The sequence below is a fragment of the Saccharicrinis fermentans DSM 9555 = JCM 21142 genome, from assembly GCF_000517085.1.
In the GTDB taxonomy this organism is placed as follows: Bacteria; Bacteroidota; Bacteroidia; order Bacteroidales; family Marinilabiliaceae; genus Saccharicrinis; species Saccharicrinis fermentans.
This window is the reverse complement of sequence record NZ_KI912107.1, coordinates 5,356,975-5,414,645: the sequence shown is the minus strand read 5'-3', so window position 1 is coordinate 5,414,645 and position 57,671 is coordinate 5,356,975. Positions and strand designations below refer to the sequence as shown.

Annotated in this window: 33 protein-coding genes (2 of these 33 only partly in view); 25 read left to right on the top strand and 8 right to left on the bottom strand. The window is 39.6% G+C overall.

Translation table 11 applies throughout. The features are described 5' to 3' along the window. On the top strand, nt 1-116 hold the end of the coding sequence (gene pruA, locus CYTFE_RS0122200) for an L-glutamate gamma-semialdehyde dehydrogenase (RefSeq protein ID WP_027473622.1). Its footprint begins 1,510 nt before the window's first position; the window shows 116 of its 1,626 coding nt (coding positions 1,511-1,626); its start codon lies off the left edge, out of view; its stop codon occupies nt 114-116. A 202-nt stretch (nt 117-318) separates the two neighbouring features. After that, nucleotides 319-642: a hypothetical protein gene (locus CYTFE_RS0122195; RefSeq protein ID WP_027473621.1), complete on the top strand. Its 324-nt coding sequence runs from the start codon at nt 319-321 to the stop codon at nt 640-642. 14 nt (nt 643-656) lie between these two features. Here the strand turns inward: CYTFE_RS0122195 and CYTFE_RS0122190 are convergent, their stop codons facing one another. The 6 genes from CYTFE_RS0122190 to CYTFE_RS0122165 form a co-directional block, all read right to left on the bottom strand. Next, the gene (locus CYTFE_RS0122190) at nt 657-1,841 is read right to left on the bottom strand and encodes a glycosyltransferase family protein (RefSeq protein ID WP_161636262.1); all 1,185 of its coding nucleotides are present in this window, start codon (nt 1,839-1,841) and stop codon (nt 657-659) included. Between the two features lie 133 nt (nt 1,842-1,974). Beyond that, entirely contained in the window at nt 1,975-2,604 is a 630-nt protein-coding gene (locus CYTFE_RS0122185) for an OmpH family outer membrane protein (protein WP_027473619.1), read from the bottom strand. A 200-nt stretch (nt 2,605-2,804) separates the two neighbouring features. After that, on the bottom strand, nt 2,805-3,872 hold the full coding sequence (locus tag CYTFE_RS0122180) for a PorP/SprF family type IX secretion system membrane protein (RefSeq protein ID WP_027473618.1): 1,068 nt from the start codon (nt 3,870-3,872) through the stop codon (nt 2,805-2,807). A gap of 53 nt (nt 3,873-3,925) precedes the next feature. Then, nucleotides 3,926-23,947, bottom strand: coding sequence for a PKD domain-containing protein (locus CYTFE_RS0122175; protein WP_027473617.1), 20,022 nt, complete (start codon nt 23,945-23,947; stop codon nt 3,926-3,928). A gap of 213 nt (nt 23,948-24,160) precedes the next feature. After that, nucleotides 24,161-25,267: a DNA-processing protein DprA gene (dprA, locus tag CYTFE_RS0122170; protein ID WP_027473616.1), complete on the bottom strand. Its 1,107-nt coding sequence runs from the start codon at nt 25,265-25,267 to the stop codon at nt 24,161-24,163. Between the two features lie 158 nt (nt 25,268-25,425). After that, on the bottom strand, nt 25,426-25,881 hold the full coding sequence (locus CYTFE_RS0122165; protein WP_027473615.1) for a hypothetical protein: 456 nt from the start codon (nt 25,879-25,881) through the stop codon (nt 25,426-25,428). A 295-nt stretch (nt 25,882-26,176) separates the two neighbouring features. Here CYTFE_RS0122165 and aroB point away from each other — a divergent pair, with 295 nt between their 5' ends. From aroB to glgP, 16 genes are all read left to right on the top strand, one after another. Next, entirely contained in the window at nt 26,177-27,244 is a 1,068-nt protein-coding gene (aroB, locus tag CYTFE_RS0122160) for a 3-dehydroquinate synthase (protein ID WP_027473614.1), read from the top strand. Nucleotides 27,245-27,413: 169 nt separating this feature from the next. Continuing rightward, on the top strand, nt 27,414-28,643 hold the full coding sequence (gene aroA / locus CYTFE_RS0122155) for a 3-phosphoshikimate 1-carboxyvinyltransferase (protein ID WP_027473613.1): 1,230 nt from the start codon (nt 27,414-27,416) through the stop codon (nt 28,641-28,643). A 410-nt stretch (nt 28,644-29,053) separates the two neighbouring features. Next, complete coding sequence (sufB, locus tag CYTFE_RS0122150) at nt 29,054-30,502, top strand: Fe-S cluster assembly protein SufB (protein ID WP_027473612.1); 1,449 nt, start codon at nt 29,054-29,056, stop codon at nt 30,500-30,502. Nucleotides 30,503-30,616: 114 nt separating this feature from the next. Further along, entirely contained in the window at nt 30,617-31,369 is a 753-nt protein-coding gene (gene sufC, locus CYTFE_RS0122145) for a Fe-S cluster assembly ATPase SufC (protein WP_027473611.1), read from the top strand. 213 nt (nt 31,370-31,582) lie between these two features. Next, nucleotides 31,583-32,977, top strand: coding sequence for a Fe-S cluster assembly protein SufD (gene sufD / locus CYTFE_RS0122140; RefSeq protein WP_052343368.1), 1,395 nt, complete (start codon nt 31,583-31,585; stop codon nt 32,975-32,977). Between the two features lie 18 nt (nt 32,978-32,995). Then, nucleotides 32,996-34,219 carry an aminotransferase class V-fold PLP-dependent enzyme gene (locus tag CYTFE_RS0122135; RefSeq protein ID WP_304611193.1) on the top strand — a complete coding sequence of 408 codons (1,224 nt, stop codon included), beginning with the start codon at nt 32,996-32,998 and terminating at the stop codon, nt 34,217-34,219. 61 nt (nt 34,220-34,280) lie between these two features. After that, nucleotides 34,281-34,703, top strand: a complete 423-nt coding sequence (locus tag CYTFE_RS0122130; RefSeq protein ID WP_027473608.1) for a SufE family protein — start codon at nt 34,281-34,283, stop codon at nt 34,701-34,703. A 103-nt stretch (nt 34,704-34,806) separates the two neighbouring features. Beyond that, nucleotides 34,807-35,124 carry an SUF system Fe-S cluster assembly protein gene (locus CYTFE_RS0122125; RefSeq protein ID WP_027473607.1) on the top strand — a complete coding sequence of 106 codons (318 nt, stop codon included), beginning with the start codon at nt 34,807-34,809 and terminating at the stop codon, nt 35,122-35,124. 25 nt (nt 35,125-35,149) lie between these two features. Further along, complete coding sequence (queG, locus tag CYTFE_RS0122120; protein ID WP_027473606.1) at nt 35,150-36,088, top strand: tRNA epoxyqueuosine(34) reductase QueG; 939 nt, start codon at nt 35,150-35,152, stop codon at nt 36,086-36,088. Between the two features lie 75 nt (nt 36,089-36,163). Beyond that, complete coding sequence (locus CYTFE_RS0122115) at nt 36,164-37,024, top strand: alpha/beta fold hydrolase (protein ID WP_027473605.1); 861 nt, start codon at nt 36,164-36,166, stop codon at nt 37,022-37,024. Next, complete coding sequence (locus CYTFE_RS0122110; protein WP_027473604.1) at nt 37,005-37,991, top strand: GSCFA domain-containing protein; 987 nt, start codon at nt 37,005-37,007, stop codon at nt 37,989-37,991. The genes CYTFE_RS0122115 and CYTFE_RS0122110 overlap by 20 nt, the downstream gene beginning before the upstream one ends. A gap of 187 nt (nt 37,992-38,178) precedes the next feature. Further along, nucleotides 38,179-40,107 carry an amylo-alpha-1,6-glucosidase gene (locus CYTFE_RS0122105; protein WP_027473603.1) on the top strand — a complete coding sequence of 643 codons (1,929 nt, stop codon included), beginning with the start codon at nt 38,179-38,181 and terminating at the stop codon, nt 40,105-40,107. 1 nt (nt 40,108) lies between these two features. Beyond that, the gene (locus tag CYTFE_RS0122100) at nt 40,109-41,407 is read left to right on the top strand and encodes a glycosyltransferase family 4 protein (protein WP_027473602.1); all 1,299 of its coding nucleotides are present in this window, start codon (nt 40,109-40,111) and stop codon (nt 41,405-41,407) included. Nucleotides 41,408-41,426: 19 nt separating this feature from the next. Then, nucleotides 41,427-42,737, top strand: a complete 1,311-nt coding sequence (locus CYTFE_RS27695) for a glycoside hydrolase family 57 protein (RefSeq protein WP_044213128.1) — start codon at nt 41,427-41,429, stop codon at nt 42,735-42,737. A gap of 307 nt (nt 42,738-43,044) precedes the next feature. Then, complete coding sequence (locus tag CYTFE_RS0122090) at nt 43,045-43,359, top strand: isoamylase early set domain-containing protein (RefSeq protein WP_200871358.1); 315 nt, start codon at nt 43,045-43,047, stop codon at nt 43,357-43,359. A gap of 154 nt (nt 43,360-43,513) precedes the next feature. Then, nucleotides 43,514-47,743: an alpha-glucan family phosphorylase gene (gene glgP, locus CYTFE_RS0122085; RefSeq protein WP_044262998.1), complete on the top strand. Its 4,230-nt coding sequence runs from the start codon at nt 43,514-43,516 to the stop codon at nt 47,741-47,743. 125 nt (nt 47,744-47,868) lie between these two features. Here glgP and CYTFE_RS0122080 read toward each other — a convergent pair whose 3' ends face one another. Continuing rightward, a complete protein-coding gene (locus CYTFE_RS0122080; RefSeq protein WP_027473599.1) occupies nt 47,869-49,884 on the bottom strand; it encodes an alpha-amylase family glycosyl hydrolase in 2,016 nt (671 codons plus the stop codon). A gap of 288 nt (nt 49,885-50,172) precedes the next feature. Here CYTFE_RS0122080 and CYTFE_RS0122075 point away from each other — a divergent pair, with 288 nt between their 5' ends. The 6 genes from CYTFE_RS0122075 (at nt 50,173) to groL (ending at nt 55,924) form a co-directional block, all read left to right on the top strand. After that, nucleotides 50,173-51,429 carry a sigma-54 interaction domain-containing protein gene (locus CYTFE_RS0122075; protein WP_027473598.1) on the top strand — a complete coding sequence of 419 codons (1,257 nt, stop codon included), beginning with the start codon at nt 50,173-50,175 and terminating at the stop codon, nt 51,427-51,429. A 97-nt stretch (nt 51,430-51,526) separates the two neighbouring features. Further along, nucleotides 51,527-52,030 (top strand): LptE family protein, encoded by a 504-nt coding sequence (locus CYTFE_RS0122070; RefSeq protein WP_235208220.1) that lies wholly within the window; start codon nt 51,527-51,529, stop codon nt 52,028-52,030. Between the two features lie 303 nt (nt 52,031-52,333). Continuing rightward, entirely contained in the window at nt 52,334-53,248 is a 915-nt protein-coding gene (locus tag CYTFE_RS0122065; RefSeq protein WP_027473596.1) for a tetratricopeptide repeat protein, read from the top strand. Between the two features lie 20 nt (nt 53,249-53,268). Continuing rightward, nucleotides 53,269-53,625, top strand: coding sequence for a preprotein translocase subunit SecG (gene secG / locus CYTFE_RS0122060; protein WP_027473595.1), 357 nt, complete (start codon nt 53,269-53,271; stop codon nt 53,623-53,625). Nucleotides 53,626-53,973: 348 nt separating this feature from the next. Then, on the top strand, nt 53,974-54,252 hold the full coding sequence (locus CYTFE_RS0122055) for a co-chaperone GroES (protein ID WP_027473594.1): 279 nt from the start codon (nt 53,974-53,976) through the stop codon (nt 54,250-54,252). A 28-nt stretch (nt 54,253-54,280) separates the two neighbouring features. Further along, on the top strand, nt 54,281-55,924 hold the full coding sequence (gene groL / locus CYTFE_RS0122050) for a chaperonin GroEL (protein ID WP_027473593.1): 1,644 nt from the start codon (nt 54,281-54,283) through the stop codon (nt 55,922-55,924). 109 nt (nt 55,925-56,033) lie between these two features. Here the strand turns inward: groL and nudC are convergent, their stop codons facing one another. Further along, a complete protein-coding gene (gene nudC, locus CYTFE_RS0122045) occupies nt 56,034-56,864 on the bottom strand; it encodes an NAD(+) diphosphatase (RefSeq protein WP_027473592.1) in 831 nt (276 codons plus the stop codon). A gap of 475 nt (nt 56,865-57,339) precedes the next feature. Between nudC and CYTFE_RS27690 the strand changes: the two genes are divergently transcribed. Next, nucleotides 57,340-57,671, top strand: partial view of a DUF6051 family protein gene (locus tag CYTFE_RS27690; protein ID WP_052343367.1) — the beginning only. The gene runs 832 nt beyond the window's last position; only the first 332 of its 1,164 coding nucleotides appear in the window; it begins with the start codon at nt 57,340-57,342; the stop codon falls past the right edge of the window.

The following is a 57,671-nucleotide window of genomic DNA, read 5'->3' as shown; positions in this document are numbered from 1 at the left end:
CGGGTACGAACGATAAGGCTGGTTCTGCTATTAATTTGATGCGTTGGGTAAGCCCACGTACCATTAAAGAAACCTTTGTACCAGCGCAAGATTATAAATATCCATTTTTAGGATAATCCATTATAGGTTTTTAGAATAAATAAGCTGACTTTGACTTTTTCTGAGTCAGCTTTTTTTACACCTCGTCATAAAAGAAAAACTAATAATCAACCCTCCAATCCACCCCAAAACATCCCAAATATAAAATACCCTGACAATGTCAAATTAATTGGGCTTTCAACCTTAATTTACTAATATTGTCACCTTAAAAAATTAAACATGGATATTCACAAAACACTTAGCATCATTTATTACATTGGAATGGGGCTCATTTTAGCCGGCATTTTTTTTCAATTAAACGACCTACCATATGCATGTTTTTTTATGGGATCAGGCGCTATCGCCCTATTAGCCATACGGCTATTTAACTTTTTAAAGGGAAAACCTGAAAACAAAAGACTTCATGGTATTATGGTAGTCAGTGCCCTATTCTTTGTTGGAGCAGGAGCGCTAATGCTTATGCAAAGAAACTATTGGATCATTGGCGTATTTATCGCAGCCATGTTGGATCTATATGTTAGCTTAAGAAAATTCAAACACTGATCATACTTCCATGCCTAGTCTTGTATACTACGATATTTCTCTAACAACTCCTTATCATCAAAAATATCACTTACGTCAAGGCCCTCCAATTCCAACAGTTCAATGGCGGCGTCAAATACAGGCACTCTACTTAAGAAATGTTCATGTATATAGTTTAAATACTTGACTAGCTTAAATGCGTTAAAAACATGAAAGAAACGCTTCCTGAAAACCTCTAAGGAAGAGCAATTATCTGCAATCGGTTTAAGCTCATCGTAAAAACCAGCGTTCAGCAAAAAACTACGTACCCTACCAGGCAATTCCATAATCAACTGTTGATATTCTTCTTTATCTACCCGATAGTACTTATCGAAATTATCGAGTAAGGATTTCAGATCCACAAAGCCCTGAAGATTATAGCTCATATAGGCATTATCGTCACTCTCCACTATTTTTTTTACGGAAGGTCCAGTCCCGAAAGGCACCCGTGACGAAATACGTGGAGATGGATAGACCTTTGTATTTTTAAGGTCTCCATATCCGCCTTGTTGCAGGAGTTTTTGAATGAAGTAAAATTCCTCGCCCCCCTGTCTGCGGTTCATTCCTCCAACACTCACATACAAAGCAGCCTTAAAAGCAAAACAAGAACCAATGGTATGAAAAGCATAAGGAAAACCTATATAACGTAAGCCCTGCACAAAGTAACGCAGATGTAACTCATACTGCACAATAGCATCATAGACCTCAACATCAAACTCATCACCACAGATAGGATGCTCATAATTAATAGAACAGGCCTTATTTTGCGTTTGCTCAAAAAACGTCCATATGGCAGATAGGTAATTTCTCTCAACGGTAGAATCTGCATCCAATGAAACAACAATACCCTCACGATTATCGGTGTCTGAAAAATGATGAACGGCCAAATCCATACCAATTTTCCTAGCCAAACCGGCACCAAAGTGTTTTGCCGGAAGGTCAAAAGCCCTTATCACGTATAGGTCTATCATCTCATTCGTTACCTTATACTCACCCAACAGATGTATAGTATGTTCCTGCTGTGCTACAACGGCATCACTGGCAGCAACACTTGCATTCACTACCACCACAACAGCAACCCTATGGTCAACAGGATGGCAAGCACACAGGGAGTCTAAGGTATTACAGATCTTATCTTCTAAATAGCACGGAATAACGATAACCATTCCGGCCTTAACCATAGTCTTTATATTAAACGACGTAAAAGGAGGATGTTTTTGTAAATACTTCTGAAACGATGGCACCATTGCTGTAGAGATTCAAAAAAGGCAGATTCTGTAGGAATCTGCCTTACTAATATAGATTGTATTTTTATTACTTAGCACTCGTATTCTTACTCTTGCTAATTTCATATCTTTTATTAAGTGCATCGGCCACTTCCTGTGTAATATTAATTCCAGGAGCACTAAGCAATACATTATCGCCAAGCGTATTGCTTAAAATCAATTTATACCTGCCATCCGCATTAAGTTCTGTCAAATAATTGGTCAAGGTATCACGTAACTGACGATTTAAACCCTCTTGTTCCAACATAAGTTCTTGCGATAGTTTGGCATTTAAATTTTGCAGTTCCTGATCACGGGCAGCTAAATTTCTTTGTTCCTGCTCAGCTCTCTGGCGCGACAAAAAACCATTATTTTGAACTTTACGTTGAAACTCTGCCACCTGAGTTTGTAGTTTCTTAGCCTGCTCATTAAAATCAGTACGTGATTTTTCCTCTTTTTTCAACAATTCCTCTTGCAAGTCGATGGCCAAACCATACTGACGTAAAAGAGAATCTGTATCGATATATGCTACAGGGAATGTTCCATTCTCATTTAATCCATCGGAAGCATCTTTACTGGTCTTATCTTCCGAACTTGTTTTTGTTTGGCATCCCACAAACATAAACGATGCCAACCCCAATAATAATGCAAAATTAACAACCTGTAAGTTTTTTTTCATTTTTTTAATTTTAGTGTTACAACTACAATTTAACATCACGTACTTCTTCACGGTTTAAATTATAGTAAGTGCTTTCTCTCTAGAGTTATTTTTAACCGGACAACAAATATATATTAATAACAAATATTTAAAAATTAATTTCACATTTTTTGTGAAATGCCGGTCATCATTTGATAAAACACCCATTATTTTCACTAAAATCAGAACATCCTACGTGAACGAGATCGGAATTTACTACGAGAAGGTCCGCCTCCATAGTAACCCGGCTGAGAACAAGGAATGGCACTTCTATTAATCTTAGGTTTATTAGAAGATGGTATGGTATACATAATAGAAAACTCATGAGCTCCACCAGAACTAGTTAAGTCAGAAGTAGTTAAGTCAAATGAGTACCCCAGCCGCATGTGACCAAGATGAACACCCAAAATAGCAATAATTGCATCCTGATTCCCGAGTCCCTCGGCATTTTCTGTGGGCATACCTCTATACCACAATCCCAATTCAATGGGATTATACATCCAATACGCCCCCAAATCCAACTGACTAAAATCGGCCTGTTTCCGGTAATTAAAAGCAAAACTCACGCTTTGATCAGGCATGCGCCTCCTTCCTTCCTTATACACCCATTTAAAGCCTCCAAAAACGGTAAACTTAATATTCGTATCTGTAGTAACATCCGTAAAAGCTTCATCACTTTTCACCAGATGATCAATTGTTACACCTCCCCAATAAAAATTACTATAAAGCATCACAGACGCTGCTGCATCAAAGTTATTCACTTTATCACGATCTACCGGTAATGCAGTTAAATCAATAAGCTCACCTGCAGGATTATAAGCCTTGGCGGTATATCCTTTATTAGGATCAATAAAAGACTGAGCCAATTTAAACTGCAACCCGGGCCGTATCATAATATCTTCGTTAACATATATTTCATAGGCATACAACAAACCTACATTTTGCTTCACCAGCAGTCCTCCACCGGAATCATCTCTATAAAACTGTAAGCCAATTCCACTATTATAATCAGCCAAATAATGGTCATAAGAAAATGCCATGGTTCTATAGGTTCCAGGTATATTAGGCCATTGATCACGATAATGCAACGACATCCTACTTCCCTCAGTTAAGCCGGTAAAAGAAGGACTCAAATAAAGCGGCGACGCATAATTTTGAGAAAATGATGCATCCTGTGCCTTGACACCATCCATCCCCACAATGGACAATATCAAAATAATCAAATGAATTATGTTGTTACGTTGAATCATTAGAAATTTGGTTATTTCATAGTGGCTCCTAAAGGAGCCACTTCGTTTATTTATTATCTCACCAACAATACACTTCCTGTCTCGTTAAATACTGTTCCGCTTTTAAATGTACCGGTTGCCTTATACACATATACCGCTTGAGGAGATAAGGTTCCATTAAAGAAACCATTCCATCCTTCTTCAATATCTTCACTTTCGTAAATCAACTGCCCCCAGCGGTTAAATATCTGCACTTTATAACTTTCCACATCTTGATATATAGGTTTAAATATAGCTGTTTTATCCCCACTCACTGATGATGCCGCACCTCCATCAGGACGAGGCATAAAGGAATTAGGGAATACCAAAAATCCCTCCTGTCTAACCTCTACAGCATCCATTTTTACAATCTCATCTTCACAACCAAACTCACTGATTACTTTCAGAGAAACACTATAGAATCCGGTTTTTTCATATTCATAAGATGGATTCACCTGCGTTACAGTTTCACTGCTACCATCACCAAAGTCCCACAGATAACTCACTGCATCCACTGATTGATCATAGCATCTGACTGCGCCACCAGGAATATAAACAACTTCAGGTCCAACCGAAAATTCAGCAACAGGATGGTCATATACCAGTATATCTTTTTGGTAAGTACCATCCACATTATCAGGTCCAGGAGCCGTTAAAGTAACCGTATATTCTCCAGGATAATTAAACGTGTGTTTAGGATTTCTTTCCACAGATGTTTTGCCATCTCCAAAATCCCAGCTATAGGTAGATCCACCAGTTGACTGATTCGTAAACTGAACTGTCAAGGGGTAACATCCTTGGAAAGTATCCACCTTAAAAGCAGCATCAGGCACTAATTTATACTCAATACTCACATCATCGTAGGTGATACAACCATTTACATCCATCGTCCAGCGGAAAGTATTAACTCCCTCTTTTAAACCAAGCACGCGGGTATTGTAGAACGTAAGATCTTCAAAATCACCCTCACCGGCTACCACCGTCCATACAGCTCCCAGATCACCAGGATTAGAGGCTTTAAGTTCATAATTAGGCTCATAACTTATGTCATCCTCTCCAGCATATGGATCGGCCTTATTGGATATTATTTCCACCACATCTTCGGTTGTACAACTTCCATAAGCCACCTCCCACTTAAATTTATTTTCTCCCAATTCAAGATTACGCACGATACTTGTAGGACTGGTTGGATCATCAAAATCACCATGACCACTTAACACAATCCATGTTCCTGTTCCTGTTGTAGGGTTATTGGCGTTCAAGGTTAAATAATCTTCACAAGTCTCTTTATTAGTACCTGCTTCAGCCTTATCTGGAATATTATTTCGCACGACAATTTCATCAGAAGATATACAACTTCCCTTTTTAATATTCCACATCAATATGTTATCACCGTGTGTTAGGCCTTCTACTTTGGTTTTTGGATCCGTGTCATCGGCATAAATTGCATTACCAGATGTTCTGGTCCAATAACCAGCCCCTTGGGTAGGTTCATTGGCATCCAAAAAGGCATAGTCTTTACAATCACTAATATCCGGACCGGCATCAGCAACTGTAGGTGTATTATTGGTAATCACTATATCAGAACTATCTCTACAATTACCCTGACTAATCGTCCATCTTAAAATATTGACTCCTTCATTCAGGTTATACACTGTGGCCTGAGGTAAAGCAGGATCATCAAAATTACCACCACCTTCAACAAAAGACCACCTACCAACACCAAAGTCGGGAGCAGTAGCTTTAAGCACAATATCATTACTACAATACTCTTCACTTTTTCCCGCATAAGGTTCCGAAGGTGTATTATTAATAATCAGCACATCATCCTCTGAGCTACATAAACCATTGTCACTGGTTACCACCCATCTAAACACATTTTCGCCCTTAGATAAATTAGTAATTACAGCTTTCGGTTTATCCAACTGGTCAGCAGCTATAATAGCAGAACCTGTCACTATCTCCCATTTTCCACTACCTATTTCAACTTCAGTAGCATCTAACACCGTTTCTTCCACACAAAGCTCCTGGGTATTACCTGCATAGGATGTACTGGGCGAATGGTTAATAATCTCCACTTCATCCTCAGTAATACAACCTTTATAGTTGATAGACCACCTTAATCTATTCTTACCTTTGGCCAAATTTACCACTTCGGTAACCGCATCATGAGAATCAATGAATCGAGCCTGACTACCACCTCCCACAACGGTCCATGTTCCTATTCCGGGCTCTGCACTATTAGCCTCCAAAAAGGTTTCATCAGAACAGTTTTCCTGATCACCACCCGCAACAGCCTGTATTTTATTATAACTAATTTGTACATCATCGTACAGAACACATCCTTCATTCTCAACAGTCCACCTAAATATATTATCACCGAACTTGAGACTATCCACGCGTGTCGAAGGACTATATTCATCCTCAAACTTACCTCCACCTGAACGGATAGTCCAGAAACCTTCACCCACTTCAGGAGTAGAGGCACCCAACACGAATGTATTTTCACAGGTAGATTTATTATCTCCAGCCACAGGTAACGATGGTTCATTATTCACCACACGAACCTGACTAACAGAGGTACAAGAATTGTTTTGTATCGTCCATGTTAAAATATTCTCTCCTTTATCTAGATTTCGTACTGTTGTATATTGATTAAGGTTATCGTCGAAGTTAGCAGATCCAGAGCCACCCAGGATACCCCAGGTACCTTCACCGGGCAATGGATTGTTTCCTTCGAGGACTGCGGTATCTGCACAGTTCACCTGATCATAACCAGCATCTGCATCAATCAGGTCATTGGATATCACCACATCTGAGGTTGACGGACAACCATTGTTATCAATAGACCATCTGAACCTATTTTCTCCTTTTCCAAGATTCTTCACCAAAGTATTCGTTAAAGAAGAATCAACAATTTCACCCGAGCCGGAAATCAGCGTCCATGTACCAACACCATAAATTGGTGTATTAGCAGAAAGGCTAACCGTATCGGTACATACAGGCCTACTATGTCCTGCAAAAGCAACGGTCGGTTCATTATTAATAATCTCAATCGTATCCCTATTAATACAATCTGCATCCGCTCCTTCTACTTGTACTTCCCACACCAACACATTTTTACCAGGCGCAAGTCCATGCACATAATTACCATTAATTTCGCTGATATAATTGCCATCCTCATCTTTTCCTTTTCCTGCACCTTCAATGACACGCCAAGAACCTGTACCATATTTAGGGGCTGTAGGTCTTAGGTAAGCTGAATCGGCACAGACTACCTGATCTTCACCAGCAACAGCTTCAGAAGGCTCATAATTATATACCATGACCGTATCATAGGAATGACAACCTTCTTTGGTCACTTGGTATTTAATCACATTTCTACCGGGGGCTAATCCAGTAATGGTGGTTTTAGGGTCTGTCGCATCTGTAAAAAATCCGCCACCAGATAAAACAGTCCATTTCGCACTACCTTCCACAGGAGGCACTGCGTCAAAGGTAGTAAAATCACCACATACTGAAATATCATATCCAGCATCCGCATCCGTTGGTTTATTGTTAATAATGACAACAGTGTCTTCGGTAAACTCTGTTCCATCACCAGCAAATCTAAGGGTCCATTTCAGTACATTTCGGCCAGGACTGATATCATAAATCTTCACTTCTGGGTCGTTATAATGATCATTCTCAAACTTCACAAAACCACTCACCACTGTCCACTCTCCAAAAGTGTTTTCAGGCAAATTAGCATCCATATAGGTATAATCTTCGCAAAGATCCGTTTGATCCCATCCGGCTTCAGCCTGTGCCAAAGCACCACTCTGAACTTCCACATCCACATAATCGGAACAATTGAGTTTGCTCACTGTCCATCTAAATATGTTAATATTAGGAAATAGGTTACGCACTGTGGTTGATGGAGAATAAGGATCGTCAATATCACCCCTACCCTCCAGCAAAGTCCAAACACCAGAACCAACGACAGGATTATCAGCATACAATGGAGCATAGCTCTCATCCGTTGAGGTCCATGGAATAGCACTCACAGGAGTAGGTTTATTATTGGTCACAACCACCGTATCCGTGGTAACACAACCACCATTTTGAACAGTCCACACCAACAGGTTATCTCCTGAAGCCAAAGACTGAACTGTACCATTATGTTTCAATTCATCGTCATCATAAAAACTACCACTTCCTAATCCTGAAGCTACCGACCAAGAACCAGTACCCTCCGAAGGTAGAGTAGCATTTAATTTGGCCTCTGATTCACAAACTGCGGTATCAGCACCTGCGTAGGCATCCACATGGAAATTATGAACCGTAAATTCTACAGACGAAGAACAAGTATTATTGTAAACCGTCCAACGGTAAGTATTACTTCCTATGCCAATATCTTTAACGCCTGTATTATGAACTGTTCTATCATCAAACACACCATTACCATTCACCACCGTCCATATTCCGTTTCCATATACCGGATCAACAGCATTCAAATTAAGTTCATAATCACAAATATCAACATCGGTAACACTACCTTGAATCTCTGCTACAGAAGGCATATCATTGGTAATAACGACCTCATCATAGGATTCACAACCATTCCTTCTCAACGTCCAACGGAATACGTTACGTCCATTATTCGCTTGAGAAAGACCAGTAACCAGGGTGGTAGGACTTTCAGCATCCGCGAAGCTACCTGTTCCTTCAATAATAGTCCATTGTCCAATAGCACCACCAATAGTATCTGTACCAGCTAGCCAGATACTTCCATCGCAAGTAGTCTCATCTTTACCAGCATCCACATCAAAACTGTTATTTCTAATGGTAACTGTCTCCTTGGTAGTACATGATCCGTTTAATATATTCCAACTAAGCACATGATCACCCGTTAAAATATTTGAAATATGAATAGTAGGACTATTCACATCATCAATACTCACACTTCCTGACTCAATTCTCCAATAACCCGTTTCCCCGGCTGTAGGTACACTAGCTTTTAAGGTAGTGAAATCATCACCACAAGGAAGATCTTGTTTCGAAATAATTACATCCGATGCATTATAAATAATAGCATCCGTAGGTTTATTATTAATTACTTTCACTTCTGCGGAGCTAAAACAAGCACCTTTATAAATCGTCCACACAAAAGTATTTTCTCCCGATGCAAGATTAGTCGCAGTAGTTGTGGCATCACTTGCTGATAATATCATAGCGCCATCAGGAGTTGACCATAAGGCCGTTCCACTCGGAGCATCCACTGAACTAAGCGGTGTACCAGAGAGCTCCACAGTACCATCACAAACAGTATACTGGTTAGCTAAGGCATTCACCGTAACTTGATCGTTATAGATGATCACTGTATCTGATGTACCACAAGACGTTATAGTATTAGTAACAGTCCATACAAATATATTTTCCCCTTGCGACAAGTTATTCACTTTACCATTAGGGTTTATTTTATCAGTACTGGGATTTTCAAACTGAGCGGAACCTTCAATGATCGTCCATACTCCCTCTTCATCGGTAGATATCGGATCAGCATCTAGCGTATACTCCGTACCACATATTCTTTCATCCTCACCGGCATAAGGCACAGGAAGAGGCGTAATGTTCACCGTTAAGCCTGGAGACCAAGGCTCATCATTGCTACATGCATTGATAGGTCGTACGCGAATATCACCAGTAGCATAAGGCACATTAGGATCATGATCAACCACAATCGAACTTCCTGTAGCATCCCCAACAATGATTAGACCAGTAGGCACATCCCATTCATAAGATGCGGCATGAGTCGATATAGGGTTTATGGTATAAATCAAACCAGTTTCACCTTCACAAATATCACTTTCACCTGTAGGCGCAACAGTAATTTCCTCAGGTAATAAAGAAGCATTGACCCACCTCTCTTCTACAGGACTAGATCCACAGGCATTTTCGGCATATACACGAATATATCCACCTGAGAAAGTACGCTCAAAATCTACCAATACATTAGTCGTTCCATTTCCTGAAATAATGCTCATACCCGCATCTGCCGACCAAATATAACTAGTGGCATTATCAACTGCAGCAATCGAATAATCAATATGGGTAGCACCCTGACATACCTGACCTAAATCTGTTGTACTTGAGATACCAGCCACTTCTGCAGGCAAGGGGTTAACAATGACTTGCGCTTGAAGGGGAGATGAAATATCCATTACACACCCCTTGCTATCCACTACATTAATAATTTCATAAACTGTTGAGACACCATCGGGTGCGACCTCCCAATTATAGACTGTCCCGGTAGGAGACACAACCAAGGTACCTTCTACTCCATTGGCTGTATATGTAATCGTAAACGGCTTAATACCTTTTACCAATCCAATTTCTAGAATCGCCTTCTCCCCCTGACAAATATCGGTACTTCCACTAAGAGCCACTTGAGGCTTATCATTCACACTCACTGCTACCTCTCCTGATCCTGTATTACTACAACCATTTGCATCGGTGATATTCAAAACCATGTATTTTGCATCACCGACTGGCTGATCTGTAAAGTTATAGGTATAAGCATCTATCGTTTCCGTTTTAGAAGTGCCATTAAGCGCATCTCGCCAAGTTAACACAAAAGGTTTCACACCCGTCAAGACAACGGATAACTGTGCAGTACCATCTTCACACACCTCTGAAGGGCCAGAAATACTAGCAGTAGGTAACTCATTGACATTTACAGTGACTTTACTACCATCTGTTTCTCCTTGAGAACAAAGGCTACCATCTGTTTTATGAACTCTTGTAATTTGATACGTTCGAGTTGAAGATGGTGTAACCTCAATTTCATATGGAGTTTCATCTATATCATATTCCTTACTCTCAAAACCATCATAAAGAGTAATTCTGAATTTACCTTGACTGACAAAATCCCATGTCGCTAAATCGGTATTTACAGCCAATTTATAACTTTCTCCCAAGCAGATATAATCATCTCCGCTCACCGAACTTAAGGATACTTGAGCCTCGGGCTGCGTGATTAATTTAAAGTCTGAAACGGAACATCCTTCAGTAATTCGATCATCAGCAAGGTGCGCACCATCGTAAGCCGTAATCGTATAATTACCAGCCGGAATATTATCAAAGCTAAATTCTACTCCATCTTTGGCATCTAACTTGGTGGCCACTAACCCCTTCTCTAGACTTTCTAACAGTACCTTATAATTACCAGAAGCATCAGGTTTACCACCTGAGACAGTTACTTTAATTTCTCCAGTACTTCCTTCATAGCAGTCCACATCAGAAACATGGGTGGTAACAATACTTAGCGGTGTTGGTTCTTGTATGGTAATGGTCTCAGAAACTTGTACCCCCACTTCATCCGTAATGACAATAGTATAATCACCTGGAACCAGGTTATCAATATGCCATGAGGTATTATTTTCATCCACATTCACCCCTGGTCCACTAATCTGAATACGATAATAAGATCCACCAATTGGATAACCTCCATAAATAGAAGTAATATAAATTTCACCATTATCAGTGCCATTACATGGTGCCACATCATATTTAGTCTTATTGAATCCTAAAGCAGCACCAGGTTCTATCACTGTTAGGTTTATCAACACAAAAGTACATCCATTTTTGTCGGTAACCTCTACACGATAAGTATCAGCCTTTAAATCAGTTTGTACTCTATTATCGTCACCCACTTCAACACCTAAACTATTATACCATTTATAACTATAAGGCGCAACACCTCCTTCTACATCCACTGTAATTTTACCATCATCACCTCCCACCGTAGTTACATTCTCAATAATAGGGTTAGATAGTTTAACATGTGTAGCAGGTTGTTTAATTTCAATACCTGTCAAATCTAATTCACAACCTTCGTCATCTATTATTTTAAGATCATACAAACCTGCAACTAGATTAGTAGGATTCGCACCGCTTGCTAAAGACGGACCATTCCAAATATAGGTATAATCCCCAGCAACCGTTCCTCCCGAGGCACTTACTTTGATAGCACCAGTGGACTCTCCATAACAAAGAACATCTGTTATTTCAATATTATCAAAGGCTAATGGCATATCCGGGCCGTTAATCTCATAGGACTGTATCCATTTACAGTGCAAAACATCATCCTCAACTTCTAACTGATAAACCCCTGGCAATAAATTAGCATATTCAGCAGTTCCAACAACGCCATCCCATTTGTAGGTATAAGTACCAGAACCACCTGTCACAGAAGCAACCAGTTTTCCAGAAGCAACACCATAACACATATTAGATTCATATTCTTGCACTTCCACCTTCAATCCGGTAGAAGCACCCACATCAAAAGTATAAGTAAGAGTACAATCTGTTCCGGAAGGGTCTGTTCTACCGTCAGTAATTACTACTTGATATCTACCTTCACTAAGTCCGGTTTGTGTTTTATCGTTGACTTTTAACCTTGTTGGATCACCACCATAACCAGCTAAAGCAGTCCATTCATAACTATAATTACCGTCTCCCCCTACTACATCAAAGTTAATAGCTCCATTATTATTACCTGAACAATCCACTGGAGTAATACGCTCATTAATAATTTCAATAGGATGCGTAAGTGCAACAGACAATTCTTCCATACAGTTTCGCCCATCAAGAGTATCTGTTACTACAACAGAATAAACACCACCACTTAAGCCTGTTTGATCCTGAACATTACTTACCAGTCCTGCTCCATCCAAAGAACTCCAGTTATACATATACTTACCAACATCACCAGAACCACCTTCAACTATCAAATCTATTTCACCATCCAAACCATCACATTGCGTATCGGTAAGGTCTGCACTCAAAACGAGTTTATCATCTTGCACCACTGGTATCGTTAAACTTGCGACACATTTATTATCGTCTGTAACAGTAACCGTGTAATCATCAGCAGGTAAATTATATAGATTCTTATTGGTGGCTACATTACTTCCCACAACAGGATTCCAATTATAAGTATAAGGAGCAGTTCCGCCCATGACACCTATTTCAATTTGTCCATCACTCAATCCGAAACAAGAAACATTAACCACGGCAGGTGAAATAGCAAGCTCGGTTGGCTGCGTAATGGTAAAACTAAACTCTCTGGAACAATAGCTTCCTCCAACATTTTCATTCTTATCTGTAATGACTAAAGTATACTTACCAGCGACTAGTTCATCGATATTACGGTCGGTAGTGGTACTACCATCCGGATACGTCCAAAGGAAAGTAAAGGCTCCTGAACCTCCGTAAATATCAGATATATCAATGGCTCCATCGTCACTATTATAACATTTCAGATGCGTAACACTGTAATCAATACTAATTTCATCAGGAACAATTACATCCTTAGCAACCTCACACAAATTTTTATCTTTGACAGTAATAGTATAAGTACCTCCCTGATTAATGATCACATTTGTCGGATCAACTGGTACAGCAGGACTAAAGGCAGGACCATTCCATGAATATTCATACGTTCCAGTGCCACCTTTTACATTTTCAATTTTAAGAGTACGCTCAAAAGGCTCACAATCGGTATATTCAAAGTAGGCATTATAGCTAATAGCTGTTGGTTCATTCACCGTAAAATCCTGAGAAGCAACACACTGTTGTCCATCTAAAATCGTCTTCAGACTAACAGTATAAGTACCTTGAGGAAGCATAGACTGATCAGCTGTAGTGGCATCTCCAAAGGTAAAACCAGCTGGTCCACTCCAATTGTAATCTTCTCCAGTACCTAGCCCATTAACAGTAATATCAATGGCTCCTGATTCTTCACCATTACAAATTACATCCGAAACATCTCCCGTAATATCAATCGTATGCTTATAAGCAACTACAAAATCGAAAGCAACTGCACAATCACCTCTATCATGATCGATCACGGTTAATGTATAAGTACCATCTGATAAACCGGATTGATCTAGATTTGCATGATCCAAACCAGTACCTCCATCTATAGATTTCCAATTATAACTATAATTTGAAGTTCCAGTGATAACAACATTCTTTATACTTCCATTATTGACACCAAAACATGTAGCATTAACAACATCCGCAGTAGCATTAACATGCTCCAATACGACCTCTTGCAATACTTCACACTTACTAACAGCATCTGACAACACATCTTTTACCTTTATTTCGTAGGTATCCGCAGGCAAATTCTGAAGTAAAGGATCACTGACAACGACAGGAGCACCTGTAGAATTAGTAATAATTGACAATACAATATCAGCATCTCCGTCAGGACTTGCGGTGATCAAATACTTTTGATTTCCGGATGCATCTTTTCTACCCCCTTGTACTTCCAGAGTAATTTCCCCAGTATTAGGTGATTCACAATCGATCGACGCTGTATTAACTGTAAATTTTAACTCTTCAGGTTCCTCGATATTTATAGAATAAACATCACTTAAACATCCTTTGACATCTTCGATAGTAAGACTATAACTTTGAGAAACTAAATCTTCGATATTAAAATTAGTAACTCCACTACCTAGCGCATTCACATCGCCATTTAAGATATACTTATAAGGACCTGTGCCACCTTCTATATTTGTAATCTTAATAGTACCAGCATCATCTCCATAACAAGTTATAATATCATCCTTAGCAACAATAGCCTCAATCTTCTCAGGCTCAGCAATTTCAATGGCGGACGAGGTATAGTTACAAGAACTGCTCGTTGACTGGATAGTCACACGATATAAGGCAGCTTCTTTATTTGTTAAACTAGCTGCTGTTTCTCCAGATATCGTAGTCCAACCACTACCATTATCTACTTCCCAAACATAACTAAAACCATGACCACTTGGTCGTCCGGTAGGTGTGATACTAATTTGGCCATCACTACCTCCATAGCAAGTAACATGATTTACAGACTCTGTTATACCGAGTGGTTGCGGGTCACTTACCGGAACCACATCAGATTTAATGCAAGTACCACTAGTTACATGATATACATTCACTGTATAATTTCCGGCTTTGCTGAGGTTGGACTGAGTGGCTTCAGCGGTATAAGTATCCTGAGCAATCGTTAAACCATCGGGATCAATCCAAGTTACCATAAACGCATCGCCTTTAGGTGCAGCAGCATTATCCCAGGCATCACCTGTAATATCCACTGTTATTTTTGCAAGATCCCCATAGCACTCCTTGTCTGTTACTACATAGCCAACTATGGCAAAATCATCAGGTTGACCAACTGTTACAGTTTTAGTAACATTGCCACCAGCATCATCCACCACATTCACTTCATAAACACCATAAGGCAATGGAATCACATTACTTAAATTACTAGAATTAAGAGATCCTAGTACGGCTCCTCCTTTACTCCAGGTGATATCATAAGGAGGGTTCCCTGAATTAATTTTTACCTCAACACTACCATCTTCGCCATAACAAGCGGCATCAGTAGGTGTCAAGCTAAAATCAAGAGGAGCTGAAAGATCAATCAATGTAATATCGTACCTCCTTGTGCAAAGTATCACATTCGAAGCATCCCGAACGTTAACTATAAAATAATAATCACCTGCTGGTAATCCGGTTCTCGCCATGTTGGTAGAACCATCATCCCATTCAACATCATAATTCGAAGTAGGTCCACCAATAATATTATTAATAACAATTTCACCCGTACTCTGACCTCCAATAGCAATATGAGTAATGCTTGTATCTGCCTCAATTTCGTCAGGTTCACCTATAGGATAAGATGGAATTGGTAGGATAGAGCAGCCATTAAAATCTGTAATGGAAACGCTATAAGAACCGGGAGCTAGATTCGTAACATGTTCCGTTTTTCCACCATTGGCATCACTGATACCTGACCATTGATAAGTGTAAGGTTTAGTATCGATACCTCCAGAAACATCAATTTTAATTTCACCATTGCTATCTCCATAACATTGCACATCCTTTACAATAGTCGCCACTTGCGTTAATTCATCCGGCTCTGTTACGGTAATACTTGTGGGATAAGTTTTTACACAAGAAATATTATTAGCTTCTCGTATCATTAAGGTGTAAGTACCTGCAGCTATTCCAGTTAATGGAGATGCTTTAAAAGTAACGCCATTATCTATAGAATACTCAAATAAACCGGAAGAGCCATCTGTATACTTAGTATCTAAAGTAATCGTTCCATCACTCTTTCCATAACAACTAATGTTATCGATCACTGGTACAGATGTACTAAAATCCATTGGTGCATTTATAATAGCATCTGCAGTCGGAGAAGAAATACACCCTGTTACATTTTCATCCTGTACTTGAAAAGTATAAGTCCCTTTAGGTAAAATAAAAATAGCATCATCTTGCCATGTGTTGGTCTGAACACAATAGTAATCATAATTACCACTTCCTCCTTGCGCTGAAAGCGTAATGCTTCCATCGTTACCATCATAACAGGTAACATCACTTACTGCAATAACACTTGCTTTTATTTCATCTGGTTCCTGTACATCCAAGATCAATGTGGTAGACGAAATACAAGTAGGATTATTAAAATCCCTGACTTTAATCAGGTAGGTTCCTTTGGATAAATTGGAGAAAGTATAACTATTGATCTGGGCTATACTAGTCCAGGTAGCACCATTATCCAAACTATAATCATAATCTCCAGAACCACCTGAAGCTGTAACTGTTATCCAACCGTCATTCCCTCCATAACAAGTCACATCATGAATACCGGTTGCTGCATTATTCACAAGTAAAAGCTCATTGGGTTGAGTAACAGTAAAGCTACCTAAAGAATATTCACAAGATGAATTACCGGCATCCCTGACCAAAACCTCATAAGTACCGGCAAACAAATCATCAAAGCTATATGTATCAGAGTTAACTGGCACAGGTGTTACCCAGTCTCTAACCTCGTCACCCTGCAAACGGAACTCATACATCCCGGATCCTCCTACAACTTGAAAGGTAATGGAACCTGAATTATCATTATAGCAATTATTATGAATAATAACGCTTGTGGTTGGCACTAAGCTTATATCACTCAACTCTCCAACGGTATAAGGAGTGGCGGCATTATCATAAAGACAGCCTTCGGCATCCTCTACGCTAAGGGTATAATCACCTGGTTTAAGTCCTGATAAACTTTCAGTGTTAGTCGCCCCATTACTCCAAGTGATATTATAAGGAGAGCTACCACCCACAACGTCCACTTGAATACTACCATTAGAGACTGCTCCACATTCATTATCAGTAATATTGATCAGATTCACATCTAGAGAAGCACTTGGTTCAGTAATAGTGAATGTCTGCGTTATAGGTCCACAACTTGTTGGAACCGCATCCGAAATCGTTAAAAAATAATCTCCAGCTTCAAGTCCTTCAGCAAATTTTTCTGTTGATATGACTGTACCAGCGGGATGCTCCCATTGGTAAACATAATTACCACTTCCTCCTTGAGCTGTAACTTCAATCCTCCCTGTATTATCCGATTTACACTTCACTTGCGTATGTTCATCTAGCACATAACTTAGTGCAGAGACATCACTAAGTGTGACACTAGTAGAAACATAGGAACAAGAAATATTCCCTTTATCGCGCATCCATACAGTATAGTTGCCAGCTCCAATGCCAGTAACTTCGTAAGCATCAGTACTATTGTTTGCATCCACCCAAACAGCACCGCCTAAAGCAGGATCTGATTGCGTAAACTCATAAGTTCCTGATTCCCCTCCTGAAGCGCGTACAATAAAACTTCCATCTATAGCTCCATTACAAGTTATACCTATTTGTGATTCTTCCACAAGACTCAAGGCGGCTGGTTCAGTAATAGTAATAGGAGTAGTTACTTGAACATTACACCTATTGTATTTACTATCTCTATCGCGTACCCAAATATTATAGGTTCCGGCAAGCAAATTTTTCACTTGATATTGATCGCCCAAAGCCCCATAATTACTTTCCAGCCAGGTAGTAGGCGAAACACTTGGATCCGTTAATGCAAACTGATATGTTCCTGATCCGCCCGTTGCGGTAACTACATATGACCCATTGTTATCTCCATGGCACACATTATCAATATGTAAAGCAGGATCCACATCCTCAGCCAAAGTGAGCGGAGCATTTTCTCCAATATTTATATTAATTGATTGTACACATCCATTTCCATCGGTAACCGTTACACTATGTAAACCAGATGGCATTCCTGTTTCCGTATAATCGGTACCTCCTGTGGACCAAGAAATTTCATATCCTACCCCCGGGTAAATACTATAATCAGGCGTTCCTCCCAAAACAGAAATAGTAGCACTACCCTCACAAGTAAGATCCTCAATACAAGGCACACATCCCACATTGGTATTCAAAGTTCCATCCTCGGTAATCGTAATCTTAGAAGGTTCATCAATGACCACCTCCAATTCATCAATAGCTTCACAGGCAGCCGATGACATATCACGAACGGAGAATTTATAAGTAGCTGGTTTTAAACCATTAAACGTAGTAGATGATTGCCAGCTTATAGGAGACTCCACAACTCCATCAATAGAATAGATAGAATACTCATAAACTCCACTTCCTCCCGTTGTTCTTAAGGTAACGACACCATTATCTAGCCCAATACAGCTCACGTCTGTTTTAGAATCTTCCTCCAAAACTAATTCATACTGTTCAACAAGAATGCTTCCATTCATTATGGCATCACAACCATTTTGAAGTGCACGCACCGTATAAACGCCTTCGTCCGTAAATCGCATATCTGCAGCAGGCGTACCTTCCTGAAAGTAAAATGCGGAACCCGTTCCCTCAAAGGTTATAGGGGTAGAAAAAGGCAATCCACCAAATAACAGTTCATAAGTCACCCCAGTGTTAGAACCAGAGAGACCAATTTTCACACCACGATCAGGTGCTACATCATCTATACAATAGGCCCCATAAGCATTACCATTTTTATCTGAAACTGTAATATCAAATAAATTAGTTGGAGCACTTACAATTTCGATACTTTTTTCTGCATAAGTAGAACATCCCGCTCCATTCGTATATTCATAGCGAATGGTGTAAGGTCCTATGGACAAAACAGCAGGATTCAAAATGGCAACACCATCATCATCAACCACAATATTTCCTAAATCATCAGTACCTGCGTTGTCAATTCCATCCACAATATAAGGTGCAATACTAAAGTTACCCATTCCACCACTTGGCATATCCCCCCTTAATGTAATCGCAGAAGATGACAAACAAATCTTTTGTCCATCAGTAATTCCACTAAAAGTAACCGGATCAGCAGCCAATACTTCCACAGTTCTGGTAATAAAAGTATCGCAACCATCGCCCAATTGAGTGAATGACATGCTAATTTCATAAATACCAGAACCAACAGATGGATCTATATCCGCTGTATTGTCACCATTATCAGTCAAAAAGCTTGTTGGGTTTCCGTTTTTAGTAGCAGAGAAAGTGGCCTTCACTTTTGTAACATCCAATTCATTCGCTGATATGGTTTGAATACCGACATTTGAACAATATTCATCCAGCAGGCCGTCGATGGAAGCATTTACCGGAGTTACATAAACATCGAATATTTTTATAGGACTGGGGCAACTTTTTCCATTAACTGTGTGAATAACTGTATGCGTAATGGTATTGGCATTAGGCTGATAAAGCACAGAAGCATCGCCAGGGTTAAATGATCCACTAACCAAACCAGTACCACTAGCCCCGTTACCTGTAAATACAGAAGAAACATCACCTACCGCATTATTCACTAAATCATCATGACCTTTCAATACCACAGCAGCATCATTGACACAGTAGTTAGCTTGTGCAGTAGCAAATGGTAATCCACCAATCGTAAATGTTGCATCCAACTCTTCAATAATCTCAATTTCAGAAGTTAAGGTATTGGCACAACCGGAGGCATCCGTATATTTATAAACTACCTGATAAGTACCTGCTCCATGATTAGCAAATAAGGTTGCTGGAATAAAATCGTAAGTACTGTTTGGTTGATTGAGTGCTACCGTATTAGCAGCAGGATCAATAACGTCAAACCATGTGGGTGAGGTAGCAGGATCTGGAGTAACACCATTTACTTGCCCAATTAAAGTATAGGCGTTTCCATCAGAAGAACAGTATTCAGTAGGAAAATTCAATAAATTCAGAGGTGTCCCAATTTGAATAGTTTGAGAAGTAGCTCCCTGACAACCATTTAAATCAGTATAATCCAATGTAATAGTATGACTACCAGCCCCTGCCTCAGCAGGATCAAAAGTCGCAGTTCCATCTGCATTATCAGTTATTCCGGGACCTGAAAAAGTGATTGTACCATCACCTGGCTCCGTAATTAAAACGCCTGACAAATAAGGAGTAAGCGTTACCGAGGGAGCTGTTTGACAAACATTATTAGGTAAGCCTGTAAAATTTAAATGGGTGCTATAGTCAGGTATCAAAGTAACTGTCTGACAAACTGTCTCATCACAATTATTCGCATTCACATAAGTGTAACAAACATTTAAATCTACTGGTCCAAGAGCTGTAAGCGCTGCGCCTACATTAATCCAAGCCCCACCGCCAGCAGTCGCATTTTGATCCCACCAATTACCTTTATGCAAACTCCCGTCATATCCTGTAATGGAAAAAGTTCCTGTGGAACCTATAGCACTTCCGTCTGGAGAAGCATTAAAAGAGACAGTTCCTGCATCCGCACAATAAGAATCGGCCAGTCCATTTAAATTAACAACCGGTAAAGCATTAACAACAATATCTTTTTCAATACTATTATAACAACCCTTCGTATCAGTATACTGATATTTAATGGTGTTAGTACCAATACTAGCCTTTACAGGAATTAATACATCCGTAGAGGAAGGATCCGGATTAAAGATACTACCCCCAATGGCCACACCTGGTCCACTAAATGTTGCACCACTTTGGTTACCAGTCAAAGAAACCAAACCATCATCTTCACAAAATTCATAAACACTACCAGGTGTATCAAAGGTCAACACTGGAAGTGGGTTTACAATAACAGTTATATCATCACTGGCCACACAACCTTGGTCAGTAGTAGCGGTTACCGTATAAGTATCGGTAGCACTTGGTTGAACAGCGATAGTTTGACTAGCTCCTAAGCCATCACTCCACACATAACTACCTCCTGCTCCCGCACCATCTGCTGAAATACTGATAGAAGAACCCAAACAAACTTCAGGTGAAGCAGGATCAAATTTAATCACCGGAACCGGATCCACATAAATAGTAGCTGTTCCTACTGGATCTACAGGAGAACAACTCGCTGCATCAGTTAAATTCTCAACATGATAAATAGTCTGCGCGTCACTGGGATTTACCGTAATAGTATAAGTACCCAAACTATAGTTAACAGCATTTACAATCGTATTACCCTTATCATCAACAATATCAAAATTAAAAGGCGCATTACCCGTCAAAAGGACACTTAAAGTAAAATTGCTAGACTCATTTGCGCATCGTCTATTAGGCATGATAGCAGATATGGCTGCACTCGGCTCTACCACTTCTTCAACCGTAATCCTATTAGACATTTCAACCTCACAAGCACCGGAACCAACACTTGCCATTACCCTATAAATGCCTTCTTTTTTATTACTCCAAACAATGTCACTTCCGTCAGCACCATACCTCACAGCACCTTCATCATCCCAATCGACACCATTAAATTTTTGCAATTGGTATCCTGCAGAAGATTCCACACTGCTTAATGTAAAATTCACATCACTTAAGGACTCCGATTTACAATACTTTGTTTTATTAGCGGATAAAATCAATACATCAGGTTCCTCATAAACCTTTAGAGAACCTGTCATTACACGCGTACATGAGCCACTGACTGCCCTCACGGTATAAATACCTTCAGTCACTTGATCTCCAAAACTTAACACCCCATTAGCATCAGCGTCGTTTCCTTGTTTTGTTAACACAGGAACCCCATCTCTTAATAGAACATACTCCACAGAAGCCTCTGCGGGATTAGCAACCGTTCCTATAGAAATCTCACCCGAAGGACACACTGTGCCTGTTATGTTTAAAGGTACATCTTTCGGTTGCGGACTAATGGTTGCAGTGCCACTCATAGTAGATGTACAACCTGACGCATCCTGAGCCACTACATAATAAGTACCTATGGCAGTAACTACAGGTGTAAAAGACAATGCTCCTCCCGGAGAACTTGAAATAGTTCTAACGTCGCTCACCGGATTTATACCGTCATCATACTTTAATATATAGTCCATTCCGACTGTACTATTTAGCAGCTTCACTGTTAAATCGGTCCCTTCACATACCGTACTTGTATTAATACTATATACGAGCGGAGTGGTACCGAGCGATACCGTATTGCTCATTGCTACACTGGCACAGCTACCATTCGAAGCAACAATTTTATATTCACCAGGAACCGTTAGTGTCTGTGGACCAAAATTAATAGAACCAGCCACCACGGAGGTTTGCGAAACGCCCACCTGCGTATTAGTAGGATCCAATAAGGAATAGGTGACGCCCACATCAGAATTAGCTAATTCAATGGTATAACTAGATCCCGGGCAATAAGGTCCGCTTTCTACAAAACTGATACTATAGGCATTGGGCGCCTGCGATAACACATATGGACCTCCATTCATAAGTAGGTCACTTCCGCAAGAACTCTCGGCATACACAGAATATGTTCCTGGTGTCGCCGGGTTCCACATATAGGGAGAACTGCTAATATCACTTCCTGCTACGCGTCCACTTGAGGCTTCATACAAATAATAGGTTACCCCTGATTGGGCATCGCCAGCGGATATACTAATACTCAAAGCATTTGGTGTACAATTATCCGATCCACTCACTGTGACAACATTTGGAACATCCTCTACTTCGATAGTAGCATCCATATTCACAGCAGCACATAATCCGTTATCAGCCTCTATAGTGTAGGTACCTGCTTCACTTAGCATCACTCCCCCTGATGAAAATTGCAGAGCTCCTCCACTAATACTGGTTTCTGAATCAATCGTTACGCCAGAAGGGTTCACCAATGAATAAGTAACGCCTGCTTCAGAATTTGCCATATCAACAGTAAAACTATTTCCTACACAATAAGGGCCAGACTCAACAAAACCAATCGCATAAGTGGTAACAGGTGAATCTGATAATACAAAAGGCCCTCCATTCATTAATATAGGTGCAGCTGGATCACAAGGGTTTTCGGCGTATACGGTATAAGATCCTACCGTACTGGGACTCCAGTTATAGGGAGAAGTACTTATTTCACTACCTGCAACCTTTGTTCCTCCTTCTGCTAAATAATACGTTACGCCAGCTTCCGCATTTGCATCTGAAATACTAATACCCAAGGAACTAGGTAGACATAAATTATTACCACTAACAACAACCTCCTTGGGAACATCTGTATATACGAAGGTTACATCTGCAACACTCGATAAATCAGCCTTACATCCATTACCATCTGTAACACTGATAAGTTGAACAGAAATATCTGCCACACGATCCGCGTCTCCATGATTAATTGGAATGGTAGTATTACCGCTAATAGAGAACGGAGAACTACTAACCGAGGAACCATCTTCCTGAAAATCTACCTCATACGGACTCAGTCCGCCGCTCACTTCAATCTTAATAGTGGGCTGATAAGGCCCACAGGGTGTAGGATTATCAGTCACAAAAGAATCTACCGAAGGAAAATCAGTGTTTACAACTAAGTCAACGGAGTATACCGTTCCCCCATCAGCTGTCCATTCTAAGGTATACGGACTCCCAGCTAACGAATATCCAAATATTACGTCATCACTTGCTGTCGCAGTTCCATTGTCATTGATCGTTAAACCGGCATCATTCGTCCATGCCCCATTCGCCAAATCTGCAGGTATAATAGCAACAGCATCCAGCGCATCGGCACCGCTTACTGTTGTGTTCCCACAAGTATAAACTATTTGGGAATAAGCACTGATAGATAATCCAATAAAAACAAATACAAAAATAAGACTCCGGAAAAGTGTTTCTCCTCCAAGTCTGGCTCTTTTTAGGTTGTGTGTTTGATCGTTCACCATATATGTAATTTTAGTCCCCTTAGATTCGTTCAAAAACAAATCTATCCATTTCTACGTCTTTTATGTAAAAAATGTTCGCTTAAATTCAATTAATTTAAGCTGTCCCCATCATTTTATGTCGATTTATTAAAGCACTCACTGGCAACTATCTGAGTCAGGACTATTTGCAGCCCTCTCACTAGTTTAGAATTATCCACAAATAAGTTCTACTGACTATAAGCACCTATATCGGTTTCCAGGTAAAGATTTTAATAGTCCATCAAACTCGAGTTTTAGCAGCAGTGAAGATACTCGAGACACTGGTATTCCAGACGAAACACTTAAAAAATTAACAGAGACCTCTTTTTCCCTTTTAATCAACTTATAAATCAGCCCCGCCTCCCCCGTTGGTTCCTCGAACAGCGACAGTTGCTCCGCAGCCTTGTACCCATTCTCCGGTTCCCAATTCAAGGCATAAAGCAAATCCTCCGCATTCTCCACCATCGCAGCCACTTGTGACTTGATTAACTTGTTACACCCCTTACTGAACTCATCATCCACCCTACCGGGTAGGGCCAACACATCCCTGTTATACGATTGCGCCAGGTAAGCGGTAATCAATGCCCCACCTTTAATGGCTGACTCTACCACCAATGTAGCATCAGTTAAACCTGCCACAATACGGTTTCGCTTTACAAAATTCGGTTTATCCGGTACCGTTCCACTTCTATATTCAGTCAATAAAGCACCATCTGTCATCAACTCCTCTGTCTCCGGCGTATGCATTTTAGGATAAATGCGATCTAAACCGTGGGCCAAAACAGCAATAGTAGGCAAACCAAACTCTAAAGCTGCTCTATGTGCACAAATGTCAACCCCATAAGCCAACCCACTTACGATAGTAATAGATGGGTTGTTTTTAGACAATTCACAAATAAAATTCCGGCAATTACGTTTACCATCCTCTGTTACCTTTCGAGTACCTACTACGGCCAACATTCTCTTTCCTGTTAACGCATGCTTTCCTTTACTATATAGCATCACTGGCCCATCATCACAATTATTCAAACGGGCAGGAAAACCATCGTCCAAAAAAAAATGGGTCCTGATATTATTTTTTAGAACAAACTCAATCTCCTCTTCTGCACGCTCCATCACATGAGAGTTAGAAATAACAGAAGCCTGTTTTTCACCTACCCCAGGAATTTTAGCCAACACTCGCTCCTTCTCCGTAAAAACAGCTTCTATACTTCCAAGATAGGCAATCACATTCCTAATTAGCCGTGGCCCTAAACCTTTCACCAGACTAATGGCGATTTTATATTTTAACAGACTATCCAAAACCAAGGTTTTTTTTCAGCGCAGCAAAAATAAAAATAAAGTTCTATTTAACCTAATAAATACAACCAACAAATACCAACAATCATTTTACATTTTAAACACATTTCCAACTAATGGAAAAATAATGTCATTTGGTCAAAAAAAACAGTACAATACTATTATTTGGAGTTTGACTTCAATGCATCATAATACAATTTAAAATCCCGCATATCCTGCTTCGAAAAAGCAGCAATAAAAATAGGCGGATATCTGGTTAACTGACCAGAAGACGTCTGAAATAGAACAAGTTTTCTCCGATAAAACCTATTACCTTTAATTTCATACTTAACCAATGCTGCAATAGGTATCCGAAACATTTTATATTCTCTACCAAAAGGAAATACATTATAAAACTTCACTTCCACATCATCACCAGAAGTATTCATTTCACAATAAAAATACCCACCACTCATAAAAGTCACAATTGCACCAATCATTACAATACCACTTATCCATTGCAACCAAGCATACGTCAAAAGTTCAACAGTAAGCGAACATAAAAAAAGTGCGATCAGTAAAACCACTAAAAAGGTGAATATCATTTGAATATTGCTGGCCGTCTTTTTATTATTCATAGTTGTCTATATTTTACAGTAAATTAAAATAAAATTGACCAAACCGCAAAACCACCACATCTTACTAAACAAAAGGACTCCTTCAGTACACATCTACTAACACCTCATTACCAATATATTACCACAATAGCTTTCCATTTACACACCTTTTAAAGCCACCTATTTAATATTACAACAGTCAGACCCACACACCCATAACCAAACATTTGTCACATTTTCATATACTTTTTATAGCAAGGCAACCTTTTTTAATTATTTTTGACGAGTTTAAATTCAACGCAAACATATAGAATTAATGCAAGTAATTGAAGATAGCGAATCAAAGGTGTATGGAGCCGATGACATAAAGAAAGATCTTTCTGAACTAATAAATAAGTACAGCCGAGGCAAAGTTTTCCTTTTAATGGATACAGGATCGCACCAACACTGCTATCCCAAAATTAAGGAAATACCAGAAATTGATACCAATAATATAATGATCATTGAGCAGGGTGATCATCACAAGAATATAGAAACAATTGCTAAGGTATGGCATTTTTTAAGCACCAATGGTGCCGACAGAAAATCACTCCTCATCAACCTAGCTGGAGGTATGCCATGTGATTTAGGTGGCTTTGCAGCAGCCACCTTTAAAAGAGGAATTGATTTCATCAACATACCCACCACGCTACTTAGTCAGGTCGATGCCAGTGTAGGAGGAAAAACAGGCATCAATTTTCACAGTTTTAAAAATGAGATAGGCGTTTTTAAACATGCTGTATCAGTATTGGTATGCAATGACTTTATAAAAACCCAGGATCAACAAAATATATTTTCGGGCTTTGCCGAGATGATCAAACATGCACTTATCTTTTCAGAGGACACATGGAATCAACTAAAGGTATTTGACATTCGTAACACGAACATAGATGCACTAAAACCGCTTGTTATTAACTCTATACATATAAAAGAGCACTTTGTTAAAGCAGATCCTACCGAACAAAACGTAAGAAAATCATTGAACTTCGGGCATACCATTGGGCATGCTTTCGAAAGCTTTGCCATGCAAAACAATACGCCCATCTTACATGGCTTTGCAGTGGCCTATGGCATGATTGTGGAACTATACCTCGGACATAAAAACTGTGGTTTTCCTTTGTCTAAACTTCAGGAAATAAACCGAATTCTGAGTGCCATTTATGGTCATTTTACATTCTCTCAAAAGGACTTTGAATCATTGTTCTATTTGATGACCCACGACAAGAAAAACGAGAAAAATAAAATTAACTTCACCCTGCTGGAAGACATTGGTCAAATAAAGATCAACCAAACCTGCACTAAGGAGGAGATTTTTGAAGCTCTTGAATTTTATTTAAATCAATAATTCAATATTAACACGTCTAACCAAGCACGATGATACCGGGTTCTTGCACCCTAAAAAATACTATTTAGGACACATAAGACGGGCCATGAGAATTATTTCACTCACAGGAGAGGGGAATGATTAATTTTGACAAGTTCCATATGACCATTGAAAATAAAATTATTAACAGATGAAATACACTATTTCAGCACCGACCAATATAAAACCATATAAAGTTGCCCTACCCACATCCAAGAGCATCAGTAATCGCGCACTCATACTAAATGCGCTAGCTTACAGTGCCCAGCCTATCAAAAACCTCTCCGATAGTGACGACACACAACTCATGCTAAAGGCTTTACAATCCAACAGCAACACCTTTGATGTAGGAGCAGCAGGCACGACAATGCGCTTTCTCACTGCCTTTTTATCAAAGATAGTGGGACAATGGACCATCACCGGGTCTGCGCGCATGAAAGAACGTCCCATTAAAATTTTAGTAGAAGCATTAAATCAGCTCGGAGCAAAAATAGAATACATCGAAAAAGAAGGCTATCCACCGCTACGAATTTTTGGCAGCGCCATGGAAGGAGGAGCTCTTGAGCTACCTGGTAATGTAAGCAGTCAGTACATATCTGCCTTGCTAATGATTGGTCCCTCCATGAAAAACGGCCTTCAATTGACCTTAACAGGAGATATCATTTCACGACCATACATACATCTGACCTTACAAATGATGGAAACATATGGTATACAATCACAATGGAAAGGAAATGTAATATCCGTACCTTCAGGAGTTTATCAATCCACAAGCTTTACCGTAGAAGCGGACTGGAGTGCAGCATCATACTGGTTTGAAGTAGCAGCTCTCAACAAAGGGTGTGAGCTCAACTTACAGGGCGTAAAGCGCTACAGCGAACAAGGTGACGCTAAAGTAGCAACGCTTTTTGATCAATTAGGAGTAAGCCACAAATTTTCTCAGAAAGGTTTACTTTTAAGAAATACAGGTAACACTGCCAAAAATTTCAATTACAACTTCATAGAACAACCCGATCTGGCACAAACCTTTGCTGTAACATGTTGTTGTTTAGGAATCCCTTTTCATTTCACCGGTTTACAAACCCTCAAAATCAAAGAAACAGATCGCATTAATGCCCTTATCACAGAGCTTAAAAAGATGGGGTTTATACTCTCCTCCAACCAGGTAGACAATTTGATATGGGATGGAACAACCTGTGACAAAGAAGAAACACCTTGCATAGCCACCTATAAAGACCATCGTATGGCCATGGCTTTTGCTCCCGCAGCCTCATCCATTGGTTCTTTACAAATAGAAGATCCCGCTGTGGTTTCTAAATCCTACCCCAAGTACTGGGAACATCTTAAAGCATACGGCTTTGAGTTTTCTACCAAAGAATAACCCCCACACAGGGGTTATTTCTTAAAAATATATAAATATCCAACTATTAACACCTGATCATATACGACCTAAAGTATAATTACCTATTTTTACTATTCACATACCACCTACAAACACATTGTAATACGCCAGTCAAATCTTCACCTCATATTTGATGCAATTTCAGGCCTTACGATGTGTGAAAATTGCGCACCCTTATTTATTAAGCATATTAAGTACTTAATTTATCACATTGAGGGTGAAGATAATTAAACGGACTGTAATTTAGAACAGCTTAATTTTATTTAATCTAAATAGTTTGCTAATTTTGCACATTCTTAAAATAATTGGAAAATTAATTGGACTCTATTAATCAGTAATGAACCTTAACTGTTACAACTTGTTAAGGGGGTACAACTATAGGAGAGATTATGGTAGAAGATCAAGATAAAATATTAGAAGAAGTTACCGGTAACGAATATAAATACGGTTTCAGTAGCGATATTGAAACAGAAACTATTCCCAAAGGATTAAGCGAAGATGTTGTTCGCCTGATATCGGCCAAGAAGAAAGAACCCGAGTGGATGCTTGAGTACAGATTAAAAGCCTATGCATACTGGAAAACGATGGAACAACCAGAGTGGGCAAAACTAAAGATTCCTGCGATCGACTTTCAGGACATCATATATTATGCTGCTCCCAAACAGAAGCCACAATTAGATAGTTTGGACGATGTTGATCCCGAACTAAAAGCGACATTCGACAAACTAGGGATTCCGTTGGAAGAACAGAAAATTCTTTCCGGAGTAGCCGTTGATGCTGTAATGGATAGTATTTCGGTTAAAACTACCTTTAAGGAGACCCTCGCTGAAAAGGGAATTATCTTCTGTAGTTTTAGTGAAGCAGTGCAAGAATATCCCGACTTGGTAAAAAAATATATGGGATCTGTTGTTCCCTACACCGACAACTTTTTTGGAGCTCTTAACAACGCCGTTTTTAGTGATGGATCCTTTGTTTTTATTCCCAAAGGAGTAAGATGCCCCATTGAATTGTCGACCTATTTTCGGATCAACGCCATGAATACAGGTCAATTTGAGCGCACATTGATTGTGGCCGAGGAAGACAGTTACGTTAGCTACCTAGAAGGCTGTACAGCGCCACAACGGGACGAAAACCAATTGCATGCGGCTATTGTTGAGATAGTGACCATGGACAGAGCAGAAGTCAAATACTCCACCGTACAAAACTGGTATCCGGGTGATAAGAACGGCAAAGGAGGTATTTATAATTTCGTGACCAAAAGAGCCCTGTGCAAAGGTGATTATTCGAAAGTAATGTGGACGCAAGTAGAAACAGGCTCAGCCATTACCTGGAAATACCCAAGCTGCATACTCATGGGCAATCATTCTGTAGGAGAATTTTACTCAGTTGCGGTTACCAATAATTACCAACAGGCCGATACAGGTACAAAGATGATTCACATTGGAAAAAACACCCGCAGTGTCATTGTATCAAAAGGTGTTTCTGCCGGCAAAAGCCAAAACAGTTATCGAGGACTTGTTAGGGTCAATAAAAAAGCGGAGAATGCGCGTAACTTTTCCCAATGCGATTCCCTATTAATGGGAGATGAATGTGGAGCACACACCTTTCCTTATCTGGAAATAAATAATAATTCTGCAATAGTAGAACACGAGGCTACCACTTCAAAAATTGGCGAAGACCAAATTTTCTATTGCAACACCCGTGGACTATCAACCGAAGATGCCGTTGGCCTCATCGTTAATGGCTATGTAAAAGAGGTGATCAATCAATTACCCATGGAATTTGCCGTAGAAGCACAGAAGCTATTACAGATAAGTCTGGAAGGCAGTGTTGGTTAATACCAATGAGTAAGCAAAAGGAAATAAGGTAGTAAAAATAACAGAACTAATCAGGAGTAACAAGATCATCAGAATAGATCTTGATACTTGCATCTTGATACTAAATAGAACAGCATGCTAGAAATAAAAAATTTACACGCAAAAATAGAGGACAAAGAAATACTTAGAGGCATCAATCTCACCATCAAACCTGGTGAGGTTCATGCTATCATGGGGCCCAATGGATCCGGAAAAAGTACCTTATCATCCGTACTTGCTGGAAGCGATGTTTATGAAGTATCCGAAGGTTCGGCCAACTTCTATGGCAAGAATTTTTTAGAAATGCCAGCAGAAGACCGGGCACGTGAAGGTTTATTCTATAGTTTTCAATATCCGGTGGAAATACCCGGTGTTAGCATGGTAAACTTCATGCGTACAGCAGTCAATGAACACCGCAAGTACAATGAACAGAAACCATACACAGCCAGTGAGTTCTTAAAGCTCATGCGAGAAAAAAAGAAACTCGTTGAGATAGATTCTAAACTCACCAACCGTTCCGTAAACGAAGGATTCTCGGGAGGAGAGAAAAAGAAAAACGAAATTTTTCAGATGGCTATGCTACAACCCAAAGTAGCTATCCTCGACGAAACAGATTCTGGATTGGATATTGACGCCTTACGTATCGTAGCCAATGGCGTTAATAAATTAAAATCCAAAGATAATTCCACTATTATTATCACCCACTACCAACGACTTTTAGATTATATTGTACCTGATTACGTGCATGTGTTGTACAAAGGGAGAATCGTTATGTCGGCTGGAAAAGAACTGGCACACGAACTGGAAAAGAAAGGATACGACTGGATAAAAAAACAATTCGAAGACTAAGACAAAGCTGTCCTACAACACGAAAAGGAGAGTCCATACACTTCATTGATTTTTTAAGCACGAAGCAGGTCTAACAGAAAAAAAAAGATCTGTCTTCAGCAGTCAGCAATAAGTGCCCGGTTGCAATGGTTGACCAGACACAAAAGAAAAGAGGCCTCAGTCGTCTACGAATGGAGCCATCTATTTCTTGAACATCACAAAAAAGATTTGACAATGAGCATGGTGAGCACAGATTTAAAAATAGAACAAAAATATACTTCTCTTTTTGCAGAACAAAAGGGCAAGCTTAACTTATGGGTTTCCGACGTCATCTCTTCGCAAAGAGAAAAAGCCATTCAATCATTTGAGGCGATGGGAATTCCCAACAAAAGGGTAGAAAACTACAAGTATACCAATATGCGTCCTGTATTTGAGGAGGATTATGGCTACGATTTTGAACACGCCATATTTAATCAGGATTTATCTGAGGTATTTAATTGTAACGTACATGATTTGGAGGCAACTACCATCTACCTTATCAACGGATGGTATTATCGCAAAAACCAAGTCCCATCCCATCTTCCCCAAGGTGTTATTATCGGTAGTCTGGCAGAATGTTCAAAATCACATACCGAACTTTTTAAGACCCATTACAACCAATACGCAAAAAATGAAGAAGATAGTCTGGTTGCCTTAAATACCGCTTTTGCACAGGACGGCTTTTTTATTTATATACCCAAGGGAGTTATTATTGAGCAACCCATTCAGATTGTAAACATCATGGATGGCAAGGAAGATTTAATGGCCTTTCCTCGTAACCTGGTCGTCATTGAAGAAAATGCACAAGCTAAGATTCTACTTTGCGAGCACACTATTACCGACAAAAAATATTTACTCTCAGGGGTAACAGAAGCATATGTGGCTGAAAATGCGGTATTTGACATGTACAACATACAAAACCAGCACAACCTAAGCACCAATATATCCTCTCTATTTGTATCGCAGAAAGCGCATTCCAGCGTGCTTACGCATCATCTCACACTGCACACCGGAATAACCAGAAACAACATCCACATACACATGGATGATGAACATTGTGAAGCGTACGTATATGGTTTATTCATTTCGGATAAAAACCAACACGTTGATAACTTTTCATTCATTGATCATGCACAGCCCAACTGTTATAGCGAAGAGCTCTTTAAGGGCGTACTGGACGATTCTGCCACAGGGGCTTTTGCAGGCAAGATAATGGTACGTCCCGATGCACAAAAGACCAACGCTTTTCAGCGCAACGACAATTTACTGCTTTCCGACACCGCAAAAATGAACACCAAACCTATGCTGGAAATTTATGCAGACGACGTGAAATGTTCGCATGGTGCCACCGTTGGTCAATTAGACAATAAGGCTATGTTCTATCTTCGTTCAAGAGGAATTGGCCAAGATGAAGCCCGCATGCTATTGATGTATGCCTTTGCTTACGAAGCGGTTGAAAAAATAAGAGTAGAAGCTGTTCGTGAAAAAATAAAAGAACTAGTTGAACAGGTGTTTCGCGGTGAATTGGACAAATGCAATTCTTGCGTACTATGCGGACAATCAGAGGCTCCGGGGTATACTTGCATGTAAACAAACGATATCTATTCCATGAGCAAAATAAACATCCATCAAATACGGGAACAGTTTCCCATATTAAAGTGTACCGTATACGGTAAACCATTGGCCTATTTTGACAATGCGGCTACTACCCATAAGCCGGACAGAGTTGTACGAAAAATAAAAGAAGTGTACGAATCGATGAACAGTAACATTCACCGAGGAGTACACTACTTGAGCAATCAGGCAACCATGGCCTACGAACAGGCGCGTAATAAAGTACAAATATTTATTAATGCTGCGCATTCTCACGAGGTCATTTTTACATCTGGAGCCACAGGAGCTATTAACCTATTGGCCAATTCATTTGCTGACACCTATCTTTCTGAAGGCGATGAAATCATCATCTCGCACATGGAACATCATTCAAATATTGTTCCCTGGCAAATGGTGTGCAAGCGAAAAAAGGCGCTGTTAAAAGTGATACCCATCAACTCCCATGGAGAGCTTCTATTAGACGAATTCGAGAAACTGCTCTCAACAAAAACAAAACTGGTAGCAGTTACCTATGTTTCCAACACCTTAGGAACCGTAAATCCCATTGAAGAAATCATAGAAAAAACACATGCCAACAATTCATTGATGATGGTGGATGCATCTCAAGCAGTTCAGCATTTAAAGGTAGATGTCAAAACAATGGATACCGATTTTCTAGTATTTTCAGGACATAAGATATATGGGCCTACCGGAACCGGTGTTTTATATGGAAAAGAAAAACTACTGAACGAAATGGAACCTTGGCAAGGAGGTGGCGAAATGATAAAGAATGTATCATTCGAGCAAACCACTTACAATGAGCTCCCCTTTAAATTTGAGGCAGGCACTCCTAATATTGCCGGATCCATCGCCTTAGGAGAGGCTATTGATTTTGTTTCTGAATTAGGCATTGAAAACATTGCTGAATACGAAGACGAACTGCTTAACTATGCCACAGAACAATTCTTACAAATACCAGGGATGAGAATCTTTGGCACTGCCAGCAAAAAAGCCAGTGTCATCTCATTTTTAGTCAACGACATTCATCCCTTTGACATGGGCACCCTATTAGATAAGATGGGTTTAGCGGTTAGAACAGGGCACCATTGCACACAACCTATCATCGACTATTTTGGTATTCCAGGAACACTCAGGGCATCCATAGCTGTATACAATACTAAAGAAGAGATTGACCGTTTGGTTGCCGGAATAACAAAAGTAGCCCAGATGTTCGGATAATATATTTTTCCCATCTTTGTGCCTATCTTACTTTTGTGAATAAATAACACACCATACAAAAATGACAATTAAAGAAATACAAGACGAAATAGTTGAAGAGTTCAGCTCATTTGAAGAGTGGATGGATAAATACGCATACTTGATTGAGCTGGGTAACGATTTGGAACCCTATAATGACCAATACCGGGTTGAACAAAATATTCTAGAAGGATGTCAATCAAAAGTTTGGTTGCATGCATGGATGGAAGATGGTAAGGTATATTATATGGGAGATAGCGATGCTATCATTGTAAAAGGCATTGTAGCCCTGATGATCAGAGCTTTATCCGGACAAAGCCCACAAGACATCATTGATAGCGACCTGTCGTTTATTGACGAAATTGGATTAAAAGAACACCTTTCTCCTACCCGATCCAATGGCTTAGTAGCCATGATTAAACAAATGCGTCTGTTTGCCATTGCTTTTAAAGCACAACAAGCCTAAACATTCGCAACAATAAGCTGTTCTAAAAATACAAATACTTATTGAGCCATCCATATAAAGTTAAACAACATTGGGTAAGGCATGATAACTGATACTAAAACTCATGAACAACGAATTTTTATCAAAAGAAGAAGAGATAGTTAACACCTTAAAAACCATATTTGATCCAGAAATACCGGTGAACATATACGATTTGGGACTTATATACGAGGTAAATGTTAACGATGAAGGGAAAGCCAACATAGTGATGACCCTAACATCACCTAACTGCCCGGTTGCAGAATCTATGCCTGAGGAAGTATTTGACAAGGTGAGTGATATTGACGGCATTAGCCATGTAGATGTTAACTTAACCTTTGATCCACCTTGGACAAAAGATATGCTTTCTGAGGAAGCACTACTAGAACTAGGCCTTCTATAAGGCCCTTTCTTTGACATCATAGCAAGTGGACGTACTAAAGGGGACATATAGTCAATTAATAGAAAGCAAGGCCAAAGACCTGGGTTTTGACGCATGTGGTTTTACCCAAGCTGAAGAGTTAACAGCCGAAAAAGAAATACTAAAAAAATGGTTGGATAATCATATGCATGGCAACATGCACTATATGGCCAACCATTTCGAAAAAAGGGTAAATCCGTCCAAACTGGTAGAAGGAGCAAAAACGGTAATTGTGCTTTTAACCAACTATACCCCCAAGGAAAAACAAAGTCATCCGGACGCACCTATTATTGCCAGATACGCATACGGCCAGGATTATCATTATGTCATAAAGGATCAACTCAAACAACTTTATTCCTATATTAAGGACGAAATATATCCTTCATTAGAAGGACGTTATTTTGTAGACTCAGCACCGGTTCTGGAACGCAGCTTAGCTGTAAGGGCAGGGTTAGGATGGATAGGTAAAAACACCCACCTCATACATAAAAAACTGGGCAGCTATGTTTTTATATCCGAACTCATCATCAACCTCACACTTCCTCCATCCGAACCTATCAAAGAAGCATGTGGCGGTTGCACCCGCTGCATAGATGCCTGCCCAACGCAAGCATTAACAAGTCCGCAAACACTCGACGCACGCAAATGCATCTCCTACCTTACCATTGAAAACAAAGAAAGCATCCCACAAGAATTCTCGGGAAAAATGGAAAATAGGGTTTTCGGTTGCGATATCTGTCAGGAAGTATGCCCATGGACTTGGAAATCCCGACCTCACACCAACGAAAAACTAAAAGCAGTCACCAAAATATTAGAACTCACCAAAGAAAGATGGCAAGAACTAACAGCTGAAGAATTCAGTGAAATATTCAGGAAATCAGCCGTTAAAAGAGCCAAATACACAGGATTAAAAAGAAATATAGAATTCTTACTGTCAAAAAAATAATACCCTCACCCTTACTTTTATACATAAAATATTAAATTTGGAAGCATAGATTACCAGATTTGTATCCTTTAATTTATGCACGACAATACACTCACAAGTTTCACTACCACATCAAAAGATGGAACTCAATTACATGGTCATTATCAAATGCCACACACAGCCCCTGTAGCTGTTATATATTTTATCCACGGTCTGGGAGGACATTCCGGACGATTTCAGCAGCCCGCATCCCTGTTAGCAAAAAACAGCATCGCTTCCATAGGCATTGACTTAAGAGGTAACGGACGCTCCGAAGGCAAGAGAGGCTACACCGAAAGTCTTGATAAATATGTTGAAGACATAGACGCCTGTATCAAATACAGTCAACATCTTTTTCCTACTCATTTGCCCAAGTTAATGATGGGTAACAGCATGGGAGGTGCCATCGCATTGTATTACAGCATGAAGCACAAAGCTATTTTTTCAGGTGTTATCTTAACTGCACCATGGATTAGATTAACCACTCCCATATCCAGGGTCAAATTAGCATTCATGGCCATCCTCAATAAAATAGCCCCTACAATTACTTTCTCATCAAAAGTAAGGCCTCCTCAAAAGCCAGACGAAGACCAACAAAAACAAGCGGTGGAAAACGATACGCTCATTCATAAGCAAATTACACCCCGCTTGCTAATGATCATGCATCACTTAGGAAACCTATTATTAAAAAAAGCCGATTGTTACCTTCCTACCTTGGTTCTACACAGTAAAAATGATCCGATAACGGCCTATGAAAGCAGTTTGGAATTGTGCAATAAACACAAACTTTCCTGCAAACTGGTGAGCTTAGAAGACCCTTCGCACGAAGTTCCCTTTGAAGAAAACAATGCGGTATTTAAAGAAGTACAAAGACATATCAATAAAATACGAATGGCTCATGAGCAACTTCAGGACTGAAATAAATGTGGATGAATCTATTCATAAAATTGAGTACGATACGCAAGTCACATTTCTAGGCTCTTGCTTTGCGGATAATATGGGCCACAAATTCAAAGAATGCAGACTGCCGGCATTAACCAACCCCTTTGGTGTCATCTACAACCCCTTGAGTGTAGCCAAGGTCTTAAAATCGATTATCCACAACATAAGCTACACCCAGGAAGATTTACATTACCATAACGAGGTTTGGCTGAGTTTTGACCACCATGGATCATTTTCTAAAAACAAAAAAGAAGAAACCCTGCAGTTGATCAATGACCAATGTAGAATATCTCATCATATTTTAAAGGAAAGTGATTTTTTATTTATCACCTTCGGTACTGCCTGGGTTTACCAACTAAAAGAAAATGACCAGATCGTTGCCAATTGTCATAAATACCCTAGCGGACACTTTCACCGCTACATGCTTGATATTGAAAAAATAATAGCTACCTACCAACAAGTGCTCACTGAACTCTTAGCCTTTAACCCCCATTTAAAAATAGTATTCACTGTTAGTCCTGTGCGCCATTGGAAAGACGGAGCCCATGGAAACCAGATCAGCAAGGCAACACTATTACTGGCCATCAATAAGCTTTGCGGGCAATTCAATAACTGTCACTACTTCCCTGCTTACGAGCTGCTCATTGACGATTTAAGAGACTATCGTTTTTATGCAGAAGACATGTTGCATCCCAATAGCACTGCTATTGAATATATTTGGGATAAATTCGAAAAAAGCTTTTTTTCCATTCGTACCTTGGAATATAGGAATGAGATGCGTAAATTAGAAAAGGCAGTTAAGCATAGAGCTTTTAACCCCGCCACGGAGCAACACCAGCGCTTTCTAAAAAATCAAATTGAAAAAATTGAAAGGTTGAAAAAAAAATATCCGAACACGAATTTCGAAAAGGATTTGGTTCAACTCCGAGCAAACATTATATAAATTACAATAACAAATCAATATTAATTCAAAATTAAAATTATTTAACCCTAAACCATTCTGTTTTAACACCATTTGTTCCTATATTGGAATAGCAATTACAATTATCACATAGTACCCAACCGCAACTATTTTATTGAGTATTATGATACAGTAAACCTATTTCTCATGCAATAAACCCGAACTACTAATGTCCTATTTAGCATTTGAAAAGTCCAAATTAATCAACCTCGAGCAATCTCTTTTCAAAGAGATTCTCCGAACCAACCGCGCTGGTTCATATTCCAGTTCAAGTATTGTGGGTTGCCATACCCGAAAATACCACGGACTGTTAGTATGTCCCATTCCTGCATTTGACATGACCCGTCATGTACTTGTGAGTTCCATTGACGCAAGCATCGTTCAACACGAAAAAGAATTTAACCTAGGCATTAGAAAATACCACGCCAGTCATTATGAACCTAAAGGACATAAATACATCCGTGAGCTCGACTTTGACATTATCCCCCGCAAGTTATATCGGGTGGGAGGAGTGATCCTCTCGGTAGAAGAAGTTCTTGTGGCTAAAGAAGAACAAGTACTGGTTAGATATACATTATTAGAAGGTCATTCAAAAACGACACTCAAGCTAAAACCTTTTTTAGCCAATCGGAGCGTACATGAACTCACCTGCCAGAACCTGCATGCCAACACCAAGTACCAAAAAATTCAAAATGGCATCAGCATACAGATGTACCCCACACTTCCACGATTATCGATTCAATTATCAAAAGAAAACGAATTTGTGGCTGTTCCGGATTGGTTCAGAGGCATCGAGTATTTTAAAGAAGAAAAGCGTGGATACGATTTCAAAGAAGATCTTTATGTGCCTGGTTATTTTGAAGTAGAAATTAAAACTGGCGAAAGTGTTATTGTATCAGCCTCTACCAAAGAACAAAAATCCGGAGGATTCAAGGCTAAATTCAACAAAGAAGTTAAAAGCCGCATACCCCGTGATGGCATGTACAATAATCTTTTGAACGCCGCATCTCAATTTTTCGTACACAAAGGAAAAGCAACAACCATGGTAGCCGGGTACCACTGGTATAAAAAACGCCTACGCGACACATTGATCTCAGCCCCTCTACTAACAGAGGCTTTAGATGACGCAGCATTATTTAATAAAGTACTGGCCTCGGCCGCTAAAGAAATCAAAGACATCCTTCATGAAAAGACGTCTTCCACTATCAAAGAGGTCGATACACCCTTGTGGTTTTTTTGGACGCTTCAGCAATGCTGGGGCACATCTTGTCTCAAAGACTGTTGGAAACAATATAAAGATGTGCTGATATCCATTATCGAAGCATACAAAAGCAACAGGTATAGCAATGTGGGTATGCATTCCAATGGCCTTCTCTATGCGCATGACGAGCAGCAACCTCTAACCTGGATGAATGGAGTTTGTGATGGAAAACCAGTCACCCCCCGCAACGGCATGTGCGTAGAAGTGAATGCCCTATGGTATAATGCCTTATGTCTCACAATAGAACTTGCCAACACAAGCAACGACCATCACTTAGTTGCCGAGTTGGAACCTCTGGCCCAACAAATAAAAGAATCTTTTATCGCCACTTTTTGGTACGATGAAGAGAAGTACTTATATGATTATGTGGATGGTAAGACCAAAGACATGTCAATCAGACCCAACCAGGTATTTACAACAGCCTTTGAATATTCACCCTTGAGCAACGAACAAAAAAAGCATGTGATTGATATAACAAAAAGTCAATTGATCACACCCAAGGGCTTAAGAACGCTGTCGCCTCAGGATCCTAAATACAAAGGAATAACCGATGGCTTCGCCAATATACGCGAATTAGGTATTCATCAGGGTGCTGTATGGCCTTGGCTGGCTTCTTTCTATGCCGAAGGGTATTTGAAACTTCATAAAGAAGGAGGAGTTAGTCATATCAAAAGGCTAGCAGACAATTTTGAAGATGAAATGGTAAACCACTGTGTGGGTACCTTATCTGAATATTACGACGGCAACCCGCCACACATGGGCAAAGGAGCCATTAGCATGGCTTGGAATGTGGCCGGTGTTCTTAAAATTCTTAAACTAATTGAAAAATACAGCTAATATGAGGGTATTAATGTTTGGCTGGGAATTTCCGCCTCATATTACAGGTGGACTCGGCACAGCTTGCTACGGACTAACAAGAGGTTTATCACATATAGATGATGTAGATGTTTTATTTGTGGTACCTAAGGCCTATGGTGACGAAGACCAAAGTGCCATCAAGTTAATGGGGGCCAATAACATATCAATTCGTCAGCGAAAAATCGACTTGAAAAAATTTAAAAAAGAAATGGATTATATAGAGGTAGATACCCACATCATCCCCTATGTAGATCCTGAAGAATATTGGAAACTAACCAAGGTAAAAGTTGAGGGCGAAAAAAAGATTGTTCAAACCAACGAAGAAGGTAAAATTGACTTCTCAGGAAAGTACGGGGCAGACCTCCTGCAAGAGATTACTAACTACGCATTGGTTTCCAGCGTAATAGCTCAAGATAACGACTTCGACGTAATTCACGCCCACGACTGGTTGGCATATCCTGCTGGGATAGCAGCTAAAGAAGCATCCGGAAAACCCCTTGTTGTGCATGTTCATGCTACCGACTTTGACCGCAGTGGAGGAAGCGTTAACCCTACGGTTTATGAAATTGAGAAAAGAGGATTAGACACTGCCGACCGTATTATTACGGTTAGCAACCTCACCCGAGCCATCGTCATCGAAAAATACGGTATCAACCCCGATAAGGTAGTTACCGTTTACAATGCTGTTGAGCCCAAGCAAATGGAATCGGAGATACCATTTAGAAAAAACAAAAACGAAAAGATAGTTACATTTCTAGGGCGGATCACCATGCAAAAAGGACCTGAATATTTCATCGAGGCAGCGTATCGCGTATTACAAAAGATGGACAATGTGCGCTTTGTGATGGCAGGCAGTGGCGACATGATGGAAAAAATGATACGTCGTGCCGCAGCCCTTAAAATCAGCGACAAATTTCATTTTACAGGCTTCCTAAAAGGTGACGATGTATTTTCTATGCTTCGTATGAGCGACTTGTATGTCATGCCGTCGGTATCCGAACCATTTGGCATCTCGCCACTGGAGGCCATGCAAAGCAATGTACCCGTACTTATCTCTTATCAGTCTGGAGTAGCTGAAATATTAAACCATGCCATAAAAACCAATTTCTGGGACATTGATGCTATGGCCGATGCTATATACGGTGTATTGAAATACCCCTCTTTGTCCAAAATGTTTATCCAACATGGAAAAAGCGAAGTAGAATCTTTAAAGTGGGAAGATTCCGCCCTTAAAGTAAAAGAAGTATATAACGCTGTAACACATTCAGACAATAACTAACCTAAAAACTATGCATCCCATGAAAACCATCTGTTTATATTTTCAGGTTCACCAGCCATTTCGTTTTCGTCGTTATCGTTTCTTTGACATTGGTAACGACCATTATTATTACGATGACTATTCAAACGAAAGCATTCTTAAAAAGGTATGCGAAAAAAGCTATTTACCAACCAACGAGATACTACTCAAATTGATTCATGAAAATAAGGGTAAATTTAAAGTAGCCTTTTCTTTGTCAGGGGTGGCTATGAAACAATTTCAACTCTACGCTCCCGAAGTCATTGAAAGTTTTCAGAAACTAGCTGCCACCGGTCAGGTAGAATTCCTGGCAGAGACCTATTGTCACTCACTGGTGGCTTTAAAAGATAAGAAAGAGTTTGCGCGTCAGGTTAAGATGCACGACGATGTCATCAAAGAATTATTTAACCAACAACCCAGTGTATTCAGAAACACCGAGCTAATTTACTCCGATGAAATGGGAAGTATGGTGAGCAAGATGGGCTATAAAGCAATGCTCACCGAAGGAGCCAAGCATGTGTTAGGATGGAAAAGTCCCAACTATCTATATTGCAACAGCATTAACCCCAAACTAAAAGTATTACTTAAAAACTTCGTACTCAGCGACGACATTGCCTTCCGTTTTGGAAACAGAGACTGGAGTGAATGGCCACTTACGCCCCAAAAATATACCCAATGGTTAAAAAACATTGAACCCAATGCCGAAGTAATTAATTTATTCATGGACTACGAAACATTTGGTGAGCATCAATGGAAAGAAACGGGTATTTTTGATTTTCTGGAAGGCTTACCCAAGGAGTTGCTTAAGGAACCCGGCTTCTCCTTTTCTACCCCTTCGGAGGTGGCTGACCACCTACAACCCGTATCGAGCATTAGCGTTCCTTACCCTATTTCGTGGGCTGATGAAGAACGCGACCTGACAGCTTGGCTTGGCAACGAGATGCAACAAGAAGCCTTTGACAAACTATATGCCTTGCTTCCTAAGATGGAAAAATGTGATGATCCAACCTTAAATGACGATTGGATCTATCTACAAACAAGCGACCACTTTTATTATATGTGCACCAAATATTTTTCCGACGGAGCAGTACATGCCTATTTCAACCCCTATGAATCCCCTTATCAGGCATTTATCAACTATATGAATATATTAAGTGATTTTAGCTTACGCCTGAATGCAGCTGTTCCTGAAAATTCAGAGGAAGAATCCATTTCACACCTAACGCATATTCTAAAAGAGAAAGAAGAAATGATTGCTAAACTGGAGGCACGGGTAAATAAACTAAGAACCAAAAAGAAAAAAAAACAATAGTACACCTTTAACTAGTGGCTGCAAGAAAACGACTGTTTTTTCTGTCTTTGATAAGAAACGAACATGAATTTTAGCATTCTAAAATACACACAGAAGAATGATTAAAATTCATCGGGAGTTCCATATGACCATTGAAAGACAAATTATAATCATATGAAAGCTTCAAAGACAAGGCTTTCAATATTTTTGAAACCAAGGAGTTTACTGATTGTAAATGACTGTTGCAAAAATGAGAATAACGCAGTATTTGGAGTTTTCTTGCAATGACTAACTAACAATCATTTTTTGTCAACTCTTAAATGTAAAAATGATGAGTATTAAAAAACAGTTTCTAAAAAGCAAGCCTGAATGCAAGGTAACCTTTAAGTTCGAGAAAAGAGCAGACCTAAGCCCTACAAGCGTTAAAGTTGTGGGTAATTTTAACGATTGGAACCAGCAAACCGACCCCATGAAGCAATTGAAATCGGGCGATCATACACAAACCATTTATCTGCCTAGCGGTTCACAAATACAATTTCGTTATCTGGTGAATGACAGTATATGGTTAAACGACCAAGACGCAGATAGCTTTATAGATGCAGGCATGGGCAATGCTGACAAAAACAGTGTGTTGCAATTATAATAGATTCATTTTAAATGAAAGAGATATATTACAACCAAAAACCTATACATACTAAGTAAAATTTAGTTTAGAAAATACCATGCCTACATAACAAGCGGCAATTTCTATTTTTTATACAGCATAAACCACAATTACTTTTTTATCTGATGTAAAAATGAGTAACAACTATTTAAAACCAGACTATGTTTTTGAAACAAGCTGGGAAGTATGCAATAAGATGGGCGGCATACATACCGTACTATCTACCAAAGCATTAACCTTAGTAGAGAAATTCGGTGATCATATGATTTTTATCGGTCCTGATTTTCTAGGCAGTGGAAAAAACAGGGAGTTTGAGGCCGACGACTCTCTGTTTCCTGAATGGAAAGAAATGCTAAAAAACGAAGGCCTGAGAGTCAGAACAGGGAGATGGAAAGTATTGGGAAGCCCCATTACGCTTCTTGTTGACTTTAGCACCTTCATTCCTCAAAAAAATGATATTCTTTCTCAATTTTGGGAACTATACAAAGTAGACTCACTATCGGGACAGTGGGATTATATTGAATCAATGCTATTTGGTTTTTCGGTGGGTAAAGTGATCGAAAGCTTTTATAAATGTCACCTCAATATCAATCATAAGGTAATCGCCCATTTTAATGAATGGATGACAGGAAGTGGTGCTCTTTATCTGAAGAACGGACTACCTCAGATAGGCACTATCTTCACAACCCACGCCACTGTTGTTGGTCGTTCATTGGCGGGTAATGGTGCACATTTATACGACGACCTGCTCACTTTCAATGCAGACCTCCTCTCTCATGACCTAGGTGTTGTGGCCAAACATTCTGTTGAAAAAAAATGTGCGGTAAATGTTGACTGTTTTACAACAGTATCAGACATTACCGCCCAAGAGTGTGCCCAATTCATGGAGCGAAAAGTTGACCTCATTACACCCAATGGTTTCGAAAACAATTTTGTTCCCACTGGAGAAGACTTTGATACCCAACGAACAAAAGCCCGCGAAAAATTAAAAAAAGTATCAGAAGCCTTACTTGGATATAAGCTGGCCGACGATGCACTTTTTATTACACATAGTGGCAGATACGAATACAGAAACAAAGGAATCGACATTTTTCTGGACGCATTACAACACCTGAACGAAAAAACAGATACATCCCGTGAAAAAGTCGTTTTCATTCTTATACCTGCCAACAACTATGGTGCACGTAAAGACCTAATGGCCAAACTCAATGATAACAGCACAGAAAAACTGGAGAATCCTTTTTTAACACATGGGCTTAACGATTTGGGCTACGACCCTATTATCAATAAATTACAAGACATTCATCTGAACAACGATCAGGAAGATAATATCAAGCTGATCTTTGTTCCGGCCTATCTCAATGGCAACGATGGCATTTTTAATCTATCCTATTACGACATCCTCATAGGAATGGATTTAACCGTATTTCCATCCTATTATGAACCTTGGGGCTACACTCCACTTGAAAGCCTCGCTTTTCACATTCCCACCATTACCACAAACCTGGCCGGGTTTGGAATATGGGTTACCCAATATTCCAGCAAAATAAACGAAGGAGTTGCCGTCATTGAACGCAACGATCATAATGACAAGGAGGCTGCCTTAAACATAGCGGAATCCATATGTGAATTTGCAGAAAAACCGGAAACGGAGATAAAGCAAATGCGACTAAAAGCGCAGAAAATCTCTTCTAAAGTAGAATGGCATACTTTCATAGATTACTATTTGCAATCTTACGATGTGGCACTGCATGCTGTTCAAAACCGTCAGGATCAGATAGGAGAAATTAAACAAGAAAAACGTATTCATGTAAAAGCTGAAAAATCATCATTACCCATTTGGAAAAGACTTTTCGTAAAGTCCAAACTACCAGAGAGAATTCAGCATCTACGTGACCTGTCTCAAAATCTATGGTGGACATGGAATTATCAGGCGACTGAATTATTTGAATCAATCGATAAGGAAATATGGATCAGCTGCGGTAAAGATCCCATCAAATTACTGGAACGTGTTAATTATGATTATTTGGTTGAGTTGGCTGAGACCACTGATTTTGTAGAAGAACTGGATAAAGTATACGCCATGTTCCGCAGCTATATGGATCGACCAGCACAAAGTGATCCATCCATTGCCTATTTTAGTATGGAGTATGGAATCAACGATGTTCTGAAAATATATTCGGGAGGTTTAGGTGTACTGGCCGGTGACTACCTTAAAGAAGCCAGCGATTCCAATGTGAATATGACTGCCATAGGTCTCCTGTATAAATATGGCTATTTTCGACAATCCCTAAGTGTTAATGGCGATCAACAAGCCAACTTCGACAAACAGGAATTTTCCAGTCTGCCTATCACCGAAGTCAAAAGCAAAGATGGTACTCCTTTAATATTGCATATGTCTGCGCCGGGACGAACTGTTCATGTGCGTGTTTGGCGGGCCGACGTGGGTAAAATACCATTATATCTGCTGGATACAGATCTAGATTCAAACAGCGAAGGCGATCGGCAGATTACCCACAGCCTGTATGGCGGCGATTGGGAGAACAGATTAAAACAAGAAATATTGCTGGGCATGGGTGGCATTCAGCTTCTGGATACTTTAGGTATAACAACCAACCTGTTTCATTGTAACGAAGGACATGCAGCCCTGATCAATATTTCACGATTAATGAAATATGTCAACGCGGAGTATTCCTTCTATGAAGCACTAGAGTTAGTCAGAGCCTCTTCATTATTCACAACACATACTCCTGTTCCTGCCGGTCATGATAAATTTGATGAAGATTTAATCCGCGTATATTTCCGTCATATCCCAGAAAGACTTCAGATTTCATGGGAAGAGTTTATGGCTCTAGGAAAAGAAAATCCGGAAGATGAGCATGAGAAATTCTCCATGAGCGTGTTGGCCGTAAAAACATCACAACAAATCAATGGAGTAAGCTGGCTGCATGGCGAGGTGTCCAGAAAAATGTTTGGAGGTCTATGGAAAGGGTTCTTTCCTGAAGAGGTACCCATTGGCCACGTAACCAATGGTGTCCACTTTGGCACCTGGACATCCAGTGATTGGCAAAGACTGTATGAAGATAAGTTCGACCCTGCCTTTAAATCTGACCTATCCAATAAAGACTACTGGCGCCAGATACAGCATGTACCCGACGAAGATATTTGGAAAGTGAGAACCGGCCTTCGTACCAAACTGATGGACTTTGTTAAAAACAGGATGGAAAAAAACATGGCAAACAGCCATTCCGACCCCTCCCATATACTGGAGGTACTGGATTCCATTGACAACAACGCCTTAACCATTGGCTTTGCCCGCCGCTTTGCCACCTACAAAAGAGCACACCTTTTATTTACCGATGAAAAACGTTTATCAGAGATTGTCAACAACCCGGAAAAACCGGTACAGTTTATCTTTGCTGGCAAGGCACACCCCGCTGACGGAGGTGGCCAAGCACTGATCAAACATATTGTGGAGATATCTCAAAAACCAGAGTTCCTGGGTAAGATTATTTTCCTTGAAAATTACGATATGGAATTGGCCAAAAGATTGGTGAGTGGAGTAGATATCTGGCTGAATACCCCTACCCGACCACTTGAAGCTTCGGGCACCAGTGGGGAAAAAGCCGAGATGAACGGAGTGCTTAACTTTAGCGTATTGGACGGATGGTGGTACGAAGGTTACCGAGAAGGTGCCGGATGGGCCCTGTCTGACAAACGAATCTATGACGACCAAAACTTTCAGGATGAGTTGGATGCTGCCACCATTTACAGCATACTTGAGAATGAAATTATTCCTTCTTTTTATAATAAGAACGAATATGGCGTCTCCACCGAATGGATTCGATACATAAAAAATTCCATCTCAGAAATTGCGCCAACATATACTACCAAACGTATGATGGATGATTACATGGAGCGTTTCTATTTAAAAATGGACAGTAAGCTGAAACAACTGGTAGCAGATGACTGTATGAAGGTGCATGACATTACCAACTGGAAACGTAGAGTTAAATCCAGCTGGAACGAAGTTGAAGTGGTAAAGGTTGAAATGCCTGATATATATGCACGCGAATTGGGTATTGGCGAGACTTATCAAATTAACATGGTCATTGATTTAAAAGCACTGGAAGGCATCGATTTGTCGGTGCAGGCCATCTTTGCAGACATCAACGATGATGGTAGTGCCAGAATGCTAAACCTGGAGCAATTTGTACTGGAAAAAACAGAAGGCTCAAAACTGTACTACTCTCTGAATCACAAACTGAATATACCTGGGGTATACAATTTTGGCATTCGTATGTTTCCTGTCTATAAAGATTTGTCCGTTGAAACGGATATGTGCTGTGTAAGATGGATTTAAAACAATAAGAGACTTAACTAAAACATTACCGGGCAAAGATAGAGAGGCTCTTTAAGGGCACTCTCTGACCCGGTAATTATTATTGAAAAAAGTTATGTATGCTTCTTATTTTTAAGATTTCTTTTTTAATGCACCCGAATGGGCGGAATGCGCTCCATCACAAAGGCCGTACGTGCCGGTATATATAATTTTAATTGAAACTGATTGTTATTAAATGGCATACGTTGTGCGTAATATATCAGGGATTCATCCACATTTCCAAACCCACCAAAATCAGGATTATCTGTACTTAAAATAATCTTATACTTTCCAGCATCGGTAAAAATACCATAATCTGTATATGAATTCGTGGGTGAAAAATTAAATACGAAGTAAAAATCACCTCTTTTAAAACACATCACCTGGTCTGCCTCATTAATATTTACGCCATAACAAGGTTGGTTGTTCACCAGGTAAGCAGACTTGGCTTTGTCAATCATCGCCTTATCAAAGTTAGATAAGAATTTAAATTTCAGATTTGGATTCTCCATCAAACTCCATTGACGGCGGGCATATTTATGCGACCAGCCATTTCCTTCACGGGGAAAATCAATCCACTCGGGATGGCCAAATTCATTACCCATAAAATTCAAATATCCACCATAAGCTGTTGCCAAAGTCACCAATCGAATCATCTTATGCAAGGCCAGCCCCCGATCAATTATTAAGCTCTCGGAAGCCAGATCCATTTTATCATACATTTCTTTATCTACCAGACGAAAAAAAATAGTCTTATCTCCCACCAAAGCCTGGTCATGAGATTCGGCATAGGCAATCGTTTTTTCTCCGAAACGATGCTGTGATAATTCGTGAAACATTTGACCCACATTCCAATGCTCGTCACTCTTTTCCTTAATCATCTTAATCCAAAAATCAGGAACGCCCATTGATAAGCGATAATTAAAACCGACACCACCATGCTCAATGGTATCAGCCAATCCAGGCATACCACTCATATCTTCCGCTATGGTGATTGCGTGGGGATTGATATGGTGAATCAACTGGTTAGCCATGGTCAGATAAGTAATGGCATCCATATCTTCTGTTCCATTATAATAATCAGCATAAGACGAAAAGGAGTATTCCAAACCATGATGAACATACAACATACTGGTTACCCCATCAAAACGAAATCCATCAAAATGAAATTCCTCCATCCAATAACGACAGTTGGAAAGCAAAAATTGAAGCACTTCGGTTTTGCCGTAATTAAAACACTTGCTGTCCCAAGCCGGATGCTCTCCTTTTGCTCCATCATGAAAATACTGATATACAGTACCATCAAAGCGTCCCAGCCCTTCTACTTCATTTTTTACAGCATGCGAATGCACCATATCCATAATTACGGCTATCCCATTTTTATGCGCCTCATTAATTAAATCCTTCAGTTCCTCCGGTGTTCCAAAACGTGAAGACACGGCAAAAAAATTAGACACATGATAACCGAAGCTACCATAGTATGGATGTTCTTGAATAGCCATCAGCTGGATGGTGGTATACCCGGCCTTGATGATTCTTGGCAACACATGACTTTTAAATTCAGAATACGAACTCACTTTTTCATCTTCAGATGACATACCTACATGTCCTTCGTATATCAACAGGGGGTTAATCTGTGGCTTAAATCCCTCATCCTCCCATTGAAATTCATTTTCCACATGCCAAACCTGCGCACTAAATATTTTCGTCTGCGGATCCTGAACCACACGCTGCACATACGATGGCAAACGCAAACCATCTCCACCTTCCCAAAACACATGAAGTTTAAACAAATCACCATGCTTGAGCACCGACTTGGAAATATAAATTTCCCAATTGCCATTATCCTTCTTTATAAACTGGTATCTATCATTGCATTTCCATTGACTAAAATCACCCGTTAAAAATATTTTTGTAGCATTAGGTGCCCACTCTCTAAGTCGGTAAGCATCCCCTTCGTCGTGCAAACCATAGTAATCGAACCCAGCAGCCATATGATACAAGTCGCCGAATATATCATGAATATAATTAAGTTTATTCTGATAATGGGATATCCTGGCTCGAATAGACTCTTCAAACGGTTGTAACCAAGGATCGTTTTTAACAAAAACTGGTGTCTCCATATTAATAAAGTTAGATGTCCTTTGTTATTTTTGAAATGGATGTGAACATACGGAAAGTCTTTTCATCATTTAGGTAATGGCTGATAGCACTAATATAACAACAGTATTTGGCATACCACCTATAAATTAAAAAAATTTGATGGTTTATTAAGCTCTATTTTTGTTTTGAGAATTGTAACTTTGTCATGGTTTACTGAAATTTTTTCATACCTCGATGTCCCAAGGGGGCAAAGAATACTAATTTACAGATGGTTAGCAAACCACCTTAGTTAAAATAAATTATTAGATATGGACTTACAGCATATAAAACAGCGCTTTGGGATAATTGGAAATTCATTTGGATTAAACCGTGCCATTGACATTGCTGTGCAAGTGGCTCCTACCGATTTATCTGTTTTAATAACTGGGGAAAGCGGAACCGGTAAAGAGGTCTTTCCAAAAATAATTCATCAATTTAGTGCCCGCAAACACGGTCCTTACATAGCCGTCAACTGCGGTGCCATACCAGAAGGAACCATTGACTCCGAACTCTTTGGTCACGAAAAAGGGGCATTTACAGGAGCTATGTCTGACAGAAAAGGTTATTTCGAAGAAGCGGACAACGGCACTATTTTTCTGGATGAGATAGGAGAGTTACCCCTATCGACCCAGGTTCGACTATTGCGGGTATTGGAAGCAGGTGAGTTTATGAAGGTTGGCTCATCTAAAGTATTAAAAACCAATGTTCGTGTGGTTGCTGCCACCAATGTAATGATGGAAAAAGCGACCCGCGAAGGTAAGTTCCGCGAAGATTTATTTTATCGTTTAAGTAGTGTGCCCATCAGCATTCCTCCCCTGAGAGAAAGAGCTGATGACATATACCTACTCTTCCGCAAGTTTGCCCACGATTTTGCAGATCGCTACCGAATGCCTGCCATTAAACTACAGCCCGAAGCACGGGAAATTATTAAGCGATACCGCTGGCCCGGAAACATCCGTCAGCTAAAAAATATTACCGAACAGGTTTCTGTCATTGAAGAAAACAGAGAAATTACAGGAGATACCATGCGCAATTACATTCCGTACAGTAGTGGCGATCATTTGCCTGCTGTCATGGATCCCCATAAAAGCAATGATAGTTCTTTTGCCAACGAAAGAGAAATACTTTATAAAGTACTGTTCGATATGAAAAAAGATATGGGTGATTTAAAGAAATTGGTTCTTGAAGTAATACAGCAGGATGGCACCATTAATGTTCAAGGAGAACATGCCCATATCATACAAAAACTATACGATCAGGATACTGATTTTGGCCATAGCAGACCACCTAAACAAGAAGCTCCGGTGATCATAAAAAAAGGGACTTCACCCAACAACATCCACCATGGCATTGAAGATACCGAGGAGTTCGTTGAGGAATCCTTATCTCTGGAAGACAAAGAAATAGAACTGATAAAAAAAGCATTGGATAAATATAATGGCAAACGTAAATATGCGGCACAAGAATTGGGTATATCTGAACGAACCCTTTACCGTAAAATAAAAGAATATAACATTACCAATTAAACATGATAAAGCAGGCAGTTAACAATACACAAATTGATAGGCCTGCTTTAAAACAAGACTTAGCATTTTTCTGAATATTGCTTATAAGACGATGATGATGATGAATAAATTATGGATATATCTGGCTCTGATAATAGGGCTCTCAGCCTGTTCTGTCAGGCTCACACTAAACGGAGCCTCGGTACCCGACAACCTAAAAACATTTACTGTTCAGTACTTTGAAAACAGGGCTCCTTTGATTAACCCCATACTGAGCCAAACCTTCACTGAGGCTTTGAAGGACAGAATCACCAATGAATCCAGACTGGTATTGGAATCGCAAAACGGAGACATCGATTTCTCCGGAGAAATCACCGGTTATAGCATCAAACCAATGGCTATTCAGGCGGATGCTATTTCGGCAGAGACACGGCTTACCGTAACAGTAAAAGTTAGATATAGAAACTTCAAAAGCCCCAAAGATAACTGGGAATCACAATTCAAAGCCTATGAAGATTACTCCAGCGAGCAAAACATCAACGACGTCGAAGAGGAGTTGGTTACATTGATTGTAGAACAAATAACAGAAGACATCTTTAATAAAGCATTTTCTGACTGGTAGCAAATAATAATAAGGAGTGAGCAAATAATATATTCATATATAGTGGCTGCAAGAAAACGACTATTTTTTCTGTCTTTGATAAGAAAGCTTCAAAGACAAGGCTTTCGATATTTTTGAAACCAAGGAGTTTACTGATGGTAAATGACTGTTTCAAAAATGAGAATAACGCAGTATTTGGAGTTTTCTTGCAAAGACTATATACCATAAGATTCTTGGTTCTCCTATGGTTGAATTAAATTTTCTTGCTAAATCCATCCTGTCATATTCAAATAGACAGTGATAACCGAATGATAGCATTAGAACATGAACAAAACACAGTTTGGTGACATATTAAAACAACCGGAATCCTTGAACAAAGATACCCTTCGAGGAATCAAGGAAATTATTGATGAGTATCCTTTTTTTCAAATTGGCAGGATGCTTTGGTTAAAAAACCTTCACAAGCTGGATAATATAAAATACAACAGTGAATTGAAAAATTCGGCGGCTTATATTCCCGACCGAAGCAAGCTATTTCAGCTAATCAATGCAATTGGCCAAACCGTTTCGGAAACAAAACAAGCAGAAACAGTAGAAAATAAAATGATTCCGGAGGTCGTAGAACATGACAGCTCTAAAGAAGCCGAGGAACACTCTAAAGACAAACAATCATCACTAACCCTTACCGATAATTACCTAAATGCATCCGATGATTTTTCGGATGACGATGGAACCATCTATAATTTTGCAGCAAAGCAAAAGGTACCAGCCGAAGAAAAAAACGAAGTTCAAGACATTGTTCTACCTGCGGCTGACCTATTGGACTATGAGATGTCCTCTTCATCGGGCTATACCTTACCGAGTATAGAAGAAGTCAAAGACGTTCATTCAGAAGACAACCGCTCTTTTTCAGATTGGTTACACATCATGCATTACTCATCCCCACCTAAAAAAACCGAAGAACCTGAGCGCAAAAACAAAGGGATGGAATTAATTGACAACTTCTTAAATTCCAATCCACAAATAGTTCCTGACCCGGCCAAAAAACCCAAAGAAGTAGATCTGGCCGAGAAAAGCACCCACACACAGGATGACATTTTAACAGAAACATTGGCGAAAATACATATCAAACAGGGACACAAAAACAAAGCGATTGCAATTTTCGAAAAATTACGCTTGAAATATCCTGAAAAAAGTGTTTACTTTGCACGTCGAATTAAAGAGTTAAAAGAAAATTAAAAATTAAATAATAATAAGATATGTATCCAGTTGTATCTGTACTAGTAATTGTTGTAAGTATATTATTAATACTTATTGTTTTGGTTCAAGATTCTAAAGGGGGTGGTTTAGCTTCCAACTTTTCTGCATCAAACCAAATTATGGGAGTAAGAAAAACTACCGACTTTTTAGGAAAAGCAACTTGGTATTTAGCAGGTGGACTTTTGGTTTTGTCATTGATAGCAGTATCGGTTATTGAAAAACCAGGTGTTGCTTCCGGCGATACTGAGCTTGATGAGAAACTAAATCAATTGGCTCCAGTACAATCAGAATTACCTAGCTTTCCTGCCGCAGGTACTGATGCAAGCACAGACGAAAATAGCGGTTCTGAAGAGTAAGACAGTATTCGCTTTTAAAATATTTAAGTGTCGGCATATAAAAATATGCCGACACTTTTTTTTTACTTGCCATAGCAAATACGATGGCACTCCATTTCCTCCCTCAATAACAATAAACTTCATCTAGTATTTTTTATTCTGTTGTGATCCTCCATGTTTTCATAACGAAGAAACAACACATATGCCGCGTTAAAATGTCACTACCTACATATCCTGTCAGCCCTTGTCAGGGTGATTATGAAATAATGTCAGCATGAAACTGCAAAATAGGCTCAAAACTCACTTGGCACAGTTTATGGAAAACACAACTCGCAATAAAAACAGTTTAACTTTTAAATCATTTAAAATATGTCACAAGTACAAGGAAAGATTCTAGCCGGAAAAATTTTGGTTAAGCCTCAGGCGGCAGAAACAAAAACAGCAAGTGGAATCATTATTCCTGATTCGGCTAAAGAAAAGCCTCTACAAGGTGAGGTAGTTTTAGTAGGTGCTGAAAAAGCAGATGAGAAGATGGAAGTAGCCGTAGGCGATGTTGTTCTTTACGGTAAATATGCCGGAACAGAATTAAATGTTGACGGTACGGATTATCTTTTAATTTCTCAATCAGACGTATTATTCATTAAATAATTAAGTAACAGTTAAAGCTTAAAACAAGATGGCTAAAGAAATTAAGTTCAATATTGAAGCTCGCGACCTTTTAAAAGACGGAATCGACCAGCTTGCAAATGCAGTAAAAGTAACCTTAGGACCTAAGGGAAGAAATGTAATTATCGACAAAAAATTCGGTGCTCCAGCAATCACCAAAGATGGTGTTACTGTAGCTAAAGAAATAGAGTTAAAAGACCCTTATGCCAATATGGGTGCCCAAATGGTGAAGGAAGTGGCCTCAAAAACAGCTGACAATGCTGGTGATGGAACAACTACAGCTACCGTTTTAGCACAATCCATCGTAGGTGTAGGATTGAAAAACGTAACCGCTGGTGCCAATCCTATGGAACTAAAAGCGGGAATCGATAAAGCTGTTAAAGCTGTTAAAGAAAGCATTGCTGCTCAGTCGCAAGAAATTGGTGACCACATTGAGAAAATAGAGCAAGTGGCTAAAATTTCAGCTAACAACGATGCCGAGATTGGTCATTTGATTGCTGAGGCAATGAAAAAAGTAGGTCAAGAAGGTGTCATCACTGTTGAAGAAGCAAAAGGTATCGAAACGACTGTTGAAGTAGTTGAGGGTATGCAGTTCGATAGAGGATATATCTCTCCTTACTTTGTTACCAACACCGAAAAAATGGCCGCCGAGTTGGAGAATCCTTATATCTTGATTCACGACAAAAAGATATCTACCATGAAGGATCTTTTACCTGTACTTGAAGCTACCGCTCAAACAGGTCGTCCTTTATTGATCATTGCCGAAGATATTGATGGAGAAGCCCTTGCCACATTGGTAGTAAACAGACTTCGCGGATCGTTAAAAGTAGCTGCTGTAAAAGCTCCTGGCTTTGGCGACCGAAGAAAAGAAATGCTTCAGGACATTGCCATCTTAACCAACGGCACTTTAATCACCGAAGAAGTGGGCTTATCTCTTGAACAAGCTACCTTAGAAATGTTAGGGGAAGCTGAAAAAGCTACTTTAGACAAAGAAAATACCACTATTGTTAATGGTGCAGGTGCTAAAGAAGTTATTGAAGAAAGAACTGAGCAAATCAAATCACAAATTGCTAACACAACTTCGGACTACGACAAAGAAAAACTACAAGAACGTTTGGCTAAATTAGCTGGTGGTGTAGCTGTATTATATGTGGGTGCTGCTTCAGAAATGGAAATGAAAGAGAAAAAAGACCGTGTGGATGACGCCTTAAGCGCAACACGTGCTGCTGTTGAAGAAGGAATCGTTCCTGGAGGTGGCGTTGCTCTTATTCGTGGTATCGCAGCATTGGAAAATATCAAAGGTGATACTGAAGATGAAAATACAGGTATCGAAATCGTTAAAAGAGCCATCGAAGAACCATTACGTCAAATTGTTGCCAACGCTGGTAAAGAAGGTGCCGTAATTGTTCAAAAAGTTAAAGAAGGTGAAGGTGACTATGGTTACAATGCACGTATCCATGAATACCAAAACTTCTTTGCTAGTGGTGTGATTGACCCTGCAAAAGTAACACGTATTGCACTTGAAAATGCTGCTTCTATCGCTGGTATGTTCTTAACTACTGAGTGTGTGATTATAGATGAAAAAGAAGACGAGCCTGCTATGCCAGCCGGAGGAATGGGCGGAATGGGCGGAGGTATGCCCGGAATGATGTAAATCTTTTTTAGATGGAGATACAAGACTTATAGAAGTCTGCAACCAGATAGAGCCGATGCTAAAATGCATCGGCTTTTTTATTCTAATGGAAGCAAGTGACTGGCATCCACTATCCCAGTTCTCCCCTCCTGAATTTCTCGATCATCTCACCGGCAATACTCCTCTCCGAAGGATGACTAGGCAAGTCATGGCGATGATACCATCCGGCTTCTAAAATTTCATGATTATCCACTTGTATCTTTTGCCCCTCCACTGCCTCCGCCACAAAACCCATCATCATTGACCCCGAAAAAGGCCATGGCTGACTTTTGTAATAACGAATATTTTTCACCGCTATTCCCACCTCTTCACGTACTTCACGCACAACAGTCTCCTCTATGGACTCTCCTATATCAACATACCCGGCCACCAAAGAATAAAATCCTTCAGGGAATTGTGCTCCTCTGGCCAGTAATAATGTATCATGACTGATAATTGCAACAATAATAGCAGGTGCTATAATAGGGTATTCAATACGCTTACAAGAGGGACAAGCAATCGCTCTTTCTTCAACAGAAGGAATGGTAGCAGCTCCACACTTCCCACAATATCTATGATCTCCATACCAGTTCTTCAACTGTAAGGCCACACTGCTCAGCCAATCTAATTCCACACTGTCAAAAGGATGACGAAAGTGAATCTCATGATAGACAAATTCAGCTTCACACACATCTGGACTATCCCATATTAAAAAACAATGCTTTCCATCTATCGCAAATAAATACACCGACTTGCCCACTTCAATATCTAAATGCTTTCGTTGAGGAATTGCTAAACCTTCATGATTGCGTTTCATCAGCAAAGCATTGCCCTTAAAACAAAAAACATAATCATTCGCGTTTAATGTTAACCCGGCCACAAAACCATTCTCAAACCGATGTGGATAAATATCTTGAATCATCGTTTCTCTTTCTCTTTAAGTAAAACAAAATCTGTCTCTTAACAGTTTTTATCGAAGAATTATGCCCGCTAATGAAGGCATACCTAATGATATATACATAAATGCAAAAGTAAGCTATTTATAATAATAGAGAATATTAAAAAACAATAACATTGTTGGCTCTCCGTTAAATACTGCTTAAAAACAGCTACTATAATTAAACAAATTTGTATTTTTAACTACTCGTAAAATTGACTGACACGCTCAGGAGGAAACAAATATTTGACAAAATGCCACTCGGTATAGCTTACGTCAGTTAGCATAAAACCATTAGTGCTGACTTGCTCCAAGACCAATGATTTAAACAAAACTACCGCGAAAAGGCATTAAAAAATAAATTTATACATATGAAACGAGCCATGAGAATGGATTCACACACTGGAGATAATAAAACTTGGTGAGTTCCATATGACCATTGAAAGACAAATTTAAATATATGAAAAACGAAGTAGATAGCAAGGAGTACAATTTTGAATCATCATCTTATAAAATCCTACCCGGAACCACTGATTATTATTGCACAAAGCACCATTTAGATTTAGTTCACAAATACTCTTTCTATACAGATGTTGGTACCATTAAAGACGACATCCACATCAAAGACATTTTTGTGCCAGAAAACAAGTCTTTTTCATATCACATTATAACACCGGGCAATAAGCTGCGCACAAAGAAAATAATATTTTTATTTCACGGCTTCAATGAAAAAGATTGGACAAAATATGTTCCTTGGGCAAAAACAATTTGCCAAGGTACAGGAAGCAGCAT

Bases quoted from the DNA above. Each gene is read 5' to 3' on its own strand.
- aroB (WP_027473614.1), top strand. From the start codon at position 26,177: ATGCAAGTAATTGAAGATAGCGAATCAAAGGTGTATGGAGCCGATGAC.
- glgP (WP_044262998.1), top strand. From the start codon at position 43,514: ATGAGTAACAACTATTTAAAACCAGACTATGTTTTTGAAACAAGCTGG.
- CYTFE_RS27695 (WP_044213128.1), top strand. From the start codon at position 41,427: ATGAAAACCATCTGTTTATATTTTCAGGTTCACCAGCCATTTCGTTTT.
- CYTFE_RS0122075 (WP_027473598.1), top strand. From the start codon at position 50,173: ATGGACTTACAGCATATAAAACAGCGCTTTGGGATAATTGGAAATTCA.
- CYTFE_RS0122090 (WP_200871358.1), top strand. From the start codon at position 43,045: ATGATGAGTATTAAAAAACAGTTTCTAAAAAGCAAGCCTGAATGCAAG.
- CYTFE_RS0122135 (WP_304611193.1), top strand. From the start codon at position 32,996: ATGAGCAAAATAAACATCCATCAAATACGGGAACAGTTTCCCATATTA.
- CYTFE_RS0122190 (WP_161636262.1), bottom strand. From the start codon at position 1,841: ATGGTTAAGGCCGGAATGGTTATCGTTATTCCGTGCTATTTAGAAGAT.
- CYTFE_RS0122185 (WP_027473619.1), bottom strand. From the start codon at position 2,604: ATGAAAAAAAACTTACAGGTTGTTAATTTTGCATTATTATTGGGGTTG.
- CYTFE_RS0122125 (WP_027473607.1), top strand. From the start codon at position 34,807: ATGAACAACGAATTTTTATCAAAAGAAGAAGAGATAGTTAACACCTTA.
- aroA (WP_027473613.1), top strand. From the start codon at position 27,414: ATGAAATACACTATTTCAGCACCGACCAATATAAAACCATATAAAGTT.
- CYTFE_RS0122080 (WP_027473599.1), bottom strand. From the start codon at position 49,884: ATGGAGACACCAGTTTTTGTTAAAAACGATCCTTGGTTACAACCGTTT.
- CYTFE_RS0122195 (WP_027473621.1), top strand. From the start codon at position 319: ATGGATATTCACAAAACACTTAGCATCATTTATTACATTGGAATGGGG.
- CYTFE_RS0122070 (WP_235208220.1), top strand. From the start codon at position 51,527: ATGATGAATAAATTATGGATATATCTGGCTCTGATAATAGGGCTCTCA.
- CYTFE_RS0122105 (WP_027473603.1), top strand. From the start codon at position 38,179: ATGTCCTATTTAGCATTTGAAAAGTCCAAATTAATCAACCTCGAGCAA.
- CYTFE_RS0122110 (WP_027473604.1), top strand. From the start codon at position 37,005: ATGAGCAACTTCAGGACTGAAATAAATGTGGATGAATCTATTCATAAA.
- CYTFE_RS0122100 (WP_027473602.1), top strand. From the start codon at position 40,109: ATGAGGGTATTAATGTTTGGCTGGGAATTTCCGCCTCATATTACAGGT.
- CYTFE_RS0122130 (WP_027473608.1), top strand. From the start codon at position 34,281: ATGACAATTAAAGAAATACAAGACGAAATAGTTGAAGAGTTCAGCTCA.
- CYTFE_RS0122065 (WP_027473596.1), top strand. From the start codon at position 52,334: ATGAACAAAACACAGTTTGGTGACATATTAAAACAACCGGAATCCTTG.
- CYTFE_RS0122180 (WP_027473618.1), bottom strand. From the start codon at position 3,872: ATGATTCAACGTAACAACATAATTCATTTGATTATTTTGATATTGTCC.
- nudC (WP_027473592.1), bottom strand. From the start codon at position 56,864: ATGATTCAAGATATTTATCCACATCGGTTTGAGAATGGTTTTGTGGCC.
- CYTFE_RS0122165 (WP_027473615.1), bottom strand. From the start codon at position 25,881: ATGAATAATAAAAAGACGGCCAGCAATATTCAAATGATATTCACCTTT.
- CYTFE_RS0122055 (WP_027473594.1), top strand. From the start codon at position 53,974: ATGTCACAAGTACAAGGAAAGATTCTAGCCGGAAAAATTTTGGTTAAG.
- CYTFE_RS0122175 (WP_027473617.1), bottom strand. From the start codon at position 23,947: ATGGTGAACGATCAAACACACAACCTAAAAAGAGCCAGACTTGGAGGA.
- sufC (WP_027473611.1), top strand. From the start codon at position 30,617: ATGCTAGAAATAAAAAATTTACACGCAAAAATAGAGGACAAAGAAATA.
- sufD (WP_052343368.1), top strand. From the start codon at position 31,583: ATGAGCATGGTGAGCACAGATTTAAAAATAGAACAAAAATATACTTCT.
- secG (WP_027473595.1), top strand. From the start codon at position 53,269: ATGTATCCAGTTGTATCTGTACTAGTAATTGTTGTAAGTATATTATTA.
- CYTFE_RS0122115 (WP_027473605.1), top strand. From the start codon at position 36,164: ATGCACGACAATACACTCACAAGTTTCACTACCACATCAAAAGATGGA.
- groL (WP_027473593.1), top strand. From the start codon at position 54,281: ATGGCTAAAGAAATTAAGTTCAATATTGAAGCTCGCGACCTTTTAAAA.
- sufB (WP_027473612.1), top strand. From the start codon at position 29,054: ATGGTAGAAGATCAAGATAAAATATTAGAAGAAGTTACCGGTAACGAA.